We start from the raw sequence: 56,800 nt of genomic DNA on the forward strand, positions 1-56,800 counted from the left end.
CAAATTCAGACAATTGTATGGGTTTCCAACCTAGTAGATCGGAACGATACGCATCAGCCTCATCAGCCCACGGATCCAGTGACGCCCGTACGGATGCCCCTGTCGTTGCGGATGACGGGTCATCTGACGCGCCCCGTACCACGGCGTTTCGAGAAATTGCCGGTCGATGAGCGTCATGAGCGCGAGGCTCTCCGCGCTTGCACCGCGTGGATGGTGATAAAGCCCGGAGCGCGTCAGTGACTGAAGCCAGCATTACCGACGCATGCTCAGGTCGGGATGCTCCTACTTCGCCGCTTTTTGCCTCCAGCTCCGAGAATGAGACTGGAGGCTGCCGACAAAAAAAATCCCGCTCAATGACGAGCTGACCAATCTTCGCATGCAGCTTCTCAACCTCTTTCCCGGAGATCTGTGGCGCAGCAGGAGCCGACCTCCAAATGCACCGGCCATGTTCTCGATTGTTGTTCGTTTCCAGCCGCGCCGGATAGATGTCGTACTTCTTGGCCAGCGCAGCCATCGTCAACTCCTTGCCGATCGCCTCCAATGCGTCCTTTGCCTTGAACTCTGCCGAATAGCGCTTGCGTCTCGCCATACCGCTCGTCCTTCGTCAGAGAGCCGAGCTTAACGACTGGTCCGAAATTTAGGGACCACCTCTGACAGATAAAATTCAAAATATGACAGATTTATTACCAATCTCAGTCAGAAATTTGAAAATTAGCAGCTAGTTTCAACCACTCTCTAAGCAATAATTCGGCATTCTCATCGATTTTAGCTTCCACATACACCCTCAATTCTGGTGCATTGCCAGAAGCGCGCAGGTGCAGAGTGGAACCGTCGCCGAGGGTCATGCGCAGACCGTCGCGACGGTCCCGGGACGCCACGCCACCACGGCTGGCGAAAGCTGCATCGCGGAATGTTGGATCATCCGCGTCGAGCCGGGCAATCAGCGCGGCGGTTTTCTCTTGGGGAACATTCTGCAACCGGTCAGACAGGGCGCAGCAGAACCCCATCTCCTCCGCCAGTTCTGTCAGGGGGCGGCCCCGCCTGGCCGCGAGGTCGAGGCAGGCGAGTATGGGCAGTATGGCGTCACGCGTCGGCAGGGCCGGCAGCTTGCGGCCGTCCCGCTGGACCTCACCCCCCAGCAGCACGCCGCCATTGGCCTCAAAGCCAACCACGATCGCGGCGCCAGCGGCTTTGCTCTCAGCCATGCCCTCGATAACGTAAGGGCTTCCAACTTTGGTGCGCACCACCTGACGGAACTGACCCTGTTTTTCGAGGGCGGAGTTCGACGTCACCGGCGTAACGATAACGTCAGCGCCTATAGCCGTGGCGGTCAATGCACCCACCAGATCGCCGCGCAGGAAGGCCCCGCTGGCGTCGCTGACCAGAGGGCGGTCGGCGTCTCCATCGGTCGAAACGATGGCGTCCAGTTGCTGATCGCTGGCCCATTGACGCGCAAGCGCATCGTCCTCGGGGCGCAACGCTTCCGTGTCGACCGGAATGAAAGAGGATGCCCGTCCCAGCGGAACGGGCGTGGCGCCAGCGGCGCGCAGCACGTCGCACATAACGTCACGGCCGACCGACGAATGCTGGTAGACGCCAACGGTCATGCCTTTCAGGGCATCCGGACCGAAGAAAGCGGCGTAACGGTTGAGATAAGGCGTCAGGGCGTCATGGGCAGTTGCCCTGGCGGCGACCGCCGGCGCCTCCATGATGGCAAGGCGCGCGCGCCAGCCAGAAATGCGCGCCTCATCATCCTTGGTGATCTCGCCATCAGGTCGGTAGAACTTCAGGCCGTTGCGATCTTCCGGTATATGGCTGCCGGTTACCATCACCGCCGGCGCGCCAGCCGCCATTGCGGCCAGCGCCAGCGCCGGCGTCGGAACCGCGCCGCAATCCACGGGCAAAAAACCTGCGTCGGCAATCGCCTGGATACACAGCGCCGCAATTTCTGGGCTGGAAGCGCGCAGATCCCGGCCAACCATCACAGCGCCGGTGACGCCGTCCTCGCGCATGACCTCGCAAAAAGCACGTGTCCAGGCATAGGCCGGCAGACCCAGCAGCTCCGTAACCAGCCCCCGGAGACCGGAGGTGCCGAACTTCAGCGACGTCATATGCATCCAGTTCTCTTCAAGCGTTGGCGGTGACGCCAGGTGTCGCCCAGGGCTTCGTTCACGTCCGCCGGTACACGTCCTCGATGCGGACGATATCGTCCTCACCCAGATAAGAGCCAACCTGCACTTCAATCAGTTCAAGCGGGATCTTACCAGGGTTCGCCATCCGGTGCACCGTCCCGATTGGGAGATAAATTGATTCGTTCTCATGAACGACAATGATCTCATTGTTTCTGGTCACTTCCGCTGTACCGCGCACCACGACCCAGTGCTCGGCGCGATGATAGTGCTTCTGCAACGACAGGATGCCGCCCGGCTTTACCGTGATGCGCTTGACCTGATGGCGACTGCCCATGTCGATCGACAGATACTTGCCCCAGGGGCGCTGGATTTCGCGATGCTGCCCGGCTTCTGATTCGCCCTGACGGGTGATCAGCCCGACCATGTCCTTGACCTTGTCGGCCCGGTCGCGCGGCACCACCAGGGTTGCGTCCCGGGTTGAGATCACGGCGACGCCATCAAGGCCGATCACCGCCACAAGCCCCTCTTCCGAGCGGATCAAATTGTCCTTGCCGTGAAGCACGTAGCCGCGCCCCTGGATGGCGTTGCCATCCTGGTCCTTGTCGGACAGATCCCACACGGCCGACCAGCCGCCGACATCCGACCAGCCGAAGTCGCCGACAATGACCACCGCCCTGTCGGTATGTTCCATCACCGCATAGTCAATCGACGTGGCTTTGGCGGCGGAGAACCGGGCCGTGTCCAGTAGCAGGAAATCGAGATCTGGCCTTGCGCCAGCCACGGCGGCGGCAACAGGTTCGAGAACCTCCGGCGCGAACTGCTCAAGTTCGTCGCGCATGGTGCGCGCCTTGAAAATGAAATTGCCGGAATTCCAGAGGTAACCGTCCAGCAGATATTGCGCGGCCCGCGTGGCGTCGGGCTTCTCGACAAAGGCGTCGACCTGGCGCACGCCCTCGCCAACATCGGCGCCGGGCCGGATATAGCCATAACCCGTCGCCGGCCCTGTCGGGGGGATGCCGACGGTCACGATGCGCCCGGGAGCGGCGGCGATAGCGGCGGCGGCGCAGGCCTCGGTGAAGCGCCGACTATCCTGAACCACGTGGTCGGCGGCAAACACGCCGACAACAGCTTCCGGATCCCGGCCCAGCGCCAGCTCCACTGCAGCGGCGACAGCGGCGGCCGAATCGCGGCGCACCGGCTCCAGGACAATGTCGGCTTTGACGCCTGCTGCCAGAAGTTGATCCTGAACCGTGAAGCGGTACTCGGCGTTGGTGATAACAATGGGTCGCTCAAAAAGCGCCGCGCCGCCAAGCAACTGCATCGTCCTCTGGAAAGTAGATTCCTTGCCGAACAGGGAAATAAACTGCTTCGGCATGGAATCTCTGGAGACAGGCCAGAGACGCGAACCCGCACCGCCACACATGATGACAGGAATGATCTTGGATGATGAAGACATCTATTTATCAGCCGTTCAGCAAAAGCGCAACATGGACGGACTATGTGACAGTATCGCGCTTGGCGCAATCCAGAGGTTGTGTACCCCAAACACCCCCAGTGGGAGAAACCGGGCGGCGCATTGCGCAGGGCGCCCGCCTCACAAAAGGATGACGTGGTCCGGCAATTCATTCTCCTTTCGGTCAGGGTGCGCCGGATGGTGATGGGCGAGGATGGCGCCGATGCGGGTGACAACTGCGACCAGCCCATCGTCAACGCGACCGGTCTGGATAGCGCCGACCAGATCATCCACCGCCGCGCGCCACGCCGTCTCCTGCACGCAGCAGGCCACGCCTTCGTCGGCGATCACCTCCACGTAGTGTTCACTGGCGGCGAGAAAAATCAGCACGCCGGCGCGGCCGCGTGTTGCCGACAGGCCGCGCGCCGCGAACTGGCGATGGGCGGCCTCGCGCGCCCGCTCCCGTTTCAGAAAGCCCGGCGTCAGGGCCAGCCGCGCCGGACGCCAGGCCAGGATCGCCCCCAGCAACAGGGTGACAATGATCTGCGCCAGCCAGATGCGCCCGGCGCCCCAACTGGTCAGCAGCAGCAGCACGCCAGGGGTGGCGAAGCCGGTCGCCGCCGCCAGAAACAGGGCCCAACTGCGGTATTCGCTGGCGGCGCGCGCCACGATGCAGACGATCTCGCCTGTCGTGCGCCGCTCGGCCTCGGCTATGGCCGCGGCAACCCGCTTTCGCCCGGCTTCATCCAGCATGTCGCATGTTCTCCCTGGGCATGAGCCGCGCTCCTGTTGGACGCAGGATGCGCGCCTGTCCATTCAGACATAACCCGCGCCTGTCGCCTACCAGCTTCCTGAAGCGCCGCCGCCGCCCGAGGAGCCGCCGCCGCCGCTGAAACCACCGCCGCCAAAGCCGCCGCCGCCACCACCGAAGCCGCCGCCGAAACCACCGCCCCAGCCGCCGCCGACGGGCGGCAACACCACCGGGCCCCAGCGCCCGGTGCGGCTGCGGTGCATGCCGCTGCCTCCTCCACCGCCGCCGCCCGCGATGCGTGACATGATGCGGATAAAGATCAGCAGCAGGATGACATAAAAGATGACGGCCATGATGGATGGGCCCTGGTCCTCCGCACGCTGTTCGGCGCGCCGGCTCCACGTTTCGGCGTCGCCAGTGAGCACGTCGACCATGGCGTTGGCGCCGGCCTCGACGCCGCCGGCAAAATCGCCCTGGCGGAATTTCGGGATGATGGCGCTGTTGATGATGACGCTGGAAATGGCGTCGGTCAGACCGCCCTCCACGCCATAGCCCGCCTCGATGCGCACCTTGCGTTCGCGCGGCGCCACCAGGAGCAGCGCGCCGTTGTTTTTCTCGCGCGTCCCCAGCCCCCATTGCCGGAACAGGCGGTTGGCGTAGTCCTCGATCGGCAGGCCATCCAGCGAGGGCACCGTGGCTACCACCACCTGATCGCTGGTTTTCGCTTCATAGGCCGCCAGCCTCTCTGCAATGCGGGCGCGCGTGGCGTCGTCCAGAATATGCGCCGCATCGACAACCCGGCCGGTCAGGCGCGGAAACTGCGTCTTGCCAGGCAGGCCATCCTGCGGCCCGGCCTGCCCCGCATCCGGCGCCGGCTGCGGCGGCGCGTTGCTCCCCGGCGACTGGGCCGGAGGCGCTGGCGCGGCCCGCTCCTGCGCCGCCGCCATGCCGGACGGCGTCGCGACAATCGTGATCGCCAGCAAGGCGCCCACGACCAGCGGCGCCAGAGCCAGCAAAGCCGGGGGCCACAAAGCCAAGGTCGACGTAAAGCGTCGCCATAACCCGGTCGATACGCCTGTCAGCGCCATGGCGTTCTGTCTCCGGTTGTCAGATTTCCGGCGGAGCGCCGGTCATGCGCCGGGGGGCGGGTCCCTGGAGCAAATCGGGTCCGGCCCGAACCGGCTGCCTCAGGGCGTTCTCCAGCGCAGCGGATGCTGCTCCGCGTGAAGAAACCGCATCAACGCAACACGGATCGCGCCCTTCCCGCGAGCCAGGCCCGCCCCGGAAACGCGTCAGAACTTGACCTGCGGCGCGCTTTGCGCGCCGTCCGCCGCGGCGAAGGTCTCCATGGGCTTGGCCGATGGGTAAAGAATCTTTGCAACCCAAGCGCCCGGAATGGTTGTCAGCTCGGTATTGTAAACCCGGACGGCCTCAATGTAGTCGCGCCGCGCCACCGAAATGCGATTTTCGGTGCCTTCGAGCTGCGATTGCAGGGCGAGGAAGTTCTGGTTGGCCTTCAGGTCCGGGTAGCGCTCGACGCTGACCAGCAGCCGGCTGAGGGCGCCGCTGAGCTCCGACTGGGCCTGGCTGTACTGCTTGAACTTCTCGGGGTCGGTGATGGTGGAGGCGTCCACCTTGACCTGGGTGGCTTTGGCCCGGGCCTCGACAACCTGGGTGAGGGTATCCTGCTCGTGAGTGGCGTAGCCCTTCACGGTCGCCACCAGATTGGGAATGAGGTCGGCGCGGCGCTGGTACTGGTTCTGGACCTCGGACCATTTGGCCTTGGCCTGCTGCTCAAAGGTCGGCACGGCGTTGATCTGGCCGCAGCCAGCGAGCGGCGCGGCGATGACGAGCGCAGCGAAAACCATACGAATGCGGGAAAACAGGGCCACAGGCGCCTCCGGTTGGCGGGCATTCCGGATGGAATGCGGTTGAACGGAATCTCAGGCCTCGAACAATTGGCGATGTTGCTTCTCCGTCGCAGCGGGAAAGCTCCGGTTGCAACGCCGACACATTGCACTACACCAGAATAGCGCCAAACGGCTCCGCTTGCGACGCCCCCAACACTCCTGTGAGCGCGCCGCCAACCCGGCCCGCCCGGCATTGCGGAGAACCTGTGGGCGCCCGATGCATTTTCAGGCGAATTTTTCGATGAATTTCATACCCGCCCTGCCCGTCCTCGCATCCTATACCCTTGCCTGTATTATCCTGTTCATCACGCCCGGCCCGGATATGAGCCTGTTTCTCGCCAAGACCATCGGCGAGGGCCGCCGCCCGGCGCTTGCCGCCGTGGCCGGGGCGGAAAGCGGCTGCCTCATCCACACCCTGCTGGCGGCGTTCGGCGTCTCGGCCCTGCTGGCGGCCTCGGCAACGGCCTTCCTGGCGCTGAAGATCGTCGGCGCCCTGTATCTGCTGTGGCTGGCCATCGGCGCCATTCGCCACGGCTCGGTGCTGAAGGTTGATGCGACGCGGACGCCGTCGCCGCTGTTCCAGTCATATCTCACCGGCCTTGGCATCAATCTCACCAATCCGAAGGTGGTGCTGTTTTTCGTGACCTTCCTGCCGCAGTTCGTCAGCGCCCATGACCCGCACGCCATGGGCAAGCTGGCGTTTCTCGGGGTTTGGTTCGTCGCGCTCACCGCGCCGCTGTCGGTGGCGCTGGTGCTGGCTGCGGGGGCGATTGTCCGCGGCGTGCGCGCCCGGCCATGGCTGCTGCGGGCGCTGGACTATCTGTTCGCGGGAATTTTCGGCCTGTTCGCCCTGAAGATACTGGCCACCCAGAGCCGGGGCGTTTGACGCATTCCCCCGGCTCCGGGCACATTCTGATCGACCAGACCATTCTCTCCAGTCGCAAAGCGCTTTACGGCGCCGACGGTTTCCCGGCCCCAGGGAGCATCTCCCGGCCGCCCCGGTCCGGCTCGCCGGCAGCGCTGCGACCGGCCACCAGCCAATAGGCCAGTCCGGCCATGGCGCCGCACAGGAACAGCGCCAGGGTCACCCGGCCCTCGCCCCAGTTGCCGGACAGCGGGTCAGCCGAATAGCCGGTGCGCGCCACCCAGGGCAGCACCGCCGTCAGCAGGCCCGTCGCGCCGGAATACCAGATGAACGAGCGCATCCGGGCGATTTCGCCAATCAGGCCGACCAGCGTCGGCGGGCCGGCCAGCACGATGGCCAGCACCGTCCACATGCGCATCAGCAGGTCAAAGGCGGCGCGCGGATCGTCGTAGGCAAACGCCGAATTGAAAGCGTAGTCGATCAGCGAGCGGGCGGCGAGCGAGATCATGCGGCCGAACGCCGGCTCGGCCAGCGCCGCGAAACCTAGGGTCAGCGCCCCGACCGAGAAGGCGCAGCACAGGGCGAACAGGATGAGAAAAGCCCGACCGATCACGCCCATGGCGGCTCCTTCAGAATGTTTCCGGCGAAGCGGACAGGCTTCGCGTGAAACGCGCCAATTCAAATGAACAGGGCATCATTCCGGCGAGGCAAAAGCCGCCTTTCCGGAAAAACCGTCTCAAACCGGACAAAGCGCCAGCCCGGGAACCTGGCCCTGCCCCGGAAAACCCGGCCCGTGTTTCCAGGCCACACCCGCCGCCAGGGCCTGTGCCGACGGCGCGCCATCACCCGAATATGGCGTCTTCCCCCAGGAAGAGCAGCCCCCTGCGAAAAGCTTCCGCCTCAGGAGGCGGCCTCCGCCGCCGGATCGCCGCCATTCTCCAGCATCAGCCGGGCGCGGGCGCGCAGCTTTTCCGTCTCGCTCTTCAGCTGGCCGCAGGCAGCGAAAATATCGCGGCCGCGCGGCGTGCGCACCGGGCTGGCGTAGCCGGCGCGAAACACGATTTCGGAGAACGCCTCAATGGTGTCCCAGTCCGAGCACTCATACTTCGTACCGGGCCACGGGTTGAACGGAATGAGATTGATCTTGGCCGGAATGCCCTTGAGCAGGCGCACCAGTTCGCGCGCATGCGCCGGGCTGTCGTTGACGCCCTTCAGCATCACATATTCGAAGGTGATGCGTTTGGCGTTCGACAGGCCGGGATAGTTGCGGCACGCCTCCAGCACTTCGTCGATCTTGTACTTCTTGTTGAGCGGCACGAGGCCGTCGCGGATCTCATTGGTGGTGGCGTGCAGGGAGATGGCCAGCATCGTACCAATTTCTGCGCCCGCCTTCTCGATCATGGGCGCCACGCCCGCCGTCGACAAAGTAATGCGACGCTTGCCAAGGCCGATGCCGTCGCCATCGCTCATGGTGTCGACGGCAGCCTTGACGTTGTCGAAATTGTACAGCGGCTCGCCCATGCCCATCAGCACGATATTGGTGACCAGCCGCCCCGCCGGGGCCGCATCGTCATCGTGCTGCACGGCCTTCGAGACCTTGTTGGGACCCGGAACGCTCCAGTCCCCCAGCCGGTCGCGCGCCACCATCACCTGGCCAACGATCTCCGCGTCGGTCAGGTTGCGCACCAGGCGCTGGGTGCCGGTGTGGCAGAAGGTGCAGGTGAGCGTGCAGCCCACCTGGCTGGACACGCACAGGGTGCCGCGATCCGCCTCCGGGATGTAGACGCACTCGATCTCCGCGCCCTTGTCATGGGGCCCGGCCGGCGGCATGCGCATCAGCCATTTGCGGGTGCCGTCGACCGAGATCTGCTCGGAAATCACTTCCGGCCGGTCAATGGTGTAGTGCTCCGCCAGCGCCGCGCGCAGAACCTTCGAGATGGTGGTCATCTCATCGAAACTGGCAGCGCCGCGCACGTAGATCCAGTTGAACAGCTGGGCCGCGCGCATGCGCAGCTCCCTGTCCGGAACGCCAATCTCCGCCAGCGCCGCGCGCAGCCCATCCCGCGACAGGCCAGCCAGCGAACGCCGGACGGGCGCAGCCGCGCCAGCCGTGGCGGCGGCGTCAGGCTGCGGCGCAGCAGGCGGCGCAGCCTGGCGTTTTGCGGGAGAGTTGAGATCGATCAGGACGGTCATGGCGGTTTACTACGGTCAGAATGTGGGCGGGGTAAGGCCGCGGCGCAGGCTGGCCGCCGTCAGGGTATTGGCCAGCAGGCAGGCGATGGTCATCGGCCCGACGCCGCCGGGAACCGGCGTGATGGCGCCAGCGATTTCCTTTGCCTCCTGGAAGGCCACGTCGCCGACGAGGCGGGTCTTGCCCTCGCCGCGCTCCGGGGCCGGAATGCGGTTGATGCCGACGTCGATGACCACGGCGCCTGGCTTGATGTAGTCGCCGCGGATCATCTCCGGGCGGCCAACAGCGGCAACCAGCACGTCGGCGCGGCGGCAGACCGCCGGCAGATCGTGAGTGCGCGAATGGGCGACGGTGACGGTGGCGTTGGCGGCCAGCAACAGCTGGGCAATCGGCTTGCCGACCAGGTTGGAGCGGCCAACCACCACGGCTTCCTTGCCCGAGAGATCCGGCAGCACCGAGCGGATCAGCATCATCGACCCCAGCGGCGTGCACGGCACCAGGCCAACCGCGCCATTGGCGAGACGGCCGGCGTTGGCGTGGGTCAGACCGTCCACGTCCTTGTCCGGGTGGATGGCGGCGATCACCGGCTCCGCGTCGAGCCCGGCCGGCAGCGGCAGCTGCACCAGAATGCCGTCGACCTCCGGATCGGCGTTGAGGCGCGCCACCAACGCCTCCAGCTCCTGCTGCGACACGTCCGCCGGCAGCCGGTGTTCAAAGGACCGCATGCCGACCTCGACGGTCTGGCGCGCCTTGGAGCCCACGTAAACCTCACTGGCCGGATCATTGCCAACCAGCACAACGGCGAGACCGGGATGCACGCCCTTCGCCTTCATGGCCTCCACCGCAGTGGCGATCCGGCCGCGCAGGCCTTCAGCGAAGCTTTTGCCGTCAATGATCGTGGCGCTCATGGATGTCGGTCTCCAAAGGACAGCAAGACGCTGATCCAGCTATTCCGGCGCCGGAATGCCAATAGCCGGTCGGGGCCGCCGCCCCGCCGGTTCCGTTCCGGTCATGAATTTCCTGCCCGCTCTATAACATTTTCCGGCGCGATGAATACCGTATCGCGCCAGGAATTTGTGTCAGGAATTTATGTCACGGCATCTGCGTCTGAAATCCGCGCCGCGGCGATCACATCAGGTCAGCCGCCGCCGGCCAGCCGCGCCAGCCTGGCCGCCAGCTCCTCGGGGCCAGCAACGCCGGCCGCGATCGTCAATGTCTTGACCCGGGCCGTATGGCCGCCCGTCACGGCCACCTGAGACGCTGAAATGTCGAGGCTTTTTGCCAGGAGCCTGACCAGGGCGGCATTGGCCTGGCCGTTTTCCGGCGCGGCGCGCACCCGCGCCTTCAGCACCGGCCGGCCATCGTCGCGTATCTCCACGCCTTCAAGGGCGTCGCGACCGCCGCGCGGCGTCAGGCGCACCATCAGGCGCAGGGCGCCGGCCTCGATGCGCCACGGCAGCTCTTCACCCGCCATCATCTGCCCGGCCGTCGCGGGCGCCCACCGTCCGCGCCGATGGTCAGATCACCGCCGGATACAGGTAGAGCACGATGACGCGCTGCAGGAAGAAGATGATCAGCAGCAGGATCACCGGCGACACGTCGACCCCGCCCAGATTGGGCAGGATGTTGCGGATCGGCCGCAGCGCCGGCTCGGTGACGCGCTCCAGGAATGTCCAGATTCCGCGCACGAAATCATTGCGGACATTCATGACATTGAAGGCGACCAGCCAGCTCAGGATCGCCGAGGCGATGATGAGCCAGGTGTAAATCTCAAGAACGACCATGAGGACGTCGAGAATAGCGCGCATAAGCCCTCTCACCTGCAACAGAAACCTGCGGCCGGTTTAAACCGGAACCCGGGCGCGAACAAGCGCGCTGACGCACCGGGGAGACCCCAGCTCGCCCCTCAGGCCGCCGTGCGCAGCAGGTCGGTGACCACCCGCTCCAGATCCTTCAGCGAACCGCAGCTGATGGCGCGGTTGCAGTAGGTGGCATAGATCGGCATGACGCTGTCGCCGCTGCCCCAGCGGCTGCGGTGTTCGGGGTTGAGAAACAGCACCCGTTTCGCCCGCTGCTGAATGGTCTGCAGGATTTCAGCGCGCGGATCGCCGTTGTTGTTGCGCGCGTCGCCGAGGATGATCACCGTGGTGCGCCGGTCCACATCGTCCAGCGCCAGCTGCTCGAAATCGCGGAAGGCGTGGCCATAGTCGGTGGAGCCGCCAAAGCGTTGCAACGTGCGGCCCATGGCGACGTCCGGCGGATAATTGTCGAACAGCTCCGTCACCTCACCCAGATTGCTGGAGAAAGCGAAGGAGCGCACCTCTGGCAGCACCTCGTGCAGGGAGTGCAGGAACAGCAGCAGGAAACGCGACACCTGGGCAACCGAGCCCGAGACGTCGCAGATCAGCATCACCTTGGGCCGGTCAACCTTCGTGCGCTTCCAGATGGTATGGAACGGCACGCCCTCGAACTGGATGTTGGCGCGGATGGTGCGCCGGGCGTCGAGGGTTCCGCGCCGCGCCCTGGTGCGACGACGCGAGTGCAGCGACACCAGCCGCTTGGCCATCTTGCGCACCAGCCCCTGCATTATCTGCATGTCGGAGCGTTCGATCAGGCCGATGCGCTGGCTGGCCAGCATGTCCTCGCGCAGCCGCCTGCCCTCATTGCCGGCGAACAGCTGCATCTGGGTTTCCACATACTCCCGCACCTGCTCGTGCAGACCGGCGCGCAGGCCGCGCAACCGCGTGGCGCGGGCGGCGGCGGCCGCGTTGGAGCCGCCTTCCGCCTGGTCGATCCAGCGCCCCAGCTCCTCGCTGCCCATCAATTGCAGGATGCGCCACTGATACATGCCGCGCTGGGTGAAAAACCGGATGTCGGAAAGCCCGGCCTGTTGCGCCGCCTCGGCCAGCCGCAGCGCCAGGCTGGCGCTGTCGCCGCCTTCCAGCAACTGCGCCAGCTCCTCGGCCATGGTCAGGCTTTCGCCGCCCGGCCCGAGCATCTGGGCGTTCTGGTCGCCGCCCGCCTTGTCGCCAGGCTTGCCCTCGCCCTTGCCAGTCGCCTTGCCGGAGCCCTGGCCGGAACCGCCGGAAGACGCCATGCCGGTGACGCCAGCCTCCTCGTCATCGCCATCGGCCTGGTCTTCACGCTCCGCCTCTTCGGCGTCGCAATTGCCGGCGGCGCTGTTGGCGGGCTCGGGCGGCGTGAATGGCGCAAAGGCAAAGAACCTGTCGAAGACGTCCCAGAACGCCTCCTTGTCGGCATCCGATTTGGCCAGCGCCTGGGAGAGCCCATGCGCGAGCAGCATGCGGTCCTCATAGCCCATCAGCCCGAGCACGGCCTCCGCGTCGATCACCTCGGACGGTGAAATGCGCACGTCGGCCTCGCGCAAGGCCTTGATGAATTCGCCGAGAACCTGGGTCATGGCTTTCCTCCGGAGCAGCGGCGCGCGGGCCTGGAGCCCGCGCCGCCCACTCCTGTTCCTCTTTTAGCGCAGGTTCGATCTGGCCTTGCCGACCAGATCGTTCAGCTTCTCGCCGACCCGTTCAATATCGTCCTGGAACTTCAGCAGCACGTTGAGGGTGTTCTCCACCAGCGTGCGGTCGAGTTCGCGGGCGTGCAGCAGCACCAGGGTGCGGGCCCAGTCGATGGTCTCGCTGATGGCGGGCACCTTCTTCAGGTCCATCTCGCGCAGCGACTGGACGAAGGCGACCAGCTGCGTCCGCAGGGTCTCCTCGGCGTCCGGCACCCGCGAACGGATGATCGCCCGCTCCAGCGCCTGGTCCGGGAACGGAATGTGCAGGTGCAGGCAGCGGCGCTTCAGGGCGTCGCTGAGATCGCGGGTGTTGTTGGAGGTGAGGAAGACGATCGGCTTCTGGCGCGCCTTGATGGTGCCAAGCTCCGGGATCGAAATCTGGTAGTCCGACAGCAGCTCCAGCAAAAAGGCCTCGAACTCGTCGTCCGCCTTGTCGATTTCGTCGATGAGCAACACCGCGCCTTCCGGCTCCCACAGGGCCTTCAGCAGCGGGCGCGGCTCCAGGAACTCCTCCGAGAAGAAGGTGTCGTCGAACTCGTGCAGCCGCGCCACCGAGGCCTTCAACCCCTCGGCGCCGGAGAGCACGTCGGCCAGCTTGTCCTTCAGAACCTGGGTGTAGAGCAGCTGCTTGGAATATTTCCACTCGTACAGCGCCTTGGCCTCATCGAGGCCCTCATAGCACTGCAAACGGATCAGCGGTTTGCCGGTGATGGCGCTCACCGCCTTGGCCAGCTCGGTCTTGCCGACGCCCGGGGGGCCTTCCACCAGCATGGGCTTTTCAAGGCTCTGGGCGATGAAGAGCGCCGTGGCGATGGCTTCCGAGGAAATATAGCCCTGCGCGCCCAGCAGGCGATGGATGTTGGCGACGCTGTCGGCCGGCGTGCGCGCCGCGTCATTCGCCGCGCGCAGGCCGTCCCTGGCCTGGTCGCCGGCGGACCCGTTCTGATGAATGGCGGTGGTCATGGAAGTGATCTGGCCTCTCAAGGGCATGATGCGAACAAGCGGACACCGCTTATTTGCGAAAAATCATGCGACAATAATGTTTTGGAGCGAAGATGCGATGCGGCGTTATTGCATCCCGCCCTGATCCGGGTCTGCGCGATGCGGGGGCAGCTTCGGGGAGAATCTTTGCTGGAGCCCATCCAGGAAGATGGCCGGCGACCATACATGCCCATCGTGTTCAGGCCGCGCCGGCGCGAACCCGCTCCGCCAGGCGCGCCTGATAGACGCCCCGGGCGTGACGGGCCACGGTGGCCATCAAAGCGAACCATTTGAACAGCCGCTGCGCGTCCGCGCTGTCAGCCCCGCCGCCCGGCAGGGCCGCCAGCCGCTCCAGCGCCAGCGCGTTCAGGTTCTTGACGCCCACCAGCGTGGCGATGTCGTGGTGCTCGCGCCCCGGACCATCATCAAGAGCGCGGGCGGCGGTTTCCGCGCCCAACTTCATCAGCGCTGCGAAACCCGCCAGGGCGCCAATCTCCCCGTCAGCTTCCGCCGGAGCCGCCGCCGCCGCCTTCGCCAGCAGCAGTTCGAACGCCGCCGCCTGGGCGCTCAGACCGACCGAATCCTCCAGCGTGCGGAATGGCAGCGCCAGCCGGGTGAAGGCGTCGCCGTCAACCGGCAGCAACGCGTCATCTGACAGGAAGACATTGTCGAGCACAACCGGGCAGTGCTTGCCATGCTTGCCCGCGTCCTCGCCGGCCTGGATGTCCAGCCCCTCGGCGTCGCGCGGCGTCAGGAAGGCGCCGAAGCGCTTGCGCCCTTCAACCTCCTCGACAATGGCAATGACGATGATCAGCCCGGCGACCGGCGCATTGGTCACCCAGGCCTTGCGGCCATTCAGCCGCCAACCGCCAGGCGCCTTTTCAGCGCGGGTCTTCAGCAGCTTCGGACGGGCGCCCGCGTCCGGCTCGGAGATGGCCAGCGACAGGGCAATGATGTCGCCCGAGGCCAGGGCCGGCAACCAGCGCTGCTTCTGCGCCGGCGAGCCGTGCTCGCCGATGAACGCCCGGCTGGCGACCTGACGCACCGCATAGGCCATGCCAATGGCGGGGTCGCCCGATTCCAGCGTCAGCGCCCGTGATGTCGCGGCGATGTCAGCATAGCCGCCGCCATCGCCCCATGGCGCAGGAAGGCCAACGCGGAACAGGCCGCGCCGTTTCGCTTCCGCCATCCAGCCGGCGGCGGACTGATGCGCGGCGTTACCTGCCGGCTCGCTCATGACGTTTCTCCCATTGGAGCAGCCTGCCGTCACCATGGACCGGCGCCTGCCCCGTTTTCCCTGCCTGGCGCGCGCCCGCACCGGCCAGATCCTGGCCGGGAAGCGGTCCGGAGAAGGAATGCCACTGTTTTTTATAATTTGCAGCATTGCGCAACGGCGTCGCCCTGACCAGACGGCGCCGCTGCGTTTCAGAACAGGTCCAGGAGCCTGCTCCAGGCAAAGTGGACCGGAAAAGGCTCCCACGCCCCTTATTTTGAGCGAATTCCGGTCGATCGGACGGCGCCGTCCGATCGGAAAGCGCTTTAACGCCGCAGCAAGCTGGCCGGAACCTTCACCGGCATGTCCAGCAGTTGCTGCGCCTTGCCCTTGGCCAGCGGATCCATGCGCAGGCTGGCGAACTGGCCGCCGCCAAGCGCGTCCATCAGATGGAAGTTCATGGCGTTGAGGCCCGGCAGTTCGTAGGTCCGCACTTCCGGATTGGCCGCGCCCTCGAACTCATGGGCGAAGAACTTCAGCAGCGCCTCCTGGGTCAGCGCCCGGCGGATCACCGGGAGCAGCGCCGGATCACGCGCAATGACGCCGACGTTGAAGGCGTCGCCCTTGTCGCCGGAACGAGCCCAGGCGATGTCAACCAGCGCGACCTCGACCTCGTCGTCATTGGCCGGCAGCACCGCCTCGCCGATCTGCGGCCGCACCAGGCGGGCCGGATCAAACGGTTGGGCGGAGGCGCCTTCCTGCACGGCGATGCGCTGGTCGCCCAGCGAGATCACCGGAGTGACCTCGCCGCGCGGGATCAGGAAGGAGAACACGCGCGCCACCGGCGAAATCGCCGGACGGCCGCCGAACCAGCCGGTGGTGCCCACCGACATCGAGGTCGTCGGCGCATCAAACTCACGCAGGAACAGATCCATGGCGCGGCGGTCGTCATGCTCGACGCCGATGCGGGCGACGACTTCACGCACGCCCAGATCACGCCCCTGGGCGCCATAGCTGGCCTCGGCCCCGAGAATTTCCACGCGCGTGGCGCGGAACGGGCCGAGATTGCGCTGGCGCAGCATTTCATCAAGGCGGGTCAGCACGGCCTCGGCCTGACGCTGCGCCTTGCGCGCCGCGTCGCGGCCGACCACCGGGCTGGCGGCGATGCAGCGCCAGCCGTCGGTCCACGTCACCGACACCTTGTAGCAGCCGGAAGGCGCATAGCCGCGCGTGTTGTCGACCAGCACGCGGTTTTCGCCCACGGATGTCACCGTGACGGCGGAGAAGTCGCACACCACGTCCGGCAGGGCGTAGGCCTGGGGATCGCCGACCTCGTAGAGGATCTGCTCGGCCACGGCGGCCGGCGACACCAGCCCGCCGGTGCCCGGCGGCTTGGTGACGACGAAGCTGCCGTCGGCGTGGCATTCGATCACCGGATAGCCAATGTGGGCCCAGTCCGGCACGTCTTCCCAGTCGGTGAAGAGGCCGCCGGTCGCCTGGGCGCCGCATTCAATGACGTGACCGGCCAGCGAGCCAGCGGCGAGCTGGTCATAGTCCGTGTCTTTCCAGGCGAACTCGTGGATCAGCGGGCCAAGAGTCAGGGCGGAATCGACGACGCGACCGGTGATCACCACATCGGCGCCCTCGGCCAGGGCGCGGGCGATCGGGAAACCGCCCAGATAGGCGTTGGCGCTGAGCACGGCGTCGGCGGCGGGGAAGGCGTCGCCCTTGAACATCTCGGTCTTGCCGGCGAATTCCGGCAGGCGGCCGATGAGATCCTCGCCCTCGACCACCGCGATTTTGAAGGAAAACCCGGCGTCAGCGGCGATTTTTTCCATGCGCGCCCGGCAGGCGTGCGGATTGACGCCGCCGGCGTTGGTGACGATGCGCACGCGTTTTTCGCGGATGGCGGCGAGATTGTCCTTCCACACCCAGTCGGTAAAATCGCGGGCGTAGCCTTCGTCCGGCTTCTTCCGGCGCACGCGGCCCAGCACCGACATGGTGGCCTCGGCCAGATAGTCCAGCACCAGATAATCGAGGTCGCCGCCGGCGATCAGTTGTGGCGCGGCGACTGACGAGTCGCCCAGAAATCCGCCCGCGCCGCCAATCCTCACGGCTTTCTTGCCGGCCATGGTATGCCCTTCTCCCGAACAATCGTTTGATTGGGGGCACGTTACATGGCTTGCCCTGGAGCAGCAATGTTCGCCAAAGCATGGACAGGCGTCCATATCGGCGACCAGGACATGACGCTACGTCATCACCCCGCCCGCCGGAGACGGCGGCCCGGATCAGCGGACGCGGCGAATGATGCGCGGCAACTCCGGCCCGGCGAAATGCGGCGCGCCTTCAGCGTCCGCCAGCGCCCGGTCGCCATGATGCGGCGCCGCCGGATGCGCGCCCGGATCGTCGCCGACGGGATGGGCCGGCGCCCCGCTCCAGCGCGCCTGCGCGCCGCGTCCGCCTTCGAGCCAGCGGTCAAGGAACATGCCCAGCCACAACCGCACCGCCGGATCATACATGAAGCGGCCGCGGTGGTGCAGCGGCGCCGCCTGGGCGCCTGGCACATTCATGCGGGCGGCGGCCAGGGTGGTCCAGCGATACACCATGGCGTGCGTCACTTCCGGGTGGAACTGGAAGCCGAACGCCGCATCGCCGTAACGGATGGCCTGCACGGGAAAATCGTCGCCCTCGGCCAGCGCCACGGCGCCGCGCGGCGTATCGAACCCCTCCCGATGCCAGTGATAGACGTGGGTGGGCCATGGCGCGCCGAGGTCATCGGCGAAATCAAGACCGGCGCTGGTCGGGCGGATGGGATAATAGCCAATCTCGGCCCGGCCGTCCGCATGGGCGCAGACATTGCCGCCAAGATGGCGACACAGCATCTGGGCGCCGAGGCACAGCCCGAGGAACGGCTTTTCCTCCTTCAGCGCCACGCCAATGAACTCGGTTTCCGCCCGCAACCAGTCGTCCCCGTCGTTGGCGCTCATCGGCCCGCCGAAGATCACCACCCCGGCGTGCAACGCCAGGGTCTCCGGCAGACGGTCGCCGAGACGCGGGCGCCGGATGTCCAGCGGATGGCCGCGCTCCGCAAGCAGGCGGCCGACGCGCCCCGGCGTCGAGCCTTCCTGATGCAGAATGATGAGAACCGGCAGTTTATCCGCAGTCGCCGCGGGGCGCCTGACAAGCTGTTCATCACGCCGCGCGCCGGCGTCACTGAATTTCATCACCATGTCCCAGTCCTGCCGCAGCGCGCAGCTCCGGTATGCTTTGCCGCCAGCCAGCGCCCCTGCGGGCGCATCTGCCGGCCAATGGTCACGTTCTGAAAATCCGGGCGCGCGACAGACGAATCTTCCAATGCGCGCCTCTCCATAAGGTTAATATAGTTGTGGCGCGTCCCTGACGCCATTTGCATGGACGCACGTCCCGGCGGGCGGCGTTGCAACCGGCGCGGGCATTCGCCGGATATCCGGCGCCCGCGCGAGACATCACCTGAAGGAAAATTGCGGCATGAGACGGGCATATCTCATTTTGGCATTCCTGCTGCCCGCCAGCCTGGCCGGCCTGGCGGAGGCGCGCGCGGCGCTGGCGCCAAACTACCAGCGGCTGGCCGAACTGCGCGCCATTCTTGAGGATCCGGCGGTGATCGCGGCCTTCGGCGTCGCGCCCATCGACAGCATCGCGCGCGTCGGTCCCGACAGCTACCTGGTCGCCAGCGAAGCCTGCCAGTTGCCGGTGCGCATCATGGGCCAGCCCCTGCCAGCCGGCATGGTCGGAGCCCGCCGGTTTTCTGTCAGCGCCGGCAAGCCAGCCTGTCGCGGCAGCCAGTGAAAAACCCGAACTGGATCAAATAAAAACAAGTGACACGGAACACGTGTACCGTATATCCTGCGTCCCAGGGCAAAGATCACCATGGCCGCCATGCGCGGCGCGTACCGGATTGGCAAAAATCCGGACAGATTCACAAGCCCGGGAGGACGCACATGACGCAGCAGACAACGGCGGCGACATCGCCCGCTCTGGATATCGATATTCCTGAAAATCTGGCGCGGACCCTGGTTACGCCGCGCAGTTACGCCAACGGCGAAACCACGGAAGCGCACCGCTGGCTGCGCGCCAACAACCCGCTTGGCGTCGCCCGGCTTGAGGGCTTCGACCCGTTCTGGGTCGTCACCAAGCACGAAGATCTTGCGGCCATCTCCCGCAACAACAAGCTGTTCCTCAGCGGCGAGAAGCCGACCACCCTCACCGACAAGGCCACGGATGAACGGGCGCGGGAAATCACCGGCGGCTCGCCCCATCTGGTGCGCTCGCTGGTGCAGATGGACGCGCCGGACCACCCCAAGTATCGCGCCCTGACCCAGGGCTGGTTCATGCCGCAGAACGTCAAGAAGCTTGAGGCGGCGATTCGCGGCATCGCCCGCAAGAACGTGCAGAAGTTCCTCGACACCAACGGTGAGTGTGACTTCGTCAAGGACGTGGCGCTCGGCTATCCGCTGCATGTCATCATGAGCATTCTCGGCGTGCCGGAGCAGGACGAGCCGCGCATGCTGAAGCTGACCCAGGAGCTGTTTGGCGCCCGCGACCCCGAACAGACGCGCGTCATGGGCGAAATGACGCCCCAGCAGCTGGCGATGATGCTGAAGATGGTGCTGGATGATTTCGCCAGCTATTTTGGCGCGATCAGCGAAGCCCGCCGCAAGGAGCCGCAGGACGACCTCGCCACGGTGATCGCCACCGCCATTGTCGACGGCGAACCGATCTCCGAGCGCGAGGCCGCCGGCTATTACACCATCGTCGCCACCGCCGGCCACGACACCACCTCCACCACCACCGCCACCGCCATGGCGGCGCTGGCGGACAATCCGGAGCTGCTGCGCACGCTGAAGGCTGACCCGTCGAAAATCGGCCCCTTCATTGACGAGGCCATCCGCTGGGCCGCGCCGGTGAAGACCTTCATGCGCTCGGCCAGCGAAGACACCGAACTGCGCGGCCGCAAGATCGCCAAAGGCGACTGGCTGATGCTCTGCTACGAATCGGCCAACCGTGACGAGGACGTCTTCGAGACGCCCTATGAGTTCCGCCTGGATCGCACGCCGAACCGCCAGATCTCCTTCGGCGGCGGCGGCCATGTCTGCCTTGGCCAGCACCTCGCCCGCATGGAAATGCGCATTCTCTATGAAGAGCTGCTGCCGCATGTGGCCTCCGTCCGGCGCAATGGCGAACAGCGCATTTCCGAGAGCACGTTCGTTTGCGGGCTGAAGACGCTGCCGATCGTATGGGAGCGCGATGCGTCGGCGCCCGCCGCGTAACGCCTGAAGCAGCATCCGGCGCGGCCTGCCGCGCCGCCCTGCCGTGGAGCATCTCCGCCCTGACGCCCTGCGCCGGGCGGAGGGTGTTCCGTTTGCCGAAAGTTCATCATGAAGGTTCAGGCTGCGGTCGCCGTCGGCGCCGGACAACCATTTGAATTACAGACCCTTGAGCTGGACGATCCGCGCGACGACGAGGTGCTGGTGCGCATCGTCGGCGTCGGCGTCTGCCACACCGACCTGGTGTTTCGCGAGGCCGGCGCCATCCCGGCGCCCGCCGTGTTCGGGCATGAGGGCTCTGGCGTCGTCGAGAAGGTCGGCGCCAATATCCGCAAATTCGCGCCGGGCGACCGGGTCGCCATCACCTTCCGCTCCTGCGGCGACTGTGTGCGCTGCGGCTGCGGCGACGCCGCCTATTGCCTCACCATGCCCCAGCTCAATTACGCCGGCATGCGCACCGACGGCACCCGGGCTTTCCGCGCGGACGACGGCGGGGCCGTCGGCAGCAATTTCTTCGGCCAGTCCTCCTTCGCCACCCATGCGCTCACCTATGAGCGCAATCTGGTGAAGATCCCCGACGACTTGCCGCTGGAACTGATGGGGCCGCTCGGCTGCGGCGTGCAGACCGGCGCCGGGGCGGTGATGCGTTCCATGGCCTGCGAGCCTGGCTCGGCGCTGCTGATCACCGGCGGCGGGCCGGTCGGCCTCAGCGCCGTCATGGGCGCGAAAATCCGCAACTGCGCCACGATCATCGTGGTGGAGCCGCACGCGGCGCGGCGCAAGCTGGCGCTGGAGTTCGGCGCGACCCACGTGATTGACCCCGCCGTGACGCCTGATCTCGCGGCCGCGGTGCGGGCCATCGCGCCGGAAGGCGTCAACTACGCCTTCGACACCACGGGCATTGCCGCCCTGCACGCGGCGGCCCTCGCCTCGCTGGCCCCCAAGGGCACGCTTGGCATCGTCGGCGTCGCCGCGCCCGGGACGCCATTGCCTGGCGACATCAACACGGTGATGACCTTTGGCTTCACCATTCGCGGCATCATCGAGGGCGACAGCGACCCTGGCGTTTTCCTGCCGGAGCTGCTGGAGCACTATCGCAGGGGCGAACTGCCTTTCGACCGCATGATCCGCACCTGGCCGTTCACACAGATCAATGAAGCCATCGCCGCCCAGCACGCGGGCGAATGCATCAAGGTCGTGCTGCTGATGGACGCGGCGTGACGCCGTTCCGGCGGGCGCGTCCCGCCGGGCCTGCCTGCTCCGGCGGGTTCTGCCTGCCCTGGCGGGTTCTGCCTGCCCTGGCGATCGCGCGGGGCCCGGGAAAGCCACCGGGAAAAATTCGGTCGCCCTGCGCCGGAATATTGCTCTATCGTCCTGGGCCGACGCACTGGCGCGCGACGCTACATCCGCTTCGACGACATGCCTTGAAGGGGGATACGTCATGAATTTCAACGACGCCTATGAAATGACCATCAATGGCCGCGGCGTGGCGGCCTCCGCCACCATCGACGTGGTCAATCCCGCCACCGGCGAAATGTTCGCCAAAGCGCCAGACTGCTCGCCGCAGCAGCTTGATGAAGCCGTCGCCACCGCCCGCGCCGCCTTCAAATCCTGGCGCAACACGCCGATCGAAGAGCGCCAGGCGATGGTGCGCAAGGCCGGCGAGGCGCTCGCCGCCAACGCCGAAGCCCTCGCCCGCCTGTTCACCCGTGAGCAGGGCCGCCCGGTCGACGCCGCGCTGACCGAAGTGCATGGCGCCGCCCAGTGGATGCAGGCGGTGTCGCAGATGAGCCCGCCGGTGCATGTGTCGGAGGATTCCGACGCCCAGTTCATCGAAACGCGTTATGTGCCGCTCGGCGTCATCTGCGCCATCGCCCCGTGGAATTTCCCGGTCACCCTGGCCATGTGGAAGGTCGCCCCGGCGCTGGTCGCCGGCAACACAATGGTGCTGAAGCCCTCGCCGTTCACGCCCCTGTGCACGCTGAAGATCGGCGAGCTGTTCCGCGACATCTTCCCGCCAGGCGTGCTCAACATCATCTCCGGCGGCGACCAGCTCGGCCCGCAGATGACCTCGCACCCGGGCTTCGCCAAGATTTCCTTCACCGGCTCCACCGCCACCGGCAAGAGCGTGCTGGCCTCGGCGGCGAAGGACCTGAAGCGCGTCACCCTGGAGCTGGGCGGCAACGACGCCGCCATCGTCATGCCGGACGTCGACCTCGACGCCGTCGCCCAGAAGATTTTCTTCGGCGCCTTCTACAACACGGCGCAGATCTGCGTCGCCACCAAGCGGCTTTACGTGCACGAGGACGTTTATGACGGCCTGCGCGACCGTCTCGCCGCCATCGCCAAAGCGGTGAAGGTGGGCGACGGCGCCGAGCAGGGCACGGTGCTGGGGCCGATCCAGAACCAGCGCCAGTACGAGCGGGTGATGAACCTGCTGGAGGATGCGAAGAAGAGCAACCTCACCCTGCTGCAGGGCGCGGACGTGCCCGCCAACGGCGGCTATTTCATCCCGGTCACCATCGTCGACAATCCGCCGGAGGATTCGCGGGTGGTGCAGGAAGAGGCTTTTGGCCCGATCCTGCCCATGCTGAAGTTCAGCGACGTCGATGACGTCATCGACCGCGCCAATGCCAGCGACTACGGCCTCGCCGGCGCCGTCTGGTCGAAAGACACCGACAAGGCGGTGGAGATCGCCCGCCGCATCGAAACCGGCACGGTGTGGATCAACCAGAACCTGAACCTGCGCCCGGACACCGCCTTCGGCGGCCACAAGCAGAGCGGTTTCGGCGTCGAGAACGGCATGGAAGGCCTGCTCGAGTATATGGTCCCGCAGGCGATCTACGTGGCGCGCGGCTGAGGCTGACTTCCCCGTCTGCCGCGGGAGCCGCGGCGGGCTTCATGGATGGGGCCCCGCTGCGCGGGAAGAAGCCTGTTGAACACAGAAAGCCTGGGCCCCGGCGGGACATCTCCCCGCCGTTGGCCAGAGGCCCGGCATCCGGATCACGCGAGGCGTCGCCGCCTCGCGTGTTTTTTTTCGTAAACGCGAACGCCGGCGCGGGCTTCCGGCTTTGGCTCCTGGACACCGCCCGGGCTCGGAGCTTGGGACCTGAAGCCTTGGCTTGGGCCTGGGCCTGGGACTTTGGCTTGGAACTTGGGGCTGCCCTCCACGACGCCCCACCGGGGACGCGGCCCGTCCTTTCAATTCTCCAGATCAGCCCGCCCCACCACCCGCATGTCTGCCGAATACAGAAAAAGCAGGTATAGATTTCGCTTCAGCCATTAGCGTTTATTTTTGATATTTGTAAATTCTTCCTGATATTTTATTCGAGTTCTGAAATCGAATAATTCAATCATTTGCCATTTGCATGAATTCATCGAAAAAAAATATGGAACAATTTTTATCTGCAGACGTTTCTCAACCGCATTCTTTTTTCGTTTCGCGTCCATCACGGGCGCGCTGACGCAACGACTGACAGGAGCATTGCGGTATGTGTGGAATTTGCGGTGAAGTTACCTTTAACAGCACGCAAGCCTCACCAGCCGCCATCGCAGCCATGAACCAGGTTCTGGCGCCGCGCGGCCCGGACGCCGGGGGCGTGGTGGCGCGGGAGCGCTGGGCGCTCGGTCATCGTCGCCTGCAGATCATTGATCTGTCGGCCCGCTCCGAACAGCCAATGACCACCCCCGACATTGGCCTCACCGGCGTGTTCAACGGCTGCATCTACAATTACCAGGAGCTGCGCGCCGAACTTGAAGCGCTGGGCCACCGCTTCTTCTCAGAAGGCGACACCGAGGTGGTGCTGCGCGCCTACGCCCAGTGGGGCCTGGATTTTGCCAGTCATCTCACCGGCATGTTCGCCATCGCCATCATCGAGCGCGACAGCGGCCGGCTGATCCTGGCGCGCGATCGCCTTGGCATCAAACCCCTGTACGTGGCCCGCTCCGCCGGCGGCCTGCGCTTCGCCTCGACCCTGCCGGCGCTGCTCGCCGGCGGCAGCGTCGATACGTCGATCGACCCGGTCGCCTTCCGCTTTTACATGAGCTTCCACGCCGTGGTTCCGCCGCCGCGCACCATTCTGAACGGCGTCAGGAAGCTGCCTCCGGCCACCATCCGCGTCATCGACGCAGACGGGACGGAGACGGACCACCTCTACTGGCGCGTCTCCCATGAACGCTCGCGCGAGGACGCCGCCCGCCCGGCGGCGGAATGGCGCGAGATGCTGAAGGCGTCGCTGACAGAGGCGGTGCGCCGGCGCATGGTGGCGGATGTGCCGGTGGGCGTGCTGCTGTCCGGGGGCGTCGATTCCAGCCTGATCGTCGGCCTGCTCGACGAACTGGGCCAGAAGGACCTGCGCACCTTCTCCATCGGCTTCGAGGCGGCCAATCAGGAATCCGGCGACGAGTTCGTCTATTCCGACCTGATTGCCAGCCACTTCCACACGCAACACACCAAAATCTTTGTGCCATCGGCGGATCTGCTCGGCGCCCTGCCAGGCGCGATCAGCTCCATGTCCGAGCCCATGGTGTCCTACGATAACGTCGCTTTTTACATGCTGTCGCGCGAGGTCGCGAAGCACGTCCGCGTCGTGCAGAGCGGCCAGGGCGCCGATGAAGTGTTTGCCGGCTATCACTGGTATCCGCCAATGGCCAACGCGCCCGATCCCGTCGCCGCTTACGCCAGGGCCTTCTTCGACCGCGACAACGCCACGCTGAACCAGCAGATCGGCCCGGCGTACGCCGGCGACGATGTGGCGCTGGCCTTCGTGCGCGAACAGTTCGCCCAGCCCGGCGCCGACGACCCGGTGGACAAGGCGCTGCGCCTCGACACCAACGTCATGCTGGTCGACGACCCGGTGAAGCGCGTCGACAACATGACCATGGCCGCCGGCCTCGAAGCCCGCGTGCCGTTCCTCGATCACGACCTGGTGGAGCTGGCGGCGCGCATTCCCGCCAGCCTCAAGCTGGCGGACGGCGGCAAGGGCATCCTGAAGGACGTGGCGCGCACGGTGATTCCATCGCAGGTGATCGACCGGCCCAAGGGCTACTTCCCGGTGCCGGCGCTCAAATATCTCGACGGGCCATATCTCGAGCTGGCGCGCGGCGCGCTCGGCTCCACGGCGGCGCGCCAGCGCGGCCTGTTCCGGAAGGAGTGGCTGGAGACGCTGTTCGCCGACCCCCGCGCCCACATCACGCCCCTGCGCGGCTCGGAGCTGTGGCAGGCGGCGCTTCTGGAAATGTGGCTGCAGACCCAGGGCGTCTGAGGGAGGTCACGGCGATGAATGATGCGAAAACCGGGGCGAAGAACAGCGCCCGCGAACGCAAGAACCGCTCGCGCATGCTGGCCCACCGCATGCAGCGGCTGCGCGAACATGGCCTGAAGCCACCGATGGAGCACGATCAGGAACCGTCTGGCGAAAACGTCACGCTGGAATGCGGCTGGGGGCGGCTGCTGTTCAGCCACACGTTCCGCACGCCTGAGGACCTGGCGGCGGCGATGCGCGCCGAAAAGCCCGGCCAGCGCGACATCGCTGTCTATATCCGAGATCCGCATGTGGCGATCGCAGCCGCGCCGCAGGAGCTGTTTCTCGACCCCTCGCACACCTACCGGCTTGATCTGGCGACCTACCGTCCGGAACACCGGCGCGGGCGCGGCTTCACCATCCGCCGGCTGTCGTCGATGGCCGAGGCGGACGCGGTCAACAATATCTACCTGCGCCGCAAGATGGCCCCTGTGCGGCCCGACTTCTTCCTGTCAAAGGCGCGCAACGCCCGCGCCCTGATCCATCTCGTCGCCATCGATCAGGACACCAGGCGCGTGCTCGGCACGGTGACCGGCGTCGATCACTCCCGCATCGAGGGCGTCTCCGAAGCCGGCTCCTCCCTGTGGTGCCTGGCGGTCGATCCTCAGGCGCCGCGCCCCGGAGTCGGCGAGGCGCTGACGCGCCATCTCGCCAGCCTGTTCCATGCGCGCGGCGCGCCCTGGATGGACCTCTCGGTCCTGCACGACAACGCCCAGGCCATCGCGCTTTACGAAAAGCTGGGTTTCGTGCGCGTGCCGTTCTTCTCGGTGAAGCACAAGAACCCGATCAACGAGCCCCTTTTCATCGGCCAGCCAGCCGGGGAAGAGCAACTCAACCCCTACGCCGCCATCATCGTTCAGGAAGCGCGCCGCCGTGGCCTGCTGGTCGAGGTCACCGACGCCGGGGGCGGCTTCTTCCGCATCACCCACGGCGGCCGTTCGGTCCACTGTCGCGAGAGCCTCAGCGAGTTGACCTCGGCGGTAGCCATGTCGATCTGCGACGACAAGCAGGTAACGCGCCGCTTCGTCGAAGCGGCGGGCGTGCGCGTGCCAGACCAGATCGAGGCCGACGACATCGAGGGGGTCGATGCCTTTGTGGCGCGGCACGGCAAGGTGGTGATCAAGCCGGCGCGCGGCGAGCAGGGCAAGGGCGTGGCCGTCGGCCTCGACGCCAGTGACGACATAGCCGGGGCCATCGCCGCCGCCCGCGCCTTCAGCGACCGGGTGCTGGTGGAGCAATATGTGGAAGGGCAGGACCTGCGCCTCGTGGTCATTGACTACCAGGTGGTGGCGGCGGCGATCCGCAGCCCGGCCAGCATCATCGGCGATGGCCAGCACACCATCGTCGACCTGATCGAGCGGCAGAGCCGCCGTCGCGCCGCCGCGACCGGCGGCGAGTCGCGGATTCCGCTGGACAACGAAACCCGCCGCTGCGTCGCCGCCGCCGGCTACGCCATGCGCAACGTGCTGCCGCCCGGCGTCGAACTGCAGGTGCGCAACACCGCCAACCTGCACACCGGGGGGGCGATCCACGACGTCACCGGCTCGGTGCATCCGGCGCTGGCGGAAGCGGCCGTGAAGGCGGCGCGCGCCATCAACATTCCAGTCACCGGCGTTGATTTCATCGTCCCGAACCCGGCCGGAGCGGACTACGTCTTCATCGAGGCCAATGAACGCCCCGGCCTCGCCAACCACGAGCCGCAACCGACAGCCCAGCGCTTCGTCGACCTGCTGTTCCCGCACTCGCTCCCGGCAGCATCCCGGCCATAAGCCGCTGCGCCAGACATTGCTCCATCAGGAGACCAGGCTTTTCCATGACCCGCATGCCAACGGATCCAGCCCCGACGCCGGCAGAATCTGCCCGGCCCGTGATCGACACCGTCTATCTTTGCAATGTCCTGCGCCGTCTGCTGGATATTCCCAGCCCCTCTGGCTTCACCGACAACGTGGTCCGCGCCTGTTGCGAGGAACTGTCGGCGCTGGGCGTCAATTATGAGATCACCAGGCGCGGGGCCATCCGCGCCTGCCTGTACGGCGAAAGCCGCCGCCCGGCGCGGGCCGTCATCGGCCACCTCGACACGCTGGGCGCCCAGGTGCGGGCGCTGAAGGACAATGGCCGGCTCGAGCTGGTTTCGATCGGCACATGGTCGGCCAGATTCGCCGAAGGGGCGCGCTGCACCGTACTCATGGAGAACGGCTCGTGTCGCGGCACCATCCTGCCGCTGAAAGCGTCCGGGCACCGGTTTGGCGATGAGGTCGACTCACAATCCACCAGTTGGGACAACATCGAACTGCGCATTGATGAGCATGCGGCCACCCGCGCCGATCTGGAGCATATCGGAGTCGCCATCGGCGATGTGGTGACGATTGATCCGCAGCCAGAATTTCTGGACAACGGCTTCATCGTTTCGCGCCACCTCGACGACAAGGCCGGCGTGGCGGCAATGCTGGCGGCGATCAAGGCGCTGGCGGACGACATAAAAGAAACCGGCCGGCGTCCGCCGGTCGACACCTGGTTCATCTTCTCGATCACCGAGGAGATCGGCGTCGGCGCCGCCGCCGTACTCACGGGCGACATCGCCTCCATGGTCACCGTCGACAATGGCGTCACCGCGCCGGGCCAGAACAGCCGGGAAACCGGCGTCACCATCGCCATGGCGGATATGGGCGGACCGTTCGACTACCACCTGACGCGCAAGCTGATCCGGCTGTGCCAGGACAACGCCATCGCATTCCAGCGCGACATCTTCCGCTACTACCGCTCCGACAGCGCCTCCGCGATCGTCGCCGGCCATGACGTGCGCACCGCGCTGATTACCTTCGGCGTCGACGCCAGCCACGGCTATGAGCGCATCCACCTTGATGCGCTGCGCTCGGTCGCTGCACTGACCGCGGCCTACGTCAGCAGCGACATCGAGATCGAGCGCGACGCTGTCGACCTTGGCCCCCTGACCGGATTCACCACCCAGCCAACGGCGGAAGACTGAAATGAACCCTGATGCTGTCCCGCTGTCGCGGGAAGGAGGCGGACGGCTGCCCTGGCCATCGCCTTCCGGCGTTGTCCTAGCTGTTATCCGCGCCGTTGCCGGATGAGCAGCGCCGCCAGGCTTGTGAAAATCACCGCAATCAAAACCGTTTCAACCAGTACCTCTGTTCCCATGATGTCGGCTTCAGCGCCTTCTGCTGTTGTTACTGGCGCCATAGTGCCCGCACTGGCAGGTGCGCTTATGTGCGCGTGCGCATGGCGTAGCCCGGCGCGATGCGGCAGATTGACAGGGGCAACTGAACTGATTCGCCTGCATGGCGCCTCGCGCGGCCGCCTGGTTCACACCGCTGGCTCCACGGACGCTGGAATGCCGGTTTGATCTCCCGCCAGTCGCGCATCATGGCGCGCAAGTGAGGTGTTGCTGGCGGCGCCCGCCTGATCGCGCCACGGCCCCGCAGTCCCCCAGCCGTTGTCCGGACACAGACAGCCGCCTGGTTTCCGCGATGCAACAGGCCGCCCATCGGGGCAACCCGCCAACTTTCCAGCCGCCTGACCGCCGGAGCAAGACCAAAGCGCAGATGTGCCGGCCCCTGACGTGACGTTCTGGTCAGGCCGCGCGCGTTTCTCCTGGCGTGTGTCAGTTCCCGCATCGCGGGCAGGCAGGCCCCTGCGGGCGCGGATGTCCTCACAGGCCTCCTCGTGGAGGGCGACGAGGTTGGCGCCGCGGGTCCGGTCGCGGATCGTCATCGCCTGCCGGTAGGCCGCGAGGGCCGCCGTGAGCGCATCGCGGTCTTCAGGAGACGGCGCCAGCGCCATTGCGGGCCTGTCGATCATGCCGTCAACTCAAAGCGCGGTTTTGGTGCTTTCAAGGAAAACACACGTCCGGACTGGCGCATTGTTCCGCGAAATCAGGACTTTGCGGGACCCGGACGCCGGCAGGGGCGGACTTGACCCGGCGCAGGAAAGGTCATGAAATTCAGAAGCTCCGGCTCATGAACGGAGAATGCGCGATGACCGGGAATGCGTCATGACCAGTCCGCCCGTTCCCGCGCCCGTGGCCGAAGCGCTGGCGCGCTTTCCGGCGCCGGTGCGGGCCCGGCTGCATGAAATCCGTGAACTGGTGTTTGCGACGGCCGCCAGGGATGAAAGCGTGGGACCGCTTTGCGAAACCCTGAAATGGGGCGAGCCAGCCTATCTGACGCAGACAAGCCGGAGCGGTGTCACCATCAGATTGGGAGCGACAAAGGCCAATCCGGACAAATGCGCCGTGCTGTTCAATTGCAGAACGCCGCTGGTCGCCATGTTCCGGGAGCAGTTTGCCACGGACTTCGATTTTGAAGGCAACCGCGCGTTGCTCATTGCAACCTCAGGCCGCCTGCCATCGGAACCGCTGGCGCTTTGCCTGCATATGGCGCTCACCTGGCGTCGCCGGAAGAAACCATGAGCCGACCCGGCGCATGGATGCCCGACCAGCCGCCAGCGAAGCGCATGGCGCTGATGTGCAAGGCAACCCGCCTGAAAACGTCAATTTTTCTGAAGGGAAAGTGGTGCCGCTTAGGTGACTCGAACACCTGACCCCATCATTACGAATGATGTGCTCTACCAACTGAGCTAAAGCGGCTTCCGGGCGCTTCCTTGCCCCAAACGGCGGGTATTTGCAAGGGCCATCCGCCGCAAATCACAGGCTGTGCGGTCACGCACGGACAACAATCGCTCAATCAGGAACAAAACCGGCCGTCAGAACCAGTCAGGAACCGCTTCCGGCGCGTTCTTGCGGTCGCGCCGGCGGTCGTCCTTATGAAGTCATAAGGGGCTACGCTGCTGAATAGCCCCAATTTGGCGGCTCCCGGCGCTCGCCGCCGGACGTTGCCATGACCTGAGGCGCCAATGTCGCTATGTTCCGGGCAAAATTCGCCGCATGCCGCGCGCCCTGAACATGTGCAGCAGGGCTGGCGGCGCTTCGCATCCAGCCTGGCGGGGCCTCCTACTCAAGCTGGCGGCGCCTCCTGCCCAAGCTGGCGGCGCCTCCCCCAAACTGGCGGCGCCTCGCCCGGAAAAAGCGGGCGCATGAGGAAACCTGACAGAATCCGGCTTCAGGTCAGGCGGATTTTGTCGAACGGCAGGAAGGCCAATCCATGCGGAACTTACTCAGGCTGAAGCTTCTCGGCCGTTACGCCATTTTCGTCTGCTGCATCGTTCTGATGGTTCTGTGCGGCCTGTTTGCCGATCATCTGTTGCTCGGCCGGCTCTGGGCCTGGCTGTTCGCGGCGCTGACCCTGGTGGGCGTCTATGATCTGCTGCAAACCCGCCACGCCATCACCCGCAACTATCCGGTGATCGGCCACATGCGCTTCATTTTCGAGGCGGTGCGCCCGGAGATGCGCCAGTATTTCTTTGAGACCGACGCGGAAAGCCTGCCGTTCTCGCGGGCACAGCGCTCGCTGGTCTACCAGCGCGCCAAGGCCGAAGCCGACCAGCGCCCGTTCGGCACCACGCTCGATACCTATGCGGACCGCTACGAGTTCATGGGCCATTCCATCCGCACCGCCCCGCTGGCAGACCCGAAGACCTTCCGCACCACCATCGGCAACGCCCAGTGCAGCCAGCCCTACTCGGGGTCGGTGCTCAATATATCGGCCATGAGCTTCGGCGCCCTCAGCGCCAACGCCATCATGTCGCTGAACCGTGGCGCCAAACTTGGCGAGTTCAGCCAGGACACCGGCGAAGGCAGCGTCAGCCCCTATCATTTGCGCCATGGCGGCGATCTCGTGTGGCAGATCGCCAGCGGCTATTTTGGCTGCCGCAACCCGGATGGCTCGTTCTCGCCGGAAAAATTCGCCGCCCGCGCCACCGATCCGCGCATCCGCATGATCGAGATCAAGCTCAGCCAGGGCGCCAAGCCAGGGCACGGAGGCATTTTGCCGGCAACCAAAATCACGCCGGAAATCGCCGAAACCCGTGGCGTGCCCATGGGGCATGACTGCGTCTCGCCGCCATCGCACAGCCGGTTCCATACGCCGCTGGAAATGATGGCCTTCGTCAGGGAACTGCGCGAACTGTCCGGCGGCAAGCCGGTGGGCTTCAAGCTGTCCATCGGCCAGCCGTGGGAGTTCATGGCCATCGTCAAGGCGATGCTGGAGACGGGAACCGTTCCCGATTTCGTTGTGGTCGATGGCTCCGAAGGCGGCACCGGCTCGGCGCCGGTGGAATTCACCGACAATATGGGCGTGCCGCTGCGCGAGGCGCTGCTGTTTGTTCACAACACCCTTGTCGGCGCCGGCCTGCGCGACCAGATCCGCATCGGGGCCGCCGGCAAGATCATCTCGGCATTCGACATGGCCTGCGCCATGGCGCTGGGGGCGGACTGGATCAACAGCGCCCGCGGCTTCATGTTCGCCATCGGCTGCATCCAGTCGCGCAGCTGCCACACCAACCACTGCCCGACCGGCGTCGCCACCCAGGATCCCCTGCGCCAGCGCGCTGTTGTGATCACTGACAAGGCCCAGCGCGTCGCCAATTTCCATCGCAGCACCCTGCACGCGCTGGCGGAGCTGCTGGCGGCTGCGGGCCTGCGTCACCCATCCGAAATCGCGCCACACCATATTGCGCGCCGGGTCAATTCAACGGAAATCCGGCTGTTCTCGCATCTGTTCCCGTTCCTGGAGCGCGGCGAATTGCTCAGCGGCGGCGAAGCCCATCCATTCTACGCTGACGCCTGGCGCATCGCCCGCGCCGACAGCTTCGCCCCTGCCGAGGCCCCGCGCACCGCTATCCGGGTCAAGGCGGCGGCCTGACGCGCGGGAGGGGATGCGCGGAAGGGGGTGCGTGGGAGGCGGCGCTCTGAACGGAGCGGAGCTTCCCCCTCCTTCCTGGGGAGCTTCCGCCTCCTTCCTGGGGTGAGGCGATTTCCGAGCCCGGCCAGACCAGACCTGCCAGCCCTGCCAGACCTGCCATGTCAGCCCCGCGAGCCCCGCTCCAGCCGGAGCGGACGCCGGTTCACGCCGGGAAAACAATTCAGGCGGAACGTCGCCGTCCCGCCTGAAGCATTGTTCAAAGATTGATGCGCCGCGTGACCGGCTGCGCCGCCTCTTCATCGTCCGCGCGCGGGCCTGGATCATCGGGCGCATACGCCATGGGGAAGATTACCTCGGACGGCGGCGGCCGCGATGCGACCACCCGCGGCCTGGAGGTCGCCTCGCCATCCGCTTTGACCTCCGCCGCCCTGCCGGCGGGCCTTGCCGTCGCGGCCGCCTCGCCCTTTTGCCGGGCTTCGGCGTCGGACAATGGCGGCGGCGGAGCCGGAGGTTTGTCCGCGCCCGCTCCCCGCTCCGGCGGTTTCACCGGCGTTTTAACCGGCGATGCGTCCGGCGTGGCGGCGGCTGGCGACGGTCTGCCGGCCGCTGTTTCCGCCGGCGGCGCAACCGCCGCCTCGATCACCCTGCCCCTCGACGGCGCCATCGCGTCGGCATCTGCCTCTGCGGTTTTCAGATAGCCAGCCACCCCCGCCTCATCCGCGTCGGCGATCACGTCTTCCGATGTTCCGGCGGCGGGGTGGGCGCCCAGCAGTTCCGTTGGCGCCGCCCAGACGAAGGCGTCGAGTCTGCCGCTGACCGGCGAGATCGGCTCCCAATGGTCGCAGACCACGCCATCGGCGATCCAGGCCGGGTCGCGCGGCGCCCGCGAAGCCCGCGCCAGCCATTCGCGCACCGCGCCCGAACCGGCCGGACCGTGCTCGGCGATCTCGGCCATCATCAGGCAGACCCGCGCCGGCGGGCGGTTCTTCAGCAGCGGCTCCAACGTCGCCCGCGCCCGGTCATATTCGCGGGCATCAATGGCCGTCCGCGCCACGATGATGCGCGCCTCCGCGTGGCCTGGCGTCAGCCGTTGCAGGTTGCGGGCCCGGTCGAGGCGATCCAGCGCCGAATCGCCCGGCCGCATGTCGATATAGGCGGCGGCGATCTCCGGGTGCGGCGACTGCTTCCAGCCAGCCTCCAGCACCCGCGCTGCCTTGCGCAGCGCGCCCTGGCGCGCCAGCAGCCGCCCGTACAGCGCCACCGCCGGAACGAGGTCCGGCGCCAGTTTCGCCGCCTGGCGCGCCGCCTCCAGTGCGCCATCGGGATCCGTATCGGCGCTGTCCAGCGCGTCGGCGGTCAGCAGCACCGCCCGCTGGCGGCGCGCCAGCTCCCTGTCCATCCGTCCAGTGGCGAGGCGACGCTCCAGCATGGCCAGCGCCTCGCGCCAGCGGCGCTGCGCGCCCAGGTGCTCCAGCATGGCCTCATTGGCCCATCCCGCGGCTGCATCAAGCTGCGCCGCCTTGCCGGCGAAGGCGAAGGCGTTGGGCAGATCGCCCTTGCGCCGCGCCTCCACATACAGGCCGCGCAGGCCCAGAACCCGGGTTTCCGGCTGCTCCAGCATGGCGTTGAAAGCCGCTTCCGCCGTTTTGCGATCGCCCGCGAGCTGCGCCGCCTGGGCGCGCAGCAGCAGGGTCATGGGCTCACGGCCCAGCAACTTCCCTGCCTCCAGGGCATAGCGGCGCGCCATGGCGGCGTCGCCGGAGCCAACGGCGATCATGCCGCGCGACAACGCGGCGAAGCCCCGCGCACGCCGCCGCCCCGTGGTCGCCGAACCCAGCAGGTCCGGCGTGCGCAAGATCATGCGCAGCACGGTCCAGGCCAGCAGGGCGACGACGATCACCGCCAGCATCAGCAGCACCGCCACCGCCACGGAGGTTTCGATGCGATACCCCTGCCAGACCACGGCCACGTCGCCAGGCCTGTCCGCCAGCCAGGCGGCGCCGGTGGCCAGAACGGCGATAAGGACAATGTACCAGAGGATCCGGATCATGGGCGGCTCCCCTGGCCTTGCCTGGCGGGGTCTTGCCTGGCGGGGCCAGATTGGTCTTGCCTGGCGGGGCCTGGCTGGTCTTGCCTGACCGGGTCTGCCTGAGCTGGTTTGGCCTGGCCCGGCTGGGCGAGCGTCGCCAGCGCGGCGTCAAGGGCGCCGCGCGCCGCCTGCTCCGCGTTGACCCGGGCGGCCAGCGCCGCGCCGAAATCCGGCGCCGCGTCGCGCAGCGCCTGCGGCAGCGCCCGCCAGGCGGCGTCGGCGCCGGCCAGATTGCCGGCGGCCAGCAGATCCGAAACCCTGTCCAGCGAGCCTTCCGCGGCGGCCACCGGCCGTCCCTCCTGATCGATGGGCCGCACGCGCACCAGCCGCGAAGCGCTCGCGGTCAGCCGGTCCAGCACGCCTTCGTTCTGATGCTGCAAGGCGGCGAGCCGGTCGCGCACGGCGGCGAATTCATGCTGCAGCCTGGCCACGCTGGCGACGCTGCCTGTCTCCGCATGCATCAGCGCCGCGACGTTATTGCCGCCGCCAGCCGCCGCCAGGCTGGCGGAGGCGCGCGGCAACGGCCTGCCGTTGCGAATCGCCGCCAGCGCATCCGCCGCCGCCACTGCCTGGGCCAGCGCCGCGATGCGCTGATCGTTGCCGGCGCCCGCGATCTGCCGCGTCAGGTCATTCAGCCGCGCATCGAGGTTGCTGATGCGCCCGCCCGCCTGCTCGGCCAGACGCGCTGCGCCCTGCGCCGCCGCCTGCGCGGCGGCCGGATCGACCTTGCGCACCGCCTCGTCCAGCGTCCGGATCTGGCCGCTCACGGCGCTGGCCAGCGCGCCCGCTTCCCGCGCCGCCTGCTCAACGCTGCCGAGACGGCTTTCCAGCGCCGCGATCTGTGATTGCAACGCCGCGTCGCCTGCAGCGTTGCCCTCCGCGTTACCCGCCGCCTGGGCGCCGGCGGCGCCAGGGCCAGCCGGGCGCGCCGCAAGGGCGCGAATTTCGCGGATTTCAGCGCCGGTGCGGTCGCCCAGGGTTGCAAGCTGCTGGTTGAGCGCGGTCAGCCTGTCGGCCAGGGCCGCCACCTCGGTTTTCGGCGCCAGCGCCGCCATGCGAACCGACAGTTCCTGCTCGACAGCCGAGATCCGCTGCTCAATGGAGCCATCCTGCTGGATCGTGGCGATACTGCCGGGATGAATCACCGAGACGGCCCAGGCTCCGGCGACGCCTGCGGCGGCGCCAATGACCGCCGCCAGCAACCCACCGGCAAACCCAAGCCCGGACCGGGCCGATGGCGACGGTTCAGTCGGCCCCGCCGGAGCGCGCGGCGTTGTCTGACCACCAGCGGGACCGGCCGCCGGCTTCGGCGAACTGGCTGACGCCGTTTCCGTTGCCGGGCGCGCGGCCGGCCGCTCGCCGGCCCCGGCCGACGCCGGCGCGGCGGATGAAGACACGGCGGATGCGGCGGAAGCCGCTTTGGCGGAGGCTCCAGTCGCAGTCGCGGACGAGGCTTTCGAACCCGCCGCCGGCGCGGTCGCGGCGGATGCGCCGGAGGGCCCGGCCGGGGACTGGCTGGCGGGGGGGGGCGCAGAAGAGGGGGAGGAAGAAGGGGATGCGGGTGGGGAATTGGCGGTCGCGCCCGCTGGATCAACGATCGAAGACGCCGTCGCCTTCAGGTCGATGGTCGTCGGCTGGCGCAATGATTTGCCAGTCGTGGACCTGCTCTCCCCTCCAGTTGAGCCGCCGGCGGCGCCGCCAGCGCCAGGGGAGCCTTTTCCAGTCGAGGAGCTGTCCGTCATCGTCCGTCGTTCTCCGTGAAAGCGTTGTCCAAAAAGCGGCCTGCAGAGTGGCCCGCCGGCGTTACCTGACCGCCTCCAGCTCTTCCAGAGCCGCCATCATGCCATCTTCGTCCGGATGGCGCGCGGTCACGATGCGATCGAAACCGGCCGCCCGCAGCACCGCGGCGGCGTCATCAGAGATGGCGATATGAGCGATGGATTCAACCGCGTCGCGCACGCCAGCCTGATCGGCCAGTTCGACAAACACCCCGGCGCTGCGCGGCGAGTAGTGCAGCACGCAGTCGATCTGCCCGCCGGCCAGGGCGCGCTCCGCCTCGGGCGGCAGCGCCTCGACGGCGTCGGCATGGTAGCAAACCCAGATCACCGGATCATGCCCGGCGTGACGCAGCAGGTCGGCCAGATCTTCCTTGCGTTCGCGCCCTACGGCCATCAGCAGGCGACGCTCCGGCGGCAGGGTTTCGCGCGCCATGTCGGCCAGATCGAGCCGGTCGCCAGCGGCCGACATGACATGCAGGAAGCCGGCGCGGCGGGCGTCTTCCGCCGTGCGGTCGCCCACCGCCAGCACCGGCAGGTGCACGGGCGGCTCGGGAAACGCCAGCAGGGCGCCGGGGCTGGTGAGGATGAGGGCGTCGAACACGCCATGCGGCATCGGCTGGCCGCTCGGCACGATGCTCAGCACCGGGGCCCGGACCACATCATGCCCCCTCCCGCGCAGGCGCTGCTCCGTCTGGCCGGCGCGTGATCCTGGACGCGTGACGAGTATCCGCATGGGCCTCTCCCGATCCGCCGCAACCTTCGCCGCCGCAACCTTCGCCAGAGGGCCTGCGTTCACGCACATGGCCCCGGCGCGCCTTCCCAGCGTCATTGTGAACCGGTTCCGGACAAAAGGCGACTGCGGCCAGAGAATTCAACCAGCCGGCCGGACCTCAGCTCCGGTCGCCCTGATGCTGCAGCAGCGCCGGATTGGCGCGGGCCTGAATATCGCGGCCAGCGTCGTCGCCAAGGGCGCGGGCGTCGCTGACCGGCCCTTCGCGCACCGTCTCCACCCATTCGGAGCCATCCAGAGCCAGCAGCAGGCCGCGCAGTCGCAGCCGGCCGCCCTGCACCTGGGCCAGGCCGGCGATCGGCGTGCGGCAAGAACCGTCCAGCACTGTCAGGAAGGCGCGCTCGGCGGCGAGCGCATGGCCCGTGGCGGAACAGATGATGCGATCCAGCGCCGCAAGCACCGGCGCATCGCCAGCGCGCGCCGTGATGGCGATGGCGCCCTGGCCAACCGCCGGCAGCATCTCGTCCAGTTCAAGAACCGTGGCGGAGGGATCGCTCACGCCCAGCCGCCGCAAGCCGGCCGAAGCCAGCAGCGTGGCGTCGAAACGGCCTTCATGCAGACGGGCGAGACGGGTCTGCACATTGCCGCGCAACAGGCCGGTGGTCACGTCCGGGCGCAGACGGCGCACCTGGGCGGCGCGGCGCAGCGAGGCCGTGCCCACCACGGCCCCGGGACGGAGGTCGCCAAGCCCGCGCGCGCCGGGCGCGATCAGCACATCGCGCACGTCCTCGCGCTCCAGATAGCCAGCGATCGTCAGGTCGTCAGGCAGCCAGGTTGGCAGGTCCTTGGCCGAATGCACCGCCAGGTCAATGGCCCCGGCCTGCAGGGCCGAGTCCAGCTCCTTGGTGAAGAGCCCCTTGCCGCCTGCCTCGGACAGGGCGCGGTCCTGAATCATGTCGCCAGTGGTGCGGATCACCTCCAGCACCACCTGGTCGGGATCGAGACCCATGGCGGCGATCAGACGGTCCCGCACGATGTTCGCCTGGGCGAGGGCCAGCGGACTTCCGCGCGTGCCGACGACAAGGCGGGAAATGGACATATGGCGGTCCTGTCTCAAAATACAGGCGTGCGTTCCGACGGCCAGCCGGAACGCACGCTGCAGCATTGGCTGCGAATCCGGGCGTCACAGGGCGCGCCCCTGGCGGAAAAGACCATTGCCAGGCGCGCTCCAGCGCGGTCTCTATAAAACATTGGTTGCAAAAGTGGGAACCGATTTGCGGACAGGTTGCCGCAACCGTCCGCCTGTCGTCCACAGGGCTTCCGGCGCCGCCGGCCGCGCGCGCCCGGTTCACGCGTCTTGCAAGCGTCCTGCAAGAGCCTTGCAATCACCTGGCAAGCGCTTGGCAATTTCCTTTGCCTGCAACATGCTCTAAAGCATTTCCAGACGGGCCCGACGCTGCTTCGCATCAGGAAAGCGCGTCAAATCAAAACGATAGGGCAGAATTCCTTGCAACCGGACGGGGCCTGCCCCTGGCCGGAAGCCTGTCAGCGGCGGAATTACGGGAGCATCATGCGCGTCCTCGGCATCGAGACCACCTGCGACGAAACGGCGGCGGCCGTGGTTGAAACCGATGGCGCCGGGCGTCCGATCATCCGCTCCAGCGAGGTGCTGAGCCAGATCGCCGCCCATGCGGCCTATGGCGGCGTCGTGCCGGAAATCGCCGCCCGCGCCCATGTGGAGGCGGTGGATCACATGGTCGCCCGCGCCCTGGAGCGCGCCGGCGTCGAACTCTCCGACATCGACGGGTTTGCCGCCGCCGCCGGCCCTGGCCTGATTGGCGGCGTCATGATCGGCCTCACCACCGCCAAGGCGCTTTCCCTCGTCACCGGCAAGCCGCTGATCGCCGTGAACCACCTGGAGGGTCACGCCCTGACGCCGCGCCTGGTCGAGCAGGTGCAGTTTCCCTACCTGCTGTTGCTGGCTTCCGGCGGCCACACCCAGCTCATCGCCGTGCGCGGCGTCGGCGATTATGTCCGGCTCGGCACCACCATCGACGACGCCATCGGCGAGGCCTTCGACAAGGTGGCCAAGATGCTGGGCCTGCCCTATCCCGGCGGGCCCCAGGTCGAACGCGAGGCGGCAAAGGGCAACCCGGAGCGCTTCCACATGCCGCGCCCCATGCAGGGCCGGCCGGTGGCCGACTTCTCCCTGTCGGGCCTGAAAACCGCCGTGCGTCAGGAAGCCCAGAAAATCCTGCCGCTGCGCGCTTCGGACGTCTCGGACCTGTGCGCCTCCTTCCAGGCGGCGGTGGTGGACGTGGTGGCCGACCGCACCCGCGTCGCCCTGCGCGGCTTCCGCGACATTGCCGGCCACCCCACGGCGCTGGTCGTCGCCGGCGGCGTCGCCGCCAATATGGCGATCCGGCGCGGGCTGGAGCGGCTGGCGGCCGAATCCGGCGTGCGGCTGGTGGCTCCGCCACTGGCGTTGTGCACCGACAATGGCGCCATCATCGCATGGGCCGGACTTGAGCGGCTGCGCATGGGCATCCAGGACGATCTCACCGTCGCCGCCCGTCCGCGCTGGCCGCTGGACGCCAGCAAGGACACCCGCGCCGGCGCCAAGGCCTGACGGGGATGCAAGATCCGACGGCGATGACGGACCCGACGGCGATGACAGACACATCCGGCGCCCCTGCATCCTCCCTGCGCATCGCCGTGATCGGCGCGGGCGCCTGGGGAACCGCTTTGGCCAACGCGGCCGCCCGGGCCCAACCAGACGCCGGCGCGACGCCCGACGCGCACGCCGTCCCTTTGTGGGGCCGCAACGTCGCCGACATGGCGCAGATGGCGGCCCGGCATGAGAACGCCCGCTTCCTGCCTGGCGTCACCCTGGCGGACGGCGTCGCGCCATCCTCCGATCCAGCCATCATGGCGGACGCCGATGCGGTGCTGCTGGTGATTCCGGCGCAGCAGATTCGCGCCGCCCTCGCCGGGCTGAAACCGCACCTGTCGCGCCCCGGCCTGCCGGTCATCATCTGCGCCAAGGGCATCGAGCGCGGCTCCGGCCTGTTCATGTCCGACGTGGTGCGCCAGGCCCTGCCGGAGGCCGTTCCGGCTGTGTTCTCCGGCCCCAGCTTCGCCGCCGACGTGGCGCGGGGCCTGCCGACGGCCGTGGTTCTGGCGGCGGATGACGCACAACTGGCGGCGCGGCTGGCCCGCCGCCTCTCGGGCCCGACCCTGCGCGTCTATCACAGCGGCGACATGCGCGGCGTCGAGATTGGCGGCGCCGCCAAGAACGTGCTGGCCATCGCCTGCGGCATCGTCATGGGGCGCGGCCTCGGCGAAAGCGCCCGCGCCGCTCTGGTGGCGCGCGGCTTCGCCGAGATGGTGCGCTTCGCCACCGCCTTTGGCGGCGAGACGGCGACGCTGATGGGACTTTCCGGGCTCGGCGACCTGGTGCTGACCTGCGGCTCGGCCCAGTCGCGCAACTTCGCCTTCGGCGAAGCGCTGGGGGCCGGCGTCGAGATGGCCGCGGCCAGCGGCGGCAAACTGACCGAAGGCGCGGCGACGGCGCCGGTGCTGCTGCAACGCGCCCGCGCCGCCGGGGTCGACATGCCGGTGGCGAGCGCCGTCGCGGATATCCTTGACGGACGCCTCAGCATCGACCACGCCGTGGACGCGCTGATGATGCGACCATTGCGGCGCGAGGGTTAAGACCCTTTTTCCCGGCGCGCGGATCAATCGCCGAAACTCACGGCAGGAGCAGGATTCATGGCTTACTGGCTGTTCAAATCTGAACCGGACACGTGGTCCTGGGAACAGCAGACAGCGCGCGGCGACGCCGGCGAGCACTGGAATGGCGTGCGCAACCATGTCGCCAAGCAGAACATGATGGCGATGAAGGTTGGCGACCTTGGCTTTTTCTATCATTCCAACCAGGGCAAGGCGGTCGTCGGAACCGTCGAGGTCATCAGGCCCTATTACCCCGATCACACCGACCCGACCGGCAAATTCGGCATGGTCGACATCAAGGCGATCGAGGCGCTGCCGCGCCCCGTCACCCTGGAAGAGGCGAAGCACGAGCCACGCCTGAAAGACATGGTGCTGGTCAACAATTCCCGCCTGTCGGTGCAACCGGTGACGGAGGAAGAGTGGCGCGTGGTGCGCGAACTGGGCGGGCTGCCCGCCGAATGATGCAGCGTCCGCGCGGTCCACTGTCCTGATCCATTGGCCGCCTTGCGCCGCAAGGCCGCGCGCGGCTAACCTCGCGGCCAATACGTCAACATGACGCGCGCCCAGGGGCGGCCAGCCCCATGCAGCGCCGAACTTCCGGGAGCACGCGATGACCGACCTGTCCCACGGCAAGACCTATCCGCCGTCTCCCGAATGGCAGGCGCGCGCCTGGCTCAATCCGCGGACCAGCCAGGAGATGTACGACGCCTCGGTCGCCGATCCGGAGGCGTTCTGGGGCGAGCATGGCCAGCGCATCGACTGGTTCAGGCCCTATACCCGCGTTAAGAACACCAGCTTCGCCCCCGGGGCCGTGTCGATCCGCTGGTATGAGGACGGCGTCACCAACGCCGCCTACAATTGCATCGACCGGCACCTGGAGACGCGCGGCGATCAGGTCGCCATCATCTGGGAAGGCGACGATCCGTCCGAGTCGAAGCACATCACCTATCAGGAACTGCATGACGAGGTCTGCCGTTTCGCCAACGTGCTGCGCAACCGCAATGTCAGCAAGGGTGATCGCGTCACCATCTACATGCCGATGATCCCGGAGGCGGCCTACGCCATGCTGGCCTGCGCCCGCCTCGGCGCCGTGCATTCCGTGGTGTTCGGCGGCTTCTCGCCGGATTCCCTCGCTGGCCGTATCGAGGACTGCGGCTCGCGCGTCGTCATCACCGCCGACGAAGGTTTGCGCGGCGGCCGCAAGGTGGCCCTGAAGGCCAATGTCGACGCCGCCATCGACCGTCTGCCGCCGGGCGTCGACGTCGACCACGTCATCGTGGTGCGGCGCACCGGCGCCAATGTCGCCATGGATCCGCTGCGCGACGTCTGGTACGACGCGGCGCGCGAGATGGTCACCGCCGAGTGCCCGTGCGCGCACGTGGAGGCGGAGCACCCGCTGTTCATCCTGTATACGTCCGGCTCCACCGGCAAGCCGAAGGGCGTGCTGCACACCACCGCCGGCTATCTGGTCTACACCTCGATCACCCACAAATATGTCTTCGACTACCATGACGGCGACATCTACTGGTGCACCGCCGACGTGGGCTGGGTGACCGGACACAGCTATATTCTCTATGGACCGCTGACCAACGGCGCCACCACGCTGATGTTCGAGGGCGTGCCGAATTATCCGGACATGTCGCGGTTCTGGCAGGTGATCGACAAGCACAAGGTCAACACCTTCTACACCGCTCCCACCGCCCTGCGCTCGCTGATGCAGGCCGGCGACGCGCCGGTGAAGGCAACCTCCCGCGCCTCGTTGCGCCTGCTGGGGTCGGTGGGCGAGCCGATCAACCCGGAGGCCTGGGAGTGGTATCACCGGGTCGTCGGCGATGACCGCTGCCCGATCGTCGACACCTGGTGGCAGACTGAAACCGGCGGCGTGCTGATCAGCCCGCTGCCTGGCGCCACCACGCTGAAGCCGGGCTCCGCCACCTTGCCGCTGTTCGGCATCCGGCCCGAGCTGGTTGACGCCGATGGCAAGGTGCTGGAAGGCGCGGCCGAAGGCAATCTGGTGATCGCCGACTCATGGCCCGGCCAGATGCGCACGGTCTACGGCGACCACCAGCGCTTCATGGACACCTATTTCTCCACCTATCCAGGCAAATATTTCAGCGGCGACGGCTGCCGGCGCGACGCCGACGGCTATTACTGGATCACCGGCCGGGTCGATGACGTCATTAATGTCTCCGGCCACCGCATGGGCACCGCCGAGGTGGAATCGGCGCTGGTCGCCCATGTCAGCGTCTCCGAAGCGGCGGTGGTCGGCTATCCGCACGACATCAAGGGCCAGGGCATCTACGCCTATGTCACGCTGATGTCCGGCATCGAGCCGACCGAAGCGCTGCGCAAGGAGCTGGTGGTCTGGGTGCGTCAGGAAATCGGACCGATCGCCACGCCGGATCTGATCCAGTTCGCGCCCAATCTGCCGAAGACCCGCTCCGGCAAGATCATGCGCCGCATCCTGCGCAAGATCGCTGAGGATGATTTCGGCGCGCTGGGCGACACGTCGACCCTGTCGGACCCGGCGGTGGTGGATGAGCTGGTCAATAACCGGCAGAACCGCCGGGGCTGATGAACGCGGCGCGCCGGCCGGCCTGATCCGGCCAGCGCGCTGTTCGGAACCGGTTGCGGGATGAGCGGCGCGACGGGATCTGGAGGCCTTGCGGCAGGGGCTGGCCTCGCCCTCCTGGCTTTCCCCTTGGCCCCCTGCCCCCTTGTCCCCTCTCCTCCGGTCTCGCCCTTGTGGCGACGAAAATCCCCGGCGGCCCGCGATATGCCGCGCGCCGCGGCGCGCGGGCGGCTGGCTGGCGCCAGGATTGTGATCTCGGGAAAATTCTTGGCCGGCCTTGGCCATGAGCCGACAGGACGCGCGCAGTCCCCAATCATGGATATGGCGAGGCCGCCATCATCGGGATGATCCCTGGCAGACGCCTTGTCGCGCAAGGCCGCCATCGGGAAGGACCTCCCATGACCACCCCCTGCTCATCACCCCGCGCCTCCGCGCTTGTCGCGAGCGCCCTGCTGATGGCCACCCCGGCCATCGGCGCCCTGACAGACAGCGACGCCGACAGGTGCTGGCGCTTCTGCACGGCCAACCACCCCCTGCAACTCGGTCATTGCCTCAAATTGTGCATTTTCGACCAATTGCTCGACCGGTCGAAGACCAGCGACGTCCAGCCGTGACGCTGCGGACCTTTGTTGTGAGAGCGCACTCCAAGAGACCGTCGCGAGAGAACGTCGCGAGAGAACGTCCCATCAGCGCCGTCCTCCGCTTCACGTGAAAGGCAGCGCGCGAACAACGCCCGCGCCAGGGTGACGCCAGATCGCGGCTCTGGCGACATGGACGCCGCCCCGGTCAAGCACCATCACAACTTTACTCAAATACGCTTTTATTTATAACAATGAAATGCAAATAAATAATATATGCATTTTATCCTGATTTATTTAATAATAAATGGAGATATGCAATGTTGTCGCGATTTTACTTGATATTTATCATGTCGACAGCAGGATTTGCCTTGTCGACCACGGCCGGCCGCGCCGATCAGATTCACGCATCGCCGCTTTGCTACCGGATGTGCACCGTCGCCTTCCCGGCGGGAGCAAGTTCCTGCAGCCCGCTGATCTGCGCCAGCAGCCAGGAGCATGAGACGCCATGATGCGGATATTCATTCTGGTCGCCGCATCGCTCATGTGCGCGGGCGCCGCCCAGGCAAGCCGTTTCCAGCTGATCTGCGAGCACCGCTGCGACGTAGAGTGGGGAGACGCCTATCTGAGCTGCATGGACAATTGTCTCAACGAGCTTGATCCAATCATCCTGGCGACGGGAGGACTGAGCCGTCGTGAGCCGCGCAACCCGGATGGTCTGCGCGCGTTGCGCAACCTCCTGCAGCCAGCGGCGCACATCGCCAGGATGCGCCAGCCGGCGATACACCCGTCATCGATGCGCCAGTTGCGCCGGCAGGCCGCCGACTGAACCGGCGCCTGCGCCAGCCCGATCTCATCCGGCAACGCGAAGCGGCGACGCTTCGCGTGATCCGGCTTGGGCGACCTGCTTGGGCGGCCTGCAGCCGCCCGGCGCATTCATTGCCCTGTCAAAGCTCTTTCAGGACCCGCATGCTGAAGACATTTGCCCTGATCCTGGCGCTCGCCGCCGTCACCCCCGTTGCAGCCGCCAGCCCCCCTGACATCGACCAGGCCTCCTGCATCCGCATCTGCCTCCGGAAGCTTCTGGTAAGCGGCCAGCAAAGCGACGTGATGCAGTGCACGGCCGCCTGCGAGCGGGCCCAGGAACTCATACGCCAGTATGGCGGCGGCGGCGCCGCGCGCTGATCGCGGCGCTTCGCAAACCGGGCGGGCGACCAGCCGGTCAGTCCGCCCGGGATCCCGGGGGCCCTCCCAGGCAAGACCGGCTCCATCAGCCATCCCGGGCAGCGCCATTCACGCGCCGCGCGCAGCCTCCGGCAAACGCCTCATTGCTCCTCGGGCAGCCCGGCGATGGCGCGGGCGAAGTCGCGGGCGGAGAACGGCTCCAGGTCATCGACGCTCTCGCCGACGCCGATGAAGTGGACGGGCAGGCCGGATTTCGCCGCGATCGACACCAGGATGCCGCCGCGCGCCGTGCCGTCGAGCTTGGTCATCACCAGGCCGGTAACGCCGGCGGTTTTGGCGAAAATCTCCACCTGATTGACGGCGTTCTGGCCGGTGGTGGCGTCTAGCACCAGCAACGCCGCGTGCGGCGCGCCGGGGTCGAATTTTTTCACCACGCGAACGATTTTTTCCAGCTCGGCCATCAGGCCCGCCTTGTTTTGCAGGCGGCCGGCGGTGTCGATCATCAGCACGTCGACGCCGCGTTCCTTCGCTTCCTTCAGGGCGTCGAAGGCGAGACCCGCCGCGTCCGATCCCTGCGGGCGGGCGATCACGGTCGCGCCGGTGCGCTCGCCCCAGACCTTGAGCTGTTCGATGGCCGCCGCCCGGAAGGTGTCGCCCGCCGCCAGCATCACCGAGCGGCCCTCGGCCCGGAATTTTTGCGCCAGCTTGCCGATGGTGGTGGTCTTGCCGGCGCCGTTGACGCCGATCATCAGGATGACGAACGGCTTGTGGCTCGCGTCGATGACCAGCGGCTGCGCCACCGGCGTCAGCGTCGCCTCCACCTCGCGCGCCAGCACCTGCTTCACCTCCTCGGCGGAGATTTCCTTGTCGTAACGGCCGGCGCTGACCGCCTTGATGATGCGGTCGGTGGTGTCGACGCCAAGATCTGACTGGATCAGGATGTCTTCCAGATCCTCCAGCGCCGCCGCGTCGAGCTTGCGGCGCACGAACAGATCGGTGATGCCGGTCCCGATCGAGGACGAGGTGCGGGACAGGCCGCCCTTCAGCCGCTGCCACCAGCTTTGTTTGACCGGCTGGACCGGAGCAGGCGGCGGCGCGGAAGCCGGCGGGATTGGCGCGTCGGGCGCCGCTTGCTGTGCAGGCGCCTCCTGCTGCGCAGACGCCTCTTGCTGCGCAGGCGCCTCTTGCGACGCGGGCGCCTCCTGCGATGCAGGCGCCTGTTGCGGCGGAACCACGGGCGCGAGCGGGGCTGACGCTGGGGCGGCTGGCGTAACGGATGACGGGGCAACCGGCGCTGGCGCAACGGGCGTTTCGGCAGCTGGCGCCGGCGTCGCTTCAACCGCAGGCGCCGGCGTCACCGCTTCGGGCGCTGCTGGCGCGTCATCCAGCGCTGCCGCGTCCTGGTCGGGCTTTTCAGGCGTCCCGGCTGGCTTCTCCGCGTCGCCGGCATTTTTCTTGCCGCCGAACAATCGTGAAAAGAAGCCTTTCCTGTCGTTGTCGCTCATGTCATTCCCGATGATCGCCGGCAACCGCCGTCCGTCTGTCCGCGCCCATGGCCCCATGAACACTGGCGGCCACGTTGTTTCCACGCCGGAATTCCGCGCGCCCCGCCTGATCCATGGTCTTAACCACCGCCACGGCGATGGCAACCGCAACCTGGCGGAATATGGGAGCGGCCGGCAAAATTTGCGCCGCCCGCCGCGCGGCAGTACAGCGATGCGAACGACCGGACCCGATGATGACCATGCTCCACGCCGACGCGCCTTCTCCCCCAACCCTCGACGAGCTGCGCGCCGGCATGATTGACCGGGTGCTGTATCGCGACGGGCTGATGCTCGTCATCAACAAGCCGTTCGGCGTGCCCGTGCATCGCGGGCCGGCGGCGGCCGACTGGAAGAACGCGCCGGATCTGGAAAGCGCTTTCGATGCGCTGCGCTTTGGCCTGCCGCGCATCCCCGCCCTCGCCCACCGGCTTGATCGCGACACCTCCGGCTGCCTGGTGCTTGGCCGCCATCGCAAGGCGCTCGACAAGCTCGGACGCATGTTCAAGGCCGGCGACATCGACAAGACCTATCTGGCGGTTGTCGAAGGCCACCCGGAAGCGGAGAGCGGCGAGATCGACCTGCCGCTGGGCAAGCGCGACCCGGATCGCGGCTGGTGGATGAAGGTCGATCCGGCCGGGCTGCCGTCGCTCACCCGCTGGCGCCTGCTGGGCAAATCCACCGACAGCGCGGCGCCGCGCGCCCTCGTGGCGCTGGCGCCCGTCACCGGCCGCACCCACCAGTTGCGCGTGCACTGCGCCGCCATGGGCTGGCCGATTCTCGGCGACGCCGTCTACGGCGCCACGCCGCGTCATGGCGGGCCCGGCCTGCATCTGCATGCGCGTTCCGTGACCATTCCGCTTTACGCCAGCCGGCCGCCGGTCAGCGTCGTCGCGCCGCCGCCGCCGCACATGCTGGCGCAGCTGGCGGCCTGCGGCTTCGTTGACGACCAGCCGGCCGTTCCGGGCGAAGCGGAAACTCCATAAACGCGAACGCCGGGCGAGCGGCCCGGCGTTCGTTCAGTTTGCGTTTGCGCCTCAGTTCAGGGCGGCGCCGGCGGGGCGGCCGGCTTCCGAGCCAACCGCCATGTCGCCAACCGTCAGGCCAAGCGGCCCGGCGTTCACCGGCACCACATCGCCATCCTTCACGTTGCCGGCCAGGATCAGCTCGGCCAGCGGATCCTGCACGTTCTTCTGCACCACCCGCTTCAGCGGACGGGCGCCGTAAGCCGGATCATAGCCGCGCCCCGCCAGCCAGTCGCGCGCCTCGTCGCTGACCTCAAGCGTGATCTTGCGCTCCTCCAGCAGCCGCGCCAGGCGCTTCAGCTGGATGTCGACGATCGCTCCCATCTGGTCGCGCTTCAGCCTGTGGAACAGGATGATCTCGTCGACGCGGTTGAGGAACTCCGGCCGGAAGTGGCTGCGCACCACCGCCATCACCTCATCGCGCACCGCATCCGAATCCTCGCCATCCTTCTGGTTGACCAGATATTCGGCCCCCAGGTTGGAGGTCATGATGATCAGCGTGTTGCGGAAGTCGACGGTGCGGCCCTGGCCATCGGTCAGGCGGCCATCGTCAAGCACCTGCAACAGCACGTTGAACACGTCCGGATGCGCCTTCTCCACCTCGTCGAACAGCACCACCTGATAGGGCCGGCGCCGCACCGCTTCGGTCAGCGAGCCGCCTTCCTCATAGCCGACATAGCCAGGAGGCGCGCCGATCAGCCGCGACACCGAGTGCTTCTCCATGTACTCGGACATGTCGAGGCGCACCATGGCGTTCTCGTCGTCGAACATGAACGACGCCAGCGCCTTGGTCAGCTCGGTCTTGCCGACGCCCGTCGGCCCCAGGAACATGAACGAGCCGATCGGCCGGTTCGGGTCCTGCAGACCGGCGCGGGCGCGCCGCACCGCCGTCGACACGGCGACCACCGCCTCGCGCTGGCCGACGACGCGCTTCGCCAGCGCCTCTTCCATGCGCAGCAGCTTGTCGCGCTCCCCCTCCAGCATCCGGTCGACGGGCACGCCGGTCCAGCGCGACACCACCTGGGCGATGTTGTCGGGCGTCACCGCCTCCTGCACCACGTCCTTGCCGCTGTTTTCGGTGTCGGACAGCTCCTTCTCCAGGCCAGGAATGACACTGTAGGTCAGTTCGCCGGCGCGCTGGTATTCGCCGCGCCGCTGGGCGATCGCCAGCTCGTTGCGGGCTTCATCCAGCTTGCGCTTCAGGTCAGCGGCCTTGCCGAGCTTGTCTTTCTCCGCCTGCCATTTGGCGGTCAGGGCGGAAGACTGCTCCTCAAGATCGGCCAGCTCCTTTTCCAGACGGGCGAGGCGGTCCTTCGAACCGGCGTCGCTCTCCTTCTTCAGGGCTTCGGCCTCGATCTTCAGGCGAACCACCTCGCGGTCAATCGAATCGAGTTCCTCCGGCTTGCTGTCCACCTGCATGCGCAGGCGGGCGGCGGCCTCGTCGATCAGGTCGATGGCCTTGTCCGGCAGGAAGCGGTCGGTGATGTAGCGGTTGGACAGCGTGGCGGCGGCGACCAGGGACGCGTCCTGGATGCGCACGCCGTGGTGCTGCTCATAGCGCTCCTTCAGGCCGCGCAGGATCGAGATGGTGTCCTCTACCGTCGGCTCGGAGACGAACACTGGCTGGAAACGCCGCGCCAGCGCCGGGTCCTTCTCCACGTGCTTGCGGTACTCATCCAGCGTGGTGGCGCCAACGCAGTGCAATTCGCCGCGCGCCAGCGCCGGCTTCAGCAAATTGGAGGCGTCCATGGCCCCGTCAGTCTTGCCGGCGCCCACCAGGGTGTGCATCTCGTCGATGAACAGGATGATGTTGCCCTCGGCGGACTGCACCTCCTCCAGCACGCTCTTCAGCCGCTCCTCGAACTCGCCGCGATATTTCGCGCCGGCGATCAGCGAACCCATGTCGAGGGCCAGCAACTGCTTGTCGCGCAGGCTCTCGGGCACGTCGCCATCGACGATGCGGCGGGCGAGCCCCTCAACGATGGCGGTCTTGCCGACACCCGGCTCGCCGATGAGCACCGGATTGTTCTTGGTGCGCCGCGACAGCACCTGAATCGTCCTGCGGATTTCCTCGTCGCGGCCGATCACCGGGTCGATCTTGCCCTCGCGGGCGGCCTGGGTGAGGTTGCGGGCGTATTTCTTCAGGGCGTCATAGGCCTGCTCGGCCGAGGCGGAATCCGCCGTGCGGCCCTTGCGCAGCGCCTCGATGGCGGCATTGAGACCCTGGGCGGTGACGCCAGCGGCCGCCAGCGCCTTGCCGGCCTCGCTGTCCTTCTCGATGGCCAGCGCCAGCAGCAGCCGTTCAACCGTGACGAAGCTGTCGCCAGCCTTGTCGGCGGCCTTCTCGGCGGCCTCGAAGACGCGGGCCAGCGCCGGCGAGAGATACACCTGGCCGCTGCCGCCCTGCACCTTCGGCAGGCGGGCCAGCGCCTGCTCGGTCTGTTGCAGGGCCTGACGCGAATTGCCGCCTGCGCGGTCAATCAGACCTGCGGCGAGCCCCTCCGGATCATCCAGCAGCACCTTCAGCAGGTGCTCGGGCGTGAACTGCTGGTGATTTTCGCGCAGGGCCAACCCCTGCGCCGACTGGAGAAAGCCCTTCGAGCGGTCGGTGTATTTGTCAATGTTCATGCGCATCTCCTTTCGGGTCCCCGCATATGGAGCGACCCGCAATGGCGGCCCCTCGGGAGGCGACCGCCGGAATACGTTGCTGACGCAAGGCGCCAGCGCATAGTGTATCTGGGTGTTGCTGGCCGGCAACACCAGAGGGGGCGCATTTTTTTTATCAGCCCGATATCTGGGCCCTGCGGGCGTTGGCCCGCCCCACTCCGGCCCGCCCCGCCCCGCCTCGCATGCGCCAGTCACATCCAGAAAGCGCCGGCAATGCGTCAGGCTGGATGCTGGCAAGGCGCCATGCACGCGCGCGGCTGACCGGCATCGCCAGGCCGGTGCGGGGCGCAAGCCCATGCGCCGGGCCGGTTTCAGCATCCCTCCGCATCGCCGGGGAGCGCCCCTTTCATGGCGGGGAGGCGTCTCCTGGGGATCGCGGGCGGCGGGGCCTGGGCGCAGGCGCGGCATCCGGCGCCGCATCGGCTCGAGCGAAATTCAATTCCACTGCGAGCGATGCTCCCCTAGAGTGCGGGCGAAGGGCGAAGACCCGTAACATATTGGGAGGAAAGTCATGTCGCAGGTGCTGTCCGGCGTCCGCGTGCTGGATTTTGGCCGCTTCATCGCCGGCCCCTATTGCGCCGCGCTGCTGGCGGATTTCGGCGCCGACGTCATCCGCATCGAAAAGCGCGAGGGCGGCGAGGACCGTTACATCGCGCCGATCTGCGAGTCCGGCGCGGGCGGCATGTTCATGCAGATGAACCGCAACAAGCGCGGCATGACGCTTGATCCCATGAGCGAGGATGGCGCCGCCATCGTCCGCAAGCTGGTCGCCTCCGCCGACATCGTCGTCGCCAACCTGCCGCCGGAAACGCTGCGCGCCATGAAGCTGGACTATGACAGCCTGACGGCGGTGAAGCCGGACATCATCCTGGTCACCGCCTCGGCCTTCGGCGCCGTGGGCCCCTATCGCGACCGGGTTGGTTTTGATTCCATCGGCCAGGCCATGTCGGGCGCCGCTTATATGACCGGCCAGCCTGGCCAGCCGGTGCGGGCCGCCGCGCCCTATGTGGACTTCGGCACCGCCTTCGGCATGGCCTTCGGCGCGCTGATTGCGCTGATGGACCGGGCGCGCACCGGCAAGGGGCAAGTCGTCGAGGGCGCCCTGCTGCGCACGGCCGTCAACATGATGGGCTCGACCCTCATTGAGCAGGCCGCCCTGCAGATCAACCGCACGCCAACCGGCAACCGCGGCCAGACCTCCGCCCCCTCCGACATCCTGCCGACGAAAGACGGGCACGTGCTTGTCGCCGTCACCGGACAGCCCATCTACAAACGCTGGGCGAAACTGGTGGGCGACGAGGACTACTGGCTGAACGATCCGAAATTCGCCAACGATCTGCTGCGCGGCGAGAACGCCCCGCTGATCAGCGCCCGGCTTGGCGCCTGGCTGGCGGAGCGCACCACCGACGAGGCGATTACCGCGCTGGCGCAGGCGCGCATCCCCGCCGCGCCGGTGCTGACGCCGCAGGAAGTGCTTGATGACCAGCACCTGCAGGAAACCGGCTATCTGCAGCCGGTCGATTTCCCCGGCATGGACCAGGCCGCATTGCTGCCGCAGCCGCCCATGGTTCTGTCGCGCACCCCGGGCGAAATCCGCTCGCGGGCGCCCCTGAACGGCGAACACACCGACCAGATCCTGCGCAGCATCGGTGTTGATGACGCGGAAATCGCGCGCCTGCGCGACGCACGGGCAATTTAGGGCGCCGTTCAGGGCGCGCGTCAGAACGCCCGTCCGCGCGTGGCGTGGCGCCCCCCTTGCGCGAAAATGTTGCGGCGAGCGGACAAAAAAGAACTGGCCGGCGTCGCCGGCCAGTTTTCGTATGAACCCGGGCGAAATGTTTCAGCCCGCGTCAGTTCAGCCCATGTGGAACACGCAGACCTTGTTGCCTTCCGGATCACGGAAATAGGCGCCGTAGAAGGTCGGCATGCGCTCGCCGGGCGCGCCTTCGTCCGTGGCGCCATTGGCCAGAGCGGTTTTGTAAGCCTTGTCAACGGCGGCGCGGTCCGGCGCGGCGAGCGCCGGCATCACGCCATTGCCCACGGTTGCCGCCTTGCCGTCATAGGGCTTGCAGATCATGATTCCGGCGGCGCCCTTGCGGCCCCAGCCAATCATGCGATCGTTATTGACGGTGCGCTTGGCGCCGAGATCAGCGGCAATGGCGTCATAAAACTTGCCAGCGGCTTCCAGATTGTTGGAGCCGAGCGTCATGTAACCAAGCATGTGTTCCTCCCGATATGTCTGGCTTCCGGACCTTCGCTCCGGCCAGACCTTGTCGCGTATGGCGCCCTGTTTGCACGCCGCCGTCAAGCGGGATGCACAGGCGGATCGCGGAAATAGACCAGCTGATGGCTGGTGGCCAGCAGGGTTCCATCGCTCCCCCACAACTCCGCCGACTGGTCGTGATAACCGTGGGTGTAAATCCGCGTATCGGCGTGGCCGAGCAGCGGCGCCGCGCCCTGTCGCGCCAGATCAGCGGCGGTGGCGTGGAACCAGGTGGTCATGGAGATGGTGCCCACCGGCATCAGCGCGCCGCGCGCCACGAACACCCGGGCGAAAAAGCAGTCGGCAAAGGCGGCCAGCGAAACGAAATCGAGGGGTCTTGGCGGCTCGTCGCGCATCAGGCCGGTCTGGGCGCCGGCGACCGGCTCCGCCAGGGGCTGCGGCCCCAGCGGCGTGTAGCGGTCAAGCCGCACGTCGTAGCGGGCCATCCAGGCGCAGGGCGACTTTTCCCAGGGAAAACGCACCAGCTCCGCCTCGGGCGGCAGCGGCGGCGGCTGCGCCGGGCGATGGCTCCAGGTTTCGGGGCGGGCGCCGCAAATGGCGGTGGCGGTGATGGCCGGGGCGTCATCGCCCTGGGAAAGCTCCAGGAACCAGTGCTGGGTCGACCTGTTGCTGCGGGCCGCCCTCAGACTGATGCGCAGCGGACCTTCAGCGATGGTGGCGCAGTAGTTGACCGTGAAGGCGATGGGATCGCCGCGCCGCTCCGGGTGCAGCAGCAGCGCCCGCATCATCAGGGCGGCTGTCAGCCCGCCATAGGGACCGGCGAAATTCCAGTACGAACGCGTCATCAGGCCGGTGAAGCCATCGCCTGTCCATGTCAGGCGCGTCGCCTCATCCAGCGGATGCAACGCCCCGCCCCCGTTGTTTCCAGCATCACCGTCTTGCGCCAGCTCCATTGCCCCATCCCCCAGCCGGCGGTCGACAGCCGCCGGATATGTTTGGCCGAACCGCCATTATCGCGTTGCCGGCAATGTGCATGGTCGCGCCGCCATGGTCCAGTCCGCCGCCAGGGCGGCGCCCATGACAGCCATCATGACAGTTTTGTCGCCGCCGTTACCTCCCGCGTAATCGCCAGTCCTCATGGGGCTGCGCATGATGGCGTCACGGTCCGCTTCTGGATCAGCGCGAAAGGAAACGTCATGCAACCGCAAGCCCATATCCCGACGGAGGCCGCCCACCGCCTGGCGACCCACTACATCGCCTTGTGGAACGAGGCCGACGCCGCGCGGCGGCAGACGCTTGCCGCGGAGCTCTTCACCAGCGCGGCGGCCTATCTCGATCCGCTGATGGCCAGCGAAGGGCCTGACGGCATCTCCGGCATGGTCGGCGCGGCGCAGCAACAGTTTGCCGGCTTGTCATTCAGTTTGCGCGGCGCGCCCGAAGCCACCGGCGATTGCGTGCGCTTCTCCTGGTCGCTGGGGCCGGCAGGCGGCCCTTCCGTCGTCGCCGGCACCGATTTCGCCCGCGTCGATGGCGGGCGGTTCAGCAGCGTGACCGGCTTCATCGACCAGAAGCCCGGCGATCCGCCGCCAGCCGGCTGACGCGCGCCGCGGCGGGGCCGGCGACATGCCCGGAGCCCGCTGGCGTCCAGCATCTCATCGGCCAACGCCGCATTAGCCAACGCCTTGTCGGCCAGCATCGTATTGAAGGAGATCCGTCATGACCCGTTTTCAGCCCAGCCCCATGCTGCGCAACCTTCTCGCCCTCGACGCCGTGACCTGCCTTGGCGCCGGCGCGCTGATGGCGATCGGCGGCGGCCACCTGGCGTCGCTGCTGGCGCTGCCGGAACCACTGCTGCGTTACGCCGGCGTGTTCCTCATTGTCTTCGGCGGCGCCGTCGGGCTGCTGGCCCGCCGGGCGCATGCGCCAAAAGCCGCTGTCATGGCGGTCATTGTCTGCAACGCGTTATGGGCGATTGAGTCGGTCGCGATCATCGCCGCCGGCTGGGTGACGCCCAACGCCTTCGGGATGGCGTTTGTCGTTGCCCAGGCGGTGTGGGTCGCGGCGCTGGCCGCCCTGCAATATGCCTGCCTGCGGCGCCAGGCCGTTGCGGCGCCCGCGTCGTGAGACGCCGGTCAGTTCAGGTCATCAGGGAGGGCGGGCAGCGGCATGATGTCGACGCCCTCCTCCAGCAGCGCCCGCACCTCTTCCGGACGCGCCTCGCCGCGGATGGCCCGCGCCTCGGCCTCGCCGGAATGAATGCGCCTCGCCTCGTCCGGAAACTGCGCGCCGACGTCGACGGTGTTCTGCACCACGTAGTGGCGCACGGCGCGCATCACCGCCCGCACCCGCCGGGCGGCTTCGTCGCTCATGGGGTCAGGAACAGCCGCCACCGGCTGCGCCGGTCCGGCCGGCGCGGCGGGGACTTCAGTTGCGACAACGCGATCATGCGAGGCGGAGCGGGCCAGCGCCGGCGCCATGATGGTCTTGCCAACCTTCAGCGAACCGCACTGGGGACATGAGACAAACCCTGCCGCCGCCTGGGCGTCATAGGCCTGGCTGTCGGCAAACCAGCTGTCGAATTCGTGCCCCTGATCGCAGGCCAACGAGTAACGGATCATCCGCGCGGCGGCCTCTCTCGCCCGTATCTGCCGGCCGGCGAAGCCAGCCAGAATGATGGTGGCGACGCCATCCCCTGGCCCGTGGTCGTCGGCCCATGGCGGATGTCGTCATACAGACGTCAGATAAGCGCTTTCCCCGGACATTTCCACCAGACGCCTCAGCCAACCCGCCGCACCGAAAACGGCCGGGTGTGCTCCAGGGCCGGGATGCGCTGGCGCGCCGCCGTCACCGCCGCCAGATCGACGCTGGCCAGAATGACGCCGGGCGCATCGCCGGCCTCCGCCAGCACCACGCCCCACGGGTCGACGATGATCGAATGGCCATAGGTTTCGCGGCCATCCTCATGCCGGCCGCCCTGGGCCGCCGAGATGACGAAGGCGCCGTTCTCGATGGCCCGCGCCCGTTGCAGCACCTGCCAGTGCGCCTCGCCGGTCTGGCGGGTGAAGCAGGCGGGCGCGGTCAGAATCTCGGCGCCAGCTTCCGCAAGGGCCCGGTACAGATAGGGAAAGCGCAGATCGTAGCAAATGGTGACGCCGACGCGCCCGGCCGGCGTGCTCACCACCGGAGCGACGTCGCCGCCCGTATAGGTGCGTGATTCGCGCCAGCTCTCGCCATTGGGCAGATCAACATCGAACAGGTGGATCTTGTCATAGGTGGCGACGATGTCGCCGCTGGCGCCGATGACGATGGCCCGATTGGCGACCTTGTCGCCGGCGCGCAGGGCCAGCGAGCCGATATGGACGGTCAGGCCGCGCCGCCGCGCCAGATCCTGGACGGCGGGTATCAGCGGGTCCTCGTCCTCGCTGTGGATCTTCTCCATCAGGTCGGCGCGGGCGCGCTCGACAAGGCCGGTCATTTCCGGGGTCTGGATATAGGTCGCGCCGGCGTCCGCCGCCTCGCCAATCAGGCGGAGGGCGGTTTCACGGTTCTCCACCGGATCGCGGCTGGAGCGCATCTGCACGCAGGCGACGGTCAGCGGCGTGGTTGGCGGCGCGCCGCGGCGATCGGGCCCGCGCGTCACCCCGGTCGCCGGCGCAGACTCATCCTGTGCCCCGGATGCGCTGACAGGCCCTGCTTCCTCGGTCATGGCCACTTCCTTCCCGGCGCGGCGCCGTCAGGGCAAAACGCGATCCCTGAAAGCCAGGCATTGCCCTTGCGCGCGTATCTCTGAAACAGTCGTGCTGGCGCCAAGCGCCGCCCACATCGCGCAAAAACGCCTCAACCGTTCAGCAGCGGATCAAGTTTGCCGGCGGCGTCGAGCGCATGCAAATCATCGCTGCCGCCCACGTGCTGCCCGCCAATAAAGATCTGCGGCACGGTGGTGCGACCGCCAGCGCGGTCGATCATCGTCGCCCGCTGCTCAGGATGCTGCAGGATGTCGATTTCCTCGAACGCCGCGCCCTTGGCGCCCAGCAACTGCTTGGCCGCGTGGCAATAGGGGCAGGTGGATTTGGTGTAAATGGTGATGTGCGGCACCGCAAACTCCCTGAAAACCGTCATGCGAACTGTCCGGACCAGTATATGGCCCGCCGCGCGGTCGCCGTCACCCGTCCATCCGATGATGTTCATCCGGCGCGGACCACCAGGGCGAAGGTGAGCACGTCGACCTGGGCCGCGCCGGCCTTCAGCAGCGCGCGCGTTGCG

At 67.1% G+C, this 56,800-nt stretch carries 50 protein-coding genes and 1 tRNA gene (1 of these 51 cut by a window edge); 22 read left to right on the forward strand and 29 right to left on the reverse strand.

Annotated elements, in window-relative coordinates; genetic code table 11:
• Positions 1–30: 30 nt before the first annotated feature.
• From ACERNI_RS04985 to ACERNI_RS05010, 6 genes are all read right to left on the reverse strand, one after another.
• Positions 31–177 carry an IS3 family transposase gene (locus ACERNI_RS04985; RefSeq protein WP_448832177.1) on the reverse strand — a complete coding sequence of 49 codons (147 nt, stop codon included), beginning with the start codon at positions 175–177 and terminating at the stop codon, positions 31–33.
• 515 nt (positions 178–692) lie between these two features.
• A complete protein-coding gene (locus ACERNI_RS04990) occupies positions 693–2,117 on the reverse strand; it encodes a phosphomannomutase (protein WP_448832178.1) in 1,425 nt (474 codons plus the stop codon).
• A 52-nt stretch (positions 2,118–2,169) separates the two neighbouring features.
• Positions 2,170–3,588, reverse strand: a complete 1,419-nt coding sequence (locus ACERNI_RS04995; RefSeq protein WP_448832179.1) for a mannose-1-phosphate guanylyltransferase/mannose-6-phosphate isomerase — start codon at positions 3,586–3,588, stop codon at positions 2,170–2,172.
• A 138-nt stretch (positions 3,589–3,726) separates the two neighbouring features.
• Positions 3,727–4,338: a TPM domain-containing protein gene (locus ACERNI_RS05000; protein WP_448832180.1), complete on the reverse strand. Its 612-nt coding sequence runs from the start codon at positions 4,336–4,338 to the stop codon at positions 3,727–3,729.
• Between the two features lie 87 nt (positions 4,339–4,425).
• Positions 4,426–5,424, reverse strand: coding sequence for a TPM domain-containing protein (locus ACERNI_RS05005; protein ID WP_448832181.1), 999 nt, complete (start codon positions 5,422–5,424; stop codon positions 4,426–4,428).
• Positions 5,425–5,628: 204 nt separating this feature from the next.
• A complete protein-coding gene (locus tag ACERNI_RS05010) occupies positions 5,629–6,204 on the reverse strand; it encodes a LemA family protein (RefSeq protein WP_448832314.1) in 576 nt (191 codons plus the stop codon).
• 283 nt (positions 6,205–6,487) lie between these two features.
• On the opposite strand from ACERNI_RS05010, the gene ACERNI_RS05015 reads away from it, so the two are divergent.
• A complete protein-coding gene (locus ACERNI_RS05015) occupies positions 6,488–7,132 on the forward strand; it encodes a LysE family translocator (protein WP_448832182.1) in 645 nt (214 codons plus the stop codon).
• Positions 7,133–7,196: 64 nt separating this feature from the next.
• On the opposite strand, the gene ACERNI_RS05020 is transcribed toward ACERNI_RS05015, so the two are convergent.
• The 10 genes from ACERNI_RS05020 to ACERNI_RS05065 form a co-directional block, all read right to left on the reverse strand.
• Positions 7,197–7,730: a hypothetical protein gene (locus ACERNI_RS05020; protein ID WP_448832183.1), complete on the reverse strand. Its 534-nt coding sequence runs from the start codon at positions 7,728–7,730 to the stop codon at positions 7,197–7,199.
• A gap of 281 nt (positions 7,731–8,011) precedes the next feature.
• Positions 8,012–9,304 (reverse strand): 23S rRNA (adenine(2503)-C(2))-methyltransferase RlmN, encoded by a 1,293-nt coding sequence (gene rlmN / locus ACERNI_RS05025; protein ID WP_448832184.1) that lies wholly within the window; start codon positions 9,302–9,304, stop codon positions 8,012–8,014.
• Between the two features lie 15 nt (positions 9,305–9,319).
• Positions 9,320–10,210, reverse strand: coding sequence for a bifunctional methylenetetrahydrofolate dehydrogenase/methenyltetrahydrofolate cyclohydrolase FolD (gene folD, locus ACERNI_RS05030; RefSeq protein WP_448832185.1), 891 nt, complete (start codon positions 10,208–10,210; stop codon positions 9,320–9,322).
• 230 nt (positions 10,211–10,440) lie between these two features.
• Positions 10,441–10,776, reverse strand: a complete 336-nt coding sequence (locus ACERNI_RS05035) for a DUF167 family protein (protein WP_448832315.1) — start codon at positions 10,774–10,776, stop codon at positions 10,441–10,443.
• A 43-nt stretch (positions 10,777–10,819) separates the two neighbouring features.
• Positions 10,820–11,110 carry a YggT family protein gene (locus tag ACERNI_RS05040; protein WP_448832186.1) on the reverse strand — a complete coding sequence of 97 codons (291 nt, stop codon included), beginning with the start codon at positions 11,108–11,110 and terminating at the stop codon, positions 10,820–10,822.
• 98 nt (positions 11,111–11,208) lie between these two features.
• Positions 11,209–12,723, reverse strand: coding sequence for a VWA domain-containing protein (locus tag ACERNI_RS05045; protein WP_448832187.1), 1,515 nt, complete (start codon positions 12,721–12,723; stop codon positions 11,209–11,211).
• Positions 12,724–12,786: 63 nt separating this feature from the next.
• The gene (locus tag ACERNI_RS05050; RefSeq protein ID WP_448832188.1) at positions 12,787–13,797 is read right to left on the reverse strand and encodes an AAA family ATPase; all 1,011 of its coding nucleotides are present in this window, start codon (positions 13,795–13,797) and stop codon (positions 12,787–12,789) included.
• 217 nt (positions 13,798–14,014) lie between these two features.
• Positions 14,015–15,052, reverse strand: a complete 1,038-nt coding sequence (locus tag ACERNI_RS05055) for an acyl-CoA dehydrogenase family protein (RefSeq protein WP_448832189.1) — start codon at positions 15,050–15,052, stop codon at positions 14,015–14,017.
• 302 nt (positions 15,053–15,354) lie between these two features.
• Positions 15,355–17,160, reverse strand: a complete 1,806-nt coding sequence (locus tag ACERNI_RS05060; RefSeq protein WP_448832190.1) for an acyclic terpene utilization AtuA family protein — start codon at positions 17,158–17,160, stop codon at positions 15,355–15,357.
• A 156-nt stretch (positions 17,161–17,316) separates the two neighbouring features.
• Positions 17,317–18,252 carry a glutamine amidotransferase gene (locus ACERNI_RS05065; RefSeq protein WP_448832191.1) on the reverse strand — a complete coding sequence of 312 codons (936 nt, stop codon included), beginning with the start codon at positions 18,250–18,252 and terminating at the stop codon, positions 17,317–17,319.
• A gap of 283 nt (positions 18,253–18,535) precedes the next feature.
• On the opposite strand from ACERNI_RS05065, the gene ACERNI_RS05070 reads away from it, so the two are divergent.
• The 8 genes from ACERNI_RS05070 to ACERNI_RS05105 all read left to right on the forward strand — a co-directional run bounded on the left by ACERNI_RS05070 (position 18,536) and on the right by ACERNI_RS05105 (position 30,066).
• Positions 18,536–18,856 carry a hypothetical protein gene (locus tag ACERNI_RS05070; RefSeq protein ID WP_448832192.1) on the forward strand — a complete coding sequence of 107 codons (321 nt, stop codon included), beginning with the start codon at positions 18,536–18,538 and terminating at the stop codon, positions 18,854–18,856.
• A gap of 152 nt (positions 18,857–19,008) precedes the next feature.
• The gene (locus tag ACERNI_RS05075) at positions 19,009–20,337 is read left to right on the forward strand and encodes a cytochrome P450 (RefSeq protein ID WP_448832193.1); all 1,329 of its coding nucleotides are present in this window, start codon (positions 19,009–19,011) and stop codon (positions 20,335–20,337) included.
• A 108-nt stretch (positions 20,338–20,445) separates the two neighbouring features.
• Complete coding sequence (locus ACERNI_RS05080; RefSeq protein ID WP_448832194.1) at positions 20,446–21,555, forward strand: NAD(P)-dependent alcohol dehydrogenase; 1,110 nt, start codon at positions 20,446–20,448, stop codon at positions 21,553–21,555.
• A 220-nt stretch (positions 21,556–21,775) separates the two neighbouring features.
• Positions 21,776–23,194: an aldehyde dehydrogenase family protein gene (locus ACERNI_RS05085; protein WP_448832195.1), complete on the forward strand. Its 1,419-nt coding sequence runs from the start codon at positions 21,776–21,778 to the stop codon at positions 23,192–23,194.
• Positions 23,195–23,825: 631 nt separating this feature from the next.
• Positions 23,826–25,598 carry an N-acetylglutaminylglutamine amidotransferase gene (locus ACERNI_RS05090; RefSeq protein WP_448832196.1) on the forward strand — a complete coding sequence of 591 codons (1,773 nt, stop codon included), beginning with the start codon at positions 23,826–23,828 and terminating at the stop codon, positions 25,596–25,598.
• A 14-nt stretch (positions 25,599–25,612) separates the two neighbouring features.
• Positions 25,613–27,406, forward strand: a complete 1,794-nt coding sequence (gene ngg / locus ACERNI_RS05095; RefSeq protein WP_448832197.1) for an N-acetylglutaminylglutamine synthetase — start codon at positions 25,613–25,615, stop codon at positions 27,404–27,406.
• 44 nt (positions 27,407–27,450) lie between these two features.
• Complete coding sequence (locus ACERNI_RS05100) at positions 27,451–28,623, forward strand: osmoprotectant NAGGN system M42 family peptidase (RefSeq protein WP_448832198.1); 1,173 nt, start codon at positions 27,451–27,453, stop codon at positions 28,621–28,623.
• 1,026 nt (positions 28,624–29,649) lie between these two features.
• The gene (locus tag ACERNI_RS05105) at positions 29,650–30,066 is read left to right on the forward strand and encodes a DUF1801 domain-containing protein (RefSeq protein WP_448832199.1); all 417 of its coding nucleotides are present in this window, start codon (positions 29,650–29,652) and stop codon (positions 30,064–30,066) included.
• 101 nt (positions 30,067–30,167) lie between these two features.
• Here the strand turns inward: ACERNI_RS05105 and ACERNI_RS05110 are convergent.
• Positions 30,168–30,243 (reverse strand) — tRNA-Thr (locus tag ACERNI_RS05110).
• Positions 30,244–30,757: 514 nt separating this feature from the next.
• Here ACERNI_RS05110 and ACERNI_RS05115 point away from each other — a divergent pair.
• The gene (locus ACERNI_RS05115; RefSeq protein WP_448832200.1) at positions 30,758–32,416 is read left to right on the forward strand and encodes an FMN-binding glutamate synthase family protein; all 1,659 of its coding nucleotides are present in this window, start codon (positions 30,758–30,760) and stop codon (positions 32,414–32,416) included.
• Positions 32,417–32,672: 256 nt separating this feature from the next.
• Here ACERNI_RS05115 and ACERNI_RS05120 read toward each other — a convergent pair whose 3' ends face one another.
• Positions 32,673–34,466 carry a heme biosynthesis HemY N-terminal domain-containing protein gene (locus ACERNI_RS05120; protein ID WP_448832201.1) on the reverse strand — a complete coding sequence of 598 codons (1,794 nt, stop codon included), beginning with the start codon at positions 34,464–34,466 and terminating at the stop codon, positions 32,673–32,675.
• Positions 34,463–35,707 (reverse strand): hypothetical protein, encoded by a 1,245-nt coding sequence (locus tag ACERNI_RS05125; RefSeq protein ID WP_448832202.1) that lies wholly within the window; start codon positions 35,705–35,707, stop codon positions 34,463–34,465. Before ACERNI_RS05125 ends, ACERNI_RS05120 begins: the two co-directional genes overlap by 4 nt.
• Before the next feature lie 217 nt (positions 35,708–35,924).
• On the opposite strand from ACERNI_RS05125, the gene ACERNI_RS05130 reads away from it, so the two are divergent.
• On the forward strand, positions 35,925–36,266 hold the full coding sequence (locus tag ACERNI_RS05130; RefSeq protein WP_448832203.1) for a hypothetical protein: 342 nt from the start codon (positions 35,925–35,927) through the stop codon (positions 36,264–36,266).
• A 42-nt stretch (positions 36,267–36,308) separates the two neighbouring features.
• Here ACERNI_RS05130 and ACERNI_RS05135 read toward each other — a convergent pair whose 3' ends face one another.
• Positions 36,309–37,016: a uroporphyrinogen-III synthase gene (locus ACERNI_RS05135; RefSeq protein ID WP_448832204.1), complete on the reverse strand. Its 708-nt coding sequence runs from the start codon at positions 37,014–37,016 to the stop codon at positions 36,309–36,311.
• 157 nt (positions 37,017–37,173) lie between these two features.
• Positions 37,174–38,112: a hydroxymethylbilane synthase gene (hemC, locus tag ACERNI_RS05140; protein WP_448832205.1), complete on the reverse strand. Its 939-nt coding sequence runs from the start codon at positions 38,110–38,112 to the stop codon at positions 37,174–37,176.
• 471 nt (positions 38,113–38,583) lie between these two features.
• Between hemC and tsaD the strand changes: the two genes are divergently transcribed.
• The 7 genes from tsaD (at position 38,584) to ACERNI_RS05175 (ending at position 45,080) form a co-directional block, all read left to right on the forward strand.
• Positions 38,584–39,642 (forward strand): tRNA (adenosine(37)-N6)-threonylcarbamoyltransferase complex transferase subunit TsaD, encoded by a 1,059-nt coding sequence (tsaD, locus tag ACERNI_RS05145; RefSeq protein WP_448832206.1) that lies wholly within the window; start codon positions 38,584–38,586, stop codon positions 39,640–39,642.
• 41 nt (positions 39,643–39,683) lie between these two features.
• Complete coding sequence (locus ACERNI_RS05150) at positions 39,684–40,727, forward strand: NAD(P)H-dependent glycerol-3-phosphate dehydrogenase (RefSeq protein ID WP_448832207.1); 1,044 nt, start codon at positions 39,684–39,686, stop codon at positions 40,725–40,727.
• 57 nt (positions 40,728–40,784) lie between these two features.
• Entirely contained in the window at positions 40,785–41,207 is a 423-nt protein-coding gene (locus tag ACERNI_RS05155; RefSeq protein ID WP_448832208.1) for an EVE domain-containing protein, read from the forward strand.
• A 148-nt stretch (positions 41,208–41,355) separates the two neighbouring features.
• Entirely contained in the window at positions 41,356–43,320 is a 1,965-nt protein-coding gene (gene acs / locus ACERNI_RS05160; RefSeq protein ID WP_448832209.1) for an acetate--CoA ligase, read from the forward strand.
• 395 nt (positions 43,321–43,715) lie between these two features.
• Complete coding sequence (locus ACERNI_RS05165; protein WP_448832210.1) at positions 43,716–43,931, forward strand: hypothetical protein; 216 nt, start codon at positions 43,716–43,718, stop codon at positions 43,929–43,931.
• Between the two features lie 472 nt (positions 43,932–44,403).
• A complete protein-coding gene (locus ACERNI_RS05170) occupies positions 44,404–44,724 on the forward strand; it encodes a hypothetical protein (protein WP_448832211.1) in 321 nt (106 codons plus the stop codon).
• 140 nt (positions 44,725–44,864) lie between these two features.
• Positions 44,865–45,080 (forward strand): hypothetical protein, encoded by a 216-nt coding sequence (locus tag ACERNI_RS05175; protein ID WP_448832212.1) that lies wholly within the window; start codon positions 44,865–44,867, stop codon positions 45,078–45,080.
• A gap of 140 nt (positions 45,081–45,220) precedes the next feature.
• Here ACERNI_RS05175 and ftsY read toward each other — a convergent pair whose 3' ends face one another.
• A complete protein-coding gene (ftsY, locus tag ACERNI_RS05180; protein ID WP_448832213.1) occupies positions 45,221–46,585 on the reverse strand; it encodes a signal recognition particle-docking protein FtsY in 1,365 nt (454 codons plus the stop codon).
• Positions 46,586–46,818: 233 nt separating this feature from the next.
• Between ftsY and ACERNI_RS05185 the strand changes: the two genes are divergently transcribed.
• The gene (locus tag ACERNI_RS05185; RefSeq protein WP_448832316.1) at positions 46,819–47,607 is read left to right on the forward strand and encodes an RluA family pseudouridine synthase; all 789 of its coding nucleotides are present in this window, start codon (positions 46,819–46,821) and stop codon (positions 47,605–47,607) included.
• Positions 47,608–47,658: 51 nt separating this feature from the next.
• On the opposite strand, the gene clpB is transcribed toward ACERNI_RS05185, so the two are convergent.
• Positions 47,659–50,274, reverse strand: a complete 2,616-nt coding sequence (gene clpB / locus ACERNI_RS05190; protein ID WP_448832214.1) for an ATP-dependent chaperone ClpB — start codon at positions 50,272–50,274, stop codon at positions 47,659–47,661.
• Positions 50,275–50,824: 550 nt separating this feature from the next.
• Between clpB and ACERNI_RS05195 the strand changes: the two genes are divergently transcribed.
• Positions 50,825–52,012, forward strand: coding sequence for a CaiB/BaiF CoA transferase family protein (locus ACERNI_RS05195; RefSeq protein ID WP_448832215.1), 1,188 nt, complete (start codon positions 50,825–50,827; stop codon positions 52,010–52,012).
• A 156-nt stretch (positions 52,013–52,168) separates the two neighbouring features.
• Here ACERNI_RS05195 and ACERNI_RS05200 read toward each other — a convergent pair whose 3' ends face one another.
• Complete coding sequence (locus ACERNI_RS05200) at positions 52,169–52,534, reverse strand: VOC family protein (protein WP_448832216.1); 366 nt, start codon at positions 52,532–52,534, stop codon at positions 52,169–52,171.
• 83 nt (positions 52,535–52,617) lie between these two features.
• Complete coding sequence (locus ACERNI_RS05205; protein WP_448832217.1) at positions 52,618–53,490, reverse strand: acyl-CoA thioesterase; 873 nt, start codon at positions 53,488–53,490, stop codon at positions 52,618–52,620.
• Between the two features lie 243 nt (positions 53,491–53,733).
• On the opposite strand from ACERNI_RS05205, the gene ACERNI_RS05210 reads away from it, so the two are divergent.
• Both ACERNI_RS05210 and ACERNI_RS05215 read left to right on the forward strand, forming a co-directional pair.
• Positions 53,734–54,135 (forward strand): nuclear transport factor 2 family protein, encoded by a 402-nt coding sequence (locus ACERNI_RS05210; RefSeq protein WP_448832218.1) that lies wholly within the window; start codon positions 53,734–53,736, stop codon positions 54,133–54,135.
• 118 nt (positions 54,136–54,253) lie between these two features.
• Positions 54,254–54,661: a hypothetical protein gene (locus ACERNI_RS05215; protein WP_448832219.1), complete on the forward strand. Its 408-nt coding sequence runs from the start codon at positions 54,254–54,256 to the stop codon at positions 54,659–54,661.
• 8 nt (positions 54,662–54,669) lie between these two features.
• On the opposite strand, the gene ACERNI_RS05220 is transcribed toward ACERNI_RS05215, so the two are convergent.
• The 4 genes from ACERNI_RS05220 to ACERNI_RS05235 all read right to left on the reverse strand — a co-directional run.
• Entirely contained in the window at positions 54,670–55,155 is a 486-nt protein-coding gene (locus ACERNI_RS05220; RefSeq protein ID WP_448832220.1) for a DUF1178 family protein, read from the reverse strand.
• 158 nt (positions 55,156–55,313) lie between these two features.
• A complete protein-coding gene (locus ACERNI_RS05225) occupies positions 55,314–56,243 on the reverse strand; it encodes a carbon-nitrogen hydrolase family protein (protein WP_448832221.1) in 930 nt (309 codons plus the stop codon).
• A gap of 131 nt (positions 56,244–56,374) precedes the next feature.
• A complete protein-coding gene (gene grxC / locus ACERNI_RS05230) occupies positions 56,375–56,656 on the reverse strand; it encodes a glutaredoxin 3 (protein ID WP_448832222.1) in 282 nt (93 codons plus the stop codon).
• Positions 56,657–56,721: 65 nt separating this feature from the next.
• Positions 56,722–56,800, reverse strand: partial view of a ComF family protein gene (locus tag ACERNI_RS05235; RefSeq protein ID WP_448832223.1) — the end only. The gene runs 713 nt beyond the window's last position; 79 of the gene's 792 nt are visible here — the last part of the coding sequence; its start codon lies beyond the right edge, outside the window — the gene reads right to left on this strand; the stop codon is at positions 56,722–56,724.

This window comes from Camelimonas sp. ID_303_24 (genome assembly GCF_053543495.1).

Excerpts from the sequence above, each read along its gene's own strand:
- ACERNI_RS04985 (WP_448832177.1), bottom strand. The coding sequence starts at position 177 with ATGACGCTCATCGACCGGCAATTTCTCGAAACGCCGTGGTACGGGGCG.
- ACERNI_RS04990 (WP_448832178.1), bottom strand. The coding sequence starts at position 2,117 with ATGCATATGACGTCGCTGAAGTTCGGCACCTCCGGTCTCCGGGGGCTG.
- ACERNI_RS04995 (WP_448832179.1), bottom strand. The coding sequence starts at position 3,588 with ATGTCTTCATCATCCAAGATCATTCCTGTCATCATGTGTGGCGGTGCG.
- ACERNI_RS05000 (WP_448832180.1), bottom strand. The coding sequence starts at position 4,338 with ATGCTGGATGAAGCCGGGCGAAAGCGGGTTGCCGCGGCCATAGCCGAG.
- ACERNI_RS05005 (WP_448832181.1), bottom strand. The coding sequence starts at position 5,424 with ATGGCGCTGACAGGCGTATCGACCGGGTTATGGCGACGCTTTACGTCG.
- ACERNI_RS05010 (WP_448832314.1), bottom strand. The coding sequence starts at position 6,204 with ATGGTTTTCGCTGCGCTCGTCATCGCCGCGCCGCTCGCTGGCTGCGGC.
- ACERNI_RS05015 (WP_448832182.1), top strand. The coding sequence starts at position 6,488 with ATGAATTTCATACCCGCCCTGCCCGTCCTCGCATCCTATACCCTTGCC.
- ACERNI_RS05020 (WP_448832183.1), bottom strand. The coding sequence starts at position 7,730 with ATGGGCGTGATCGGTCGGGCTTTTCTCATCCTGTTCGCCCTGTGCTGC.
- rlmN (WP_448832184.1), bottom strand. The coding sequence starts at position 9,304 with ATGACCGTCCTGATCGATCTCAACTCTCCCGCAAAACGCCAGGCTGCG.
- folD (WP_448832185.1), bottom strand. The coding sequence starts at position 10,210 with ATGAGCGCCACGATCATTGACGGCAAAAGCTTCGCTGAAGGCCTGCGC.
- ACERNI_RS05035 (WP_448832315.1), bottom strand. The coding sequence starts at position 10,776 with ATGGCGGGTGAAGAGCTGCCGTGGCGCATCGAGGCCGGCGCCCTGCGC.
- ACERNI_RS05040 (WP_448832186.1), bottom strand. The coding sequence starts at position 11,110 with ATGCGCGCTATTCTCGACGTCCTCATGGTCGTTCTTGAGATTTACACC.
- ACERNI_RS05045 (WP_448832187.1), bottom strand. The coding sequence starts at position 12,723 with ATGACCCAGGTTCTCGGCGAATTCATCAAGGCCTTGCGCGAGGCCGAC.
- ACERNI_RS05050 (WP_448832188.1), bottom strand. The coding sequence starts at position 13,797 with ATGACCACCGCCATTCATCAGAACGGGTCCGCCGGCGACCAGGCCAGG.
- ACERNI_RS05055 (WP_448832189.1), bottom strand. The coding sequence starts at position 15,052 with ATGAGCGAGCCGGCAGGTAACGCCGCGCATCAGTCCGCCGCCGGCTGG.
- ACERNI_RS05060 (WP_448832190.1), bottom strand. The coding sequence starts at position 17,160 with ATGGCCGGCAAGAAAGCCGTGAGGATTGGCGGCGCGGGCGGATTTCTG.
- ACERNI_RS05065 (WP_448832191.1), bottom strand. The coding sequence starts at position 18,252 with ATGAAATTCAGTGACGCCGGCGCGCGGCGTGATGAACAGCTTGTCAGG.
- ACERNI_RS05070 (WP_448832192.1), top strand. The coding sequence starts at position 18,536 with ATGAGACGGGCATATCTCATTTTGGCATTCCTGCTGCCCGCCAGCCTG.
- ACERNI_RS05075 (WP_448832193.1), top strand. The coding sequence starts at position 19,009 with ATGACGCAGCAGACAACGGCGGCGACATCGCCCGCTCTGGATATCGAT.
- ACERNI_RS05080 (WP_448832194.1), top strand. The coding sequence starts at position 20,446 with ATGAAGGTTCAGGCTGCGGTCGCCGTCGGCGCCGGACAACCATTTGAA.
- ACERNI_RS05085 (WP_448832195.1), top strand. The coding sequence starts at position 21,776 with ATGAATTTCAACGACGCCTATGAAATGACCATCAATGGCCGCGGCGTG.
- ACERNI_RS05090 (WP_448832196.1), top strand. The coding sequence starts at position 23,826 with ATGTGTGGAATTTGCGGTGAAGTTACCTTTAACAGCACGCAAGCCTCA.
- ngg (WP_448832197.1), top strand. The coding sequence starts at position 25,613 with ATGAATGATGCGAAAACCGGGGCGAAGAACAGCGCCCGCGAACGCAAG.
- ACERNI_RS05100 (WP_448832198.1), top strand. The coding sequence starts at position 27,451 with ATGACCCGCATGCCAACGGATCCAGCCCCGACGCCGGCAGAATCTGCC.
- ACERNI_RS05105 (WP_448832199.1), top strand. The coding sequence starts at position 29,650 with ATGACCAGTCCGCCCGTTCCCGCGCCCGTGGCCGAAGCGCTGGCGCGC.
- ACERNI_RS05115 (WP_448832200.1), top strand. The coding sequence starts at position 30,758 with ATGCGGAACTTACTCAGGCTGAAGCTTCTCGGCCGTTACGCCATTTTC.
- ACERNI_RS05120 (WP_448832201.1), bottom strand. The coding sequence starts at position 34,466 with ATGATCCGGATCCTCTGGTACATTGTCCTTATCGCCGTTCTGGCCACC.
- ACERNI_RS05135 (WP_448832204.1), bottom strand. The coding sequence starts at position 37,016 with ATGCGGATACTCGTCACGCGTCCAGGATCACGCGCCGGCCAGACGGAG.
- hemC (WP_448832205.1), bottom strand. The coding sequence starts at position 38,112 with ATGTCCATTTCCCGCCTTGTCGTCGGCACGCGCGGAAGTCCGCTGGCC.
- tsaD (WP_448832206.1), top strand. The coding sequence starts at position 38,584 with ATGCGCGTCCTCGGCATCGAGACCACCTGCGACGAAACGGCGGCGGCC.
- ACERNI_RS05150 (WP_448832207.1), top strand. The coding sequence starts at position 39,684 with ATGACAGACACATCCGGCGCCCCTGCATCCTCCCTGCGCATCGCCGTG.
- ACERNI_RS05155 (WP_448832208.1), top strand. The coding sequence starts at position 40,785 with ATGGCTTACTGGCTGTTCAAATCTGAACCGGACACGTGGTCCTGGGAA.
- acs (WP_448832209.1), top strand. The coding sequence starts at position 41,356 with ATGACCGACCTGTCCCACGGCAAGACCTATCCGCCGTCTCCCGAATGG.
- ACERNI_RS05165 (WP_448832210.1), top strand. The coding sequence starts at position 43,716 with ATGACCACCCCCTGCTCATCACCCCGCGCCTCCGCGCTTGTCGCGAGC.
- ACERNI_RS05170 (WP_448832211.1), top strand. The coding sequence starts at position 44,404 with ATGATGCGGATATTCATTCTGGTCGCCGCATCGCTCATGTGCGCGGGC.
- ACERNI_RS05175 (WP_448832212.1), top strand. The coding sequence starts at position 44,865 with ATGCTGAAGACATTTGCCCTGATCCTGGCGCTCGCCGCCGTCACCCCC.
- ftsY (WP_448832213.1), bottom strand. The coding sequence starts at position 46,585 with ATGAGCGACAACGACAGGAAAGGCTTCTTTTCACGATTGTTCGGCGGC.
- ACERNI_RS05185 (WP_448832316.1), top strand. The coding sequence starts at position 46,819 with ATGACCATGCTCCACGCCGACGCGCCTTCTCCCCCAACCCTCGACGAG.
- clpB (WP_448832214.1), bottom strand. The coding sequence starts at position 50,274 with ATGAACATTGACAAATACACCGACCGCTCGAAGGGCTTTCTCCAGTCG.
- ACERNI_RS05195 (WP_448832215.1), top strand. The coding sequence starts at position 50,825 with ATGTCGCAGGTGCTGTCCGGCGTCCGCGTGCTGGATTTTGGCCGCTTC.
- ACERNI_RS05200 (WP_448832216.1), bottom strand. The coding sequence starts at position 52,534 with ATGCTTGGTTACATGACGCTCGGCTCCAACAATCTGGAAGCCGCTGGC.
- ACERNI_RS05205 (WP_448832217.1), bottom strand. The coding sequence starts at position 53,490 with ATGGAGCTGGCGCAAGACGGTGATGCTGGAAACAACGGGGGCGGGGCG.
- ACERNI_RS05210 (WP_448832218.1), top strand. The coding sequence starts at position 53,734 with ATGCAACCGCAAGCCCATATCCCGACGGAGGCCGCCCACCGCCTGGCG.
- ACERNI_RS05215 (WP_448832219.1), top strand. The coding sequence starts at position 54,254 with ATGACCCGTTTTCAGCCCAGCCCCATGCTGCGCAACCTTCTCGCCCTC.
- ACERNI_RS05220 (WP_448832220.1), bottom strand. The coding sequence starts at position 55,155 with ATGATCCGTTACTCGTTGGCCTGCGATCAGGGGCACGAATTCGACAGC.
- ACERNI_RS05225 (WP_448832221.1), bottom strand. The coding sequence starts at position 56,243 with ATGACCGAGGAAGCAGGGCCTGTCAGCGCATCCGGGGCACAGGATGAG.
- grxC (WP_448832222.1), bottom strand. The coding sequence starts at position 56,656 with ATGACGGTTTTCAGGGAGTTTGCGGTGCCGCACATCACCATTTACACC.